Origin of the sequence: Lysinibacillus sphaericus OT4b.31 (assembly GCF_000392615.1) — a bacterium.
GTDB classification, from domain to species: Bacteria; Bacillota; Bacilli; order Bacillales_A; family Planococcaceae; genus Lysinibacillus; species Lysinibacillus sphaericus_B.
Map to the genome: position 1 here is coordinate 3,939,522 of NZ_KB933398.1, position 57,671 is coordinate 3,997,192.

Sequence of the window (57,671 nt, forward strand, 5' to 3'; positions counted from 1 at the left end):
TGATTTCTCAGGCTTGTTAGTTGTAATTTCCGCAAAGTCTAATGACGTCATATTACGACGACCATTAGAGGTAGGTTTATACTTTTTAATCGCCATGTGTTTTCCCTCCTTCTTGATTGTTCAAATCATATATCCCTAAAGGATTACATTTCGAATAATTCGATGTCTTTGCTGTCCGTAGTTAATTTAACAATCGCTTTACGACGTTTGTTAGTGTAACCACCGTAACGGCCAACGCGCTTGAATTTACCTTTGTAGTTAAGAACGTTTACTTTCTCAACTTCTACACCAAAGATCTCTTCTACAGCGTCTTTTACTTGAGTTTTGTTAGCGCGAGTGTCTACTTCGAAAGTATACTTTTTCTCTGCCATAAGTTCTGAAGAACGCTCAGTAATGACCGGACGTTTTAAAATATCACGTGCTTCCATTATCCAAGCACCTCCTCAACTTTTTCTACTGCAGCTTTCGTGAATACAACTTTTTCATGACCTAAAAGATCAAGAACGTTGATTCCGTTTGCAGTTAAAACTGTTACACCAGGGATGTTGCGAGCAGATAATGCTACGTTTTCATCTAGGTCAGCAGTTACGAATAAAGATTTTTTCTCTAAAGAAAGATCTTTAAGGATTTTTGTGAATTCTTTTGTTTTTGGTGCTGCTAGTGTAAGAGCATCAAGAACTAAGAAGTTTTGTTCTACAACTTTAGCTGATAAAGCTGATTTAAGAGCTAAGCGACGAACTTTTTTAGGTAATTTATAAGAGTAGCTACGTGGAGTTGGACCGAATACGATACCACCGCCGCGCCATTGTGGAGAACGGATAGAACCTTGACGAGCACGACCAGTTCCTTTTTGGCGCCATGGTTTACGACCACCACCAGCAACTTCAGAACGGTTTTTTACCTTATGATTACCTTGACGAAGAGAAGCGCGTTGTGCAACTACTGCGTCGAATAATACTGCTTCATTTGGCTCGATTCCGAAGATCGCTTCGTTTAACTCGATTTCACCAACTGAAGCACCTGTTTGACTAAGTACAGATACTTTTGTCATTCCTGTTTCCTCCTTTCTTGAAGTGATTAGTTAGCTTTAATTGCAGTTTTAACTGTAACTAGAGCTTTTTTAGAACCAGGAACATTACCTTTAACAAGTAGTAAGTTACGTTCCGCATCAACTTTCACGATTTCTAAGTTTTGGATTGTAACTACAGTGCCACCCATTTGACCAGGTAATTTCTTTTGTTTAAATACGCGGTTCGGAGCAACTGGACCCATTGAACCAGGACGACGGTGGTAACGAGAACCGTGGGCCATAGGACCACGAGATTGTCCGTGGCGTTTGATAACACCTTGGAAACCTTTACCTTTAGTAACTCCTGTTACATCAATTACATCGCCTTCTGCGAAAATTTCTACTTTGACTTCTTGACCAACTTCGTATTCTTCAACGTTCACGTTGCGGAATTCACGAATGAAGCGCTTAGGAGCAGTATTCGCTTTTGCTACGTGACCTTGTTCTGGTTTGTTAGAAAGCTTAACTCGCTTATCTTCGAAACCAACTTGGATTGCTTCGTAGCCATCTGTATCGACAGTTTTCTTTTGAAGAACTACGTTTGGAGCAGCTTCGATAACTGTTACCGGGATTAAATCGCCGTTTTCAGCGAAAACTTGAGTCATACCAATTTTTCTACCTAAGATTCCTTTAGCCATTTGTCACACCTCCTGTAAGTTTTAAAAATGTTATATTGTTTTTACCATTAAAGTTTGATTTCGATATCAACGCCAGATGGTAAATCAAGTTTCATTAACGCATCAACAGTTTGTGGTGTTGGGTTAACGATATCGATCAGACGTTTATGCGTACGCATTTCGAATTGCTCACGAGAATCTTTGTACTTGTGAACAGCACGAAGAATTGTGTACACAGACTTCTCAGTTGGAAGTGGAATCGGACCTGATACACTTGCACCTGAACGTTTTGCAGTTTCCACAATTTTCTCAGCAGATTGATCTAAAATACGGTGATCATACGCTTTTAAACGAATACGAATCTTTTGTTTTGCCATTATTTTCCCTCCTTCTCGCCTATTTTCTAGACATTCTCCACGAAAATTCTCCAACACACCGCCATGGCAAAGCGGCCGGGTGTGTCAGCAACCTCTCGTTTCATCGCAGTCAAAGACCAACATTCAACATTATATACAATAAAAAAAGAATAAGCAAGTCTTTTCGCTAAATTCTTTTAAATGTTGTAGATATTCTTAACTACTATTATTTCTCGCTTATTTAAGCCGTTTACTAGTATATAAAATTTCTACGAATATTGCAACACATATGGCTATACTACAACGTTTTCGAACATTTCTTACAATTGTATTATACACTACAAGATTTGTCCTAGCAGTCTCTTCGTTAGTAAAGACGAACGAACGTAGTTGCTCACACATTCGTATATGGCTGTGTTGAGCATCGTCTTTAACTCTTGCTGATCAACTGATAATACGAAAATACAAAAAACAGTACGGGGCATAATAAGCCATACTGTTTTTTGAGTTTTAGATTATTTTTGTTTATAAAGACTCACGAATTACTTTTTTATAATAACCAACAGAGAGTATAGCAAAGATTGCATATAGTGCTATATAGCAACTCATAGCTATCCATAACGGTGCCGTTAGTTCTGAGCCAAATAAAAACCAGCCTGATTTAACTGCAAAGTAACTATGAAGTAATCCGATTAGTAAAGGTACGCCAAAATTAAAGGCTTGCTTCATATATATTCCTTTCATAATATCTCGCTCTGCAAATCCAATTTTTCTTAATATCGTATATGAGCTTCGTTCCTCTTCTGCTTCAGACATTTGTTTAAAGTACAAAATGCTGCCTGTTGTCATTAAAAAGGCTAAGCCTAAGAAAGCTGTCGTAAATATCGTTATTCCCAAGGTTTCGATATTTTCTTTACGTTTCCCCTCATAAGAAGCTTGTATATAGTTTTGCGTTACCCCTTCCCTATCTATAGAAGAAATAACACCTGCACCCGATTGTATATAAAGTTTTTCAGCAGAAGCTAAATCTGTTTCTGATTTTAACGTGATGGAAGATTGTTTATGCCATTGTGATCCATCTGATATCGTAGCTAGCTTTTCAAACAATGTGTCTGTTACTACAAAAATGGGTCCACCCCCACCTGCAGTCACAATACCACTAATAATACTTTCATTTTGCACATCTACGACATGAAAAGTTTCCTCATGTTCTCCCACAGTTACGGCCATATCATGATCCTTTTCCAACGGAAACATTTCTGCCATATAACCACCATAATTTGTTAAGATGACATCATTTCCAGACACTGAAGCGTCGGGCACACTTTGTTTGTAATCAGAGAGTGGGACTGTATAAATAATACCTTTCATATTATAAAATGGGCTATCTCGTTGATCATTTGGTAGTAATTGCGCTACTGAAGCTGTTACAGCCTGTAATCGGTAATCAATTTTGTTATAAGCAATGTTATTTTGCTCTAGCTTCTGTAAAAACTCCTGCCCGTTATCTTCAAGTAATATAAAATCTCCCGGTACATGACTGTATGCAGATGCTGCTGACGAGTAGTATGAAATATAAGATAATGTTGTAACCCCAAGTGATACACCCGTTAAAACCGTAATAAGCGTCAATGATTTTGCGTTACTTTTCATACGGTGCATAATGGGGGTTAATGCTAATACATCATGTACAGATAAATGCCCATTCTTCTTTAGACGTACGGCATTCATAATAAACGCAACAGAAAAGCGGAATACAAGGAATGTCCCACCGATTGTTGACGCTAAGATAATAATCATATTAACAAAAAGATTGCCAGTCGACTCAATATTGAATAGTTTTGTTGATGCATAATATCCATATGCAATTAACACAAGCCCTAAGAAGCCAATCATCATTTGTAATGGACTAAAACGTTTTACACGCTCGTCTGCTTTTCTAGAAGCACTAAATAATGATAGCAATGATACACGATGAATCATCCAAGCCACCTGCACCAGCACAATTACTAGTAGAATAAAGAATACTGCAATAGACTGTTGTAATGCCTGTGTACTGAATGTCATTGCCACAAGTGCTTCTTTCTCTAGTACACGTAGTAATACCATCGCAAAGAAACGTGAGCTGAAGAAGCCTGCCAGCATTCCTAAAACAACTGCACCAACAAATAATAAAATACTTTCTACCGCCAATAAACGTACTATAAGGCCCTTTGTCATTCCTATTAACTGATACAAGCCGATTTCCTTACTGCGACGCTTCATAAATAAATGGTTAGCATATAACACGAAGAACAAAATGATAAAGTACAGAATATATGTTGCAGCTTCAAAACCTGCTGTTGCTGTACCACTCTTCTTTACTGAGGCTAACACTTCAGCATTCATTTGTAATGTCACAAAAGAAAAATATAGCGTGACACTAAAAATAAGCGCAAAGAAATATAAGTAATAATGCTTCATATTTTTCTTCATGCTGCGGAACACGAGTTTACTAAGACTCATAACCGTCACCACCTAGCACGCTTTGCGTATGCATGATTTCCTGAAAAAATGCCTGCCTTGTCTTATCACCTTTATATAGCTCACTATAAATGAGTCCATCTTTTAAAAACAAAACACGTGTACAAAAGCTTGCTGCCACCGCATCATGTGTAACCATCATAATCGTCGCTTCTTTCGCCTCATTAATACTTTGTAAGTTTTTTAGGAGCGCTGTAGCTGATTTTGAATCGAGCGCACCCGTTGGTTCATCCGCAAACACAAGGGATGGATTAGTAATCAGCGCACGAGCAGCAGATGTTCGTTGCTTTTGACCACCTGATATTTCATTCGGATATTTATTTAATATATCTGTAATACCTAATAAGTGTGTTAGTTCTTTAACACGACTCTCCGCAACAGCCTTTGGTAACTTACCAATCGCTAATGGCAGTAATATATTTTCTTTAACTGTTAATGTATCGAGTAAGTTGTAATCTTGGAAGATAAAGCCCAACTGTTCACGGCGGAAATTGGCTAGTGCCTTTTCCTTCATACCACGTAAGCTTTGACCATTTATTTCGATAACACCCTCAGTAGCAAAGTCGATGGAACACAAAACATTTAATAGTGTCGTCTTACCTGAACCAGAGGGTCCCATAATACCTACGAATTCACCTTTGTTAACTTCTACATCAATGCCTTTCAGTACTTCCTGAGCCGTTGATTTTTTACCATATACTTTTTTTACTTTACGTCCAATTAAAACCGCCACTTAGTCGCGCCCCTTCCTATAGCCCAAGTGTACCCTGTCTGCTAAATGATTTCGTGCGTTTTACATGACAATATAAAAAGGTAGGTGACAATTTCGTCATCTACCTGTTAGTTTGACATATTCATTTTGCAAGGGAAAACGTAATGTAAATATGGAACCTTCACCAACCTCGGACTGCACACTAATACGAATACCGATTTTCACTGCCACATTATGTGCCAAGTATAAACCCATGCCTGTTGATTGTGCAGACTCTCTACCAGCTGTCCCCGTATAAGACTTTTGAAAGATACGCGGTATATCATCCTTACGAATACCCATACCTTCATCTTTTATATGTAGTAATTGTGCGCCAGTCGCATCTACTTCCGAAAAAATCAATACCTCCGTATTTGCAGGACTATATTTAATGGCATTTGATAGGATTTGTCGTACAATAAATGCTAACCATTTACCATCTGTCATGACAATCTCCGATAATTCTGCCACATCAAAGCCAATTCCCCTTTCCAAACACCATGGCTGCATTGCACGGATTTCCTTGTAAACAACCATACGAAGTTCAATTTCCGTCATATAATTATCTTTTTCAATTGAAGCAAGACGCGTTTGATGTAACTGTTGATCGACTAGTAAATGAAGTCTAAGCCACTCATGTTCTAATTTTCGACGTAATACTAAATCATCTATCTGAGACAACATTAAATTAATGGATGTTAAAGGTGCCTTCACCTCATGTACCCAAGCTAGAAGCTCGTCTGAATACTCCTGTAATTGTACCTTTGCTTTGTTCAACTCCATATCCTTTACATAGAACACATCTTCAAGTTTCGTAAAATATGCATCTTGAAACGGTGACAGGTCCATACTTTTACTATGAACATCATCTAGCTGTCCATCCACATTTCCCAGGAAATCTTTTAGCTGACCTACTTCTACAATATAACGCCACAGCAAAAATATCAAAAAACTAACAAACATACAAATATTAACATAAGTAATCGAAATACTCACTAATCCAACGTCTAAAAAAAATAATATGTTGAGTGTCACTACGATAAACACATAAAACCCTATCCATGCTAGTCGTTCTTTAAAAAATAATAGAAGCATCCACATTCACGTCCCTTGCGTTACCGCCATATAACCCAGCCCTTTTTTTGTTAAAATGACTTCCTGCAACCCGATATCTTCCAGTTTTGTACGTAAACGATTTACATTTACAGATAATGTATTATCGTTAACAAATCGCTCATCGTCCCATAATTTCCTCATTAGGTCATCCCTCGAAACAATTTGATTAGCCTTTTCCACTAAAATGCGTAATATAAAGAGTTCATTTTTAGTCAAAGATATCAACTGTCCTTCATACATAATTTCGCTTCTTGCATAATCAATAACTGCATCATTAAAACGTGTGACTTCCAACTGTTCTTCTACATAGTCATAAGTACGACGTAAAATTGCTTGTACCTTTGCAAGCAATACTTCCATATGAAAAGGTTTTTGTATAAAGTCATCGGCACCCATTTGCATGGCCATAACCATATCCATTGGGTGATCGCGTGAAGATAGAAAGAGAATTGGCACCTTCGAAATATGCCTTATTTCGCGACACCAATGAAAGCCATCATAAGCAGGTAGTTGTATATCAATTAATACAAGTTGTGGCTTCTCCTCTATAAAATCAGCCATCACCTTTTGAAAATCTCTTGGGCCACTAACTTGTAGTGACCATTGTGCAAAGCGATCTTTAATCATTTCAAAAATTGATGGATCATCTTCTATCAATAAAACCTTCATTTCCATACATAAGCGCCCCTTCCTCCCCTAATTTTAACATAAAAAACCAATCTGTAAGCGTCCCTACAGATTGGTTTAGAAAAATTAGCTTGCGCTAAAATTATTTTTGGATAGTAGCTACTACGCCAGCGCCTACAGTACGGCCACCCTCACGGATAGAGAATTTAGTACCTTCTTCAAGAGCGATTGGAGCGATAAGTTCTACAGTCATTTCGATGTTATCACCAGGCATTACCATTTCAACGCCTTCTGGTAAGTTACAGATACCTGTTACGTCAGTTGTACGGAAGTAGAACTGAGGACGGTAGTTAGAGAAGAATGGAGTATGACGGCCACCCTCTTCTTTAGATAAAACGTAAACTTCAGCTTTGAAGTTTGTGTGTGGAGTGATTGAGCCTGGTTTAGCTAATACTTGACCACGTTGGATATCTTCACGAGCTACACCACGAAGTAAAGCACCAATGTTGTCACCAGCTTCAGCATAGTCTAATAATTTACGGAACATTTCTACACCTGTTACAGTTGTAGATTTAGCTTCTTCGTTAATACCAACGATTTCAATTACGTCGCCGACTTTAACTACACCACGTTCAACACGGCCAGTTGCTACTGTACCACGACCAGTGATAGAGAATACGTCCTCTACTGGCATCATGAATGGTTTGTCAGTTTGACGTTCTGGAGTTGGGATATAAGAATCTACAGCGTCCATTAATTCAACGATTTTTTCTTCCCATTCTGCTTCGCCTTCAAGAGCTTTAAGAGCAGAACCTTTGATTACAGGAATATCGTCGCCTGGGAAGTCATATTCAGATAGTAGGTCACGGATTTCCATTTCTACTAACTCTAATAATTCTTCGTCGTCAACCATATCACATTTGTTCATGAATACTACTAAGTATGGAACACCAACTTGACGAGATAAAAGGATGTGTTCACGAGTTTGTGGCATTGGGCCATCAGCAGCAGATACTACTAAGATACCGCCGTCCATTTGTGCAGCGCCAGTGATCATGTTTTTAACATAGTCAGCATGTCCTGGGCAGTCAACGTGTGCATAGTGACGAGTTTCTGTTTCGTATTCTACGTGAGAAGTATTGATTGTAATACCACGTTCTTTTTCTTCTGGTGCGTTATCGATGTCAGCGTAAGACTTAGCTGTACCACCCATTTTTTTAGAAAGAACTGTAGCGATTGCAGCAGTTAGAGTAGTTTTACCATGGTCAACGTGTCCGATTGTACCAATGTTAGCATGCGTTTTTGAACGGTCAAATTTTTCTTTAGCCATTAGAGATTGCCTCCTCAAAATTATATGTTTTATTTTTGGAATTTATAGAATGAATGCTGATAGAGAACGGGCCCATCCCCTATCCTGCAATCATAGCTTACAAATTAGTTATACTTTATGCAAGATGAAAATTCAATTATTCACCTTTATTTTTTTTGATGATTTCAGCAGCGATTGATTTTGGTACTTCTTCATAATGATCAAATGTCATTGAGAATACACCACGACCTTGCGTTGCAGAACGAAGAGTCGTTGCATAACCAAACATTTCCGCTAAAGGAACCATTGCACGAACAACTTGAGAGTTACCGCGAGCATCCATACCCTCAACGCGTCCACGACGAGAAGTAATGTTACCCATGATATCACCAAGGTATTCTTCTGGAATTACAACTTCAACTTTCATCATTGGTTCTAAAATAACAGCGTCACATTGTTTCGAAGCTTCTTTAAGAGCCATAGATGCAGCAATTTTGAACGCCATCTCATTCGAGTCAACGTCATGGTAAGAACCGAATACTAATTTCGCTTTAATGTCGATTAGAGGGTAACCAGCTACTACACCGCGGTCAAGAGAGTCACGAAGACCAGCTTCAACTGCAGGAATGTATTCACGAGGAATTACACCACCAACGATAGCGTTTTCGAATTCAAAGCCTTTACCTTCTTCATTTGGAGAGAACTCAATCGTTACGTCTCCGTACTGTCCACGACCACCAGATTGGCGAGTGAATTTACCTTGAACTTTTGCTGAGCCACGGAATGTTTCACGGTAAGATACCATTGGAGCACCTACGTTAGCTTCTACTTTAAATTCACGGCGCATACGGTCAACTAAGATATCAAGGTGAAGCTCACCCATACCTGAGATGATTGTTTGTCCAGTTTCTGTGTCAGTGTGAGCACGGAAAGTTGGATCCTCTTCTTGAAGTTTTTGTAAAGCTTGACCCATTTTATCTTGGTCAGCTTTTGATTTTGGTTCTACAGAAAGAGAAATTACTGGCTCAGGGAACTCCATTGATTCAAGAATAACTAGGTTTTTCTCGTCACATAGAGTATCACCAGTAGTAGTATCTTTAAGACCTACTGCTGCTGCGATGTCCCCAGCGAATACTTTAGAAATCTCTTCACGAGAGTTAGCGTGCATTTGTAGGATACGACCAACACGTTCACGTTTACCTTTAGAAGAGTTTTGTACGTATGAACCTGAATCTAATGTTCCAGAGTACACACGGAAGAAAGTTAACTTACCTACGAATGGGTCAGTCATAACTTTGAATGCAAGAGCTGAGAATGGCTCTTCATCAGAAGATTTACGTTCTAACTCATCGTCACCATCTACTGAAGTACCTTTGATTGCTGGTACATCAACTGGAGATGGTAAGTAATCGATAACTGCATTTAACATTGGGCGTACGCCTTTGTGTTTGAATGCTGTACCACAGATTACTGGGTAGAATTCTACTGCGATCGTAGCACGACGGATAGCCGCTTTAAGTTCAGCAACAGAAATTTCTTCGCCTTCTAAATATTTTTCCATGATTTCTTCATCAACACTTGCAACAGCGTCGATTAATTTTTCACGGTATTCTTCAGCTTGTGCGCGGTATTCTTCAGGAATTTCACCTTCAGTTACTGCTGTACCTTTTTCGTCGCCGTAGAAAGTAGCTTTCATTTCAACTAGGTCGATGATTGCAGAGAACTCATCTTCAGCTCCGATAGGTAATTGGACAGGATGAGCGTTTGCTTGTAAACGATCGTGTAGAGTTCCTACAGAATATAAGAAATCTGCTCCTGTTTTGTCCATTTTGTTAATGAATACAATACGTGGAACACCGTATGTTGTAGCTTGACGCCATACAGTTTCAGTTTGAGGCTCAACACCTGATTGAGCATCAAGTACTGTTACAGCACCGTCAAGTACGCGTAATGAACGTTCTACTTCTACAGTGAAGTCTACGTGTCCAGGAGTATCGATGATGTTTACACGGTGGCCTGCCCATTGTGCTGTTGTTGCAGCAGAAGTGATTGTAATACCACGTTCTTGCTCTTGCTCCATCCAGTCCATTTGAGAAGCGCCTTCATGTGTTTCACCGATTTTGTGAATCTTACCAGTGTAATAAAGGATACGCTCAGTTGTTGTTGTTTTACCAGCATCAATGTGAGCCATGATCCCAATATTACGAGTATTCTCAAGTGAGAATTCGCGTTTCATAGGAAATTTCTCCTTCCATATTGGGGTAAAGACTGTATAAAAGACCTTGTGTTAGCCAATTAGCTAACACATAGGTTAAATTACCAACGGTAGTGAGCGAATGCTTTGTTCGCTTCTGCCATTTTATGCATATCTTCACGTTTCTTAACTGATGCACCAGTGTTGTTTGAAGCATCTAGGATTTCGTTAGCTAAACGCTCTTCCATAGTTTTTTCACCACGAAGACGAGAATAGTTAACTAGGTAACGAAGACCTAAAGTTGTACGACGTTCTGGACGTACTTCAACCGGTACTTGGTAGTTAGAACCACCAACACGGCGAGCGCGTACTTCAAGAACTGGCATTACGTTATTTAGAGCAGCTTCGAATACTTCAATTGGATTTTCACCAGAACGTTCTTTAACAATCTCGAACGCACCGTATAAAATCTTTTGAGAAGTACCTCTTTTACCATCAACCATCATTTTATTGATTAAACGAGTTACTAGTTTTGAACTATAAATTGGATCTGGTAACACGTCACGTTTGGAAACAGGACCTTTACGAGGCATGTGTTTTCCTCCTTTCGAATAGTTATCGATTTATTTTATAAAGTTGGCCTTGTCGTATTTGTCGGTCAAATATCAAATCTGCTAGCAAGATTTGATATTTGTGACAACTAGTATGAGGCTCATTATTAGATAACGCGATTAAACGTTAAATTATTTTTTTTCTTTAGGGCGTTTTGTTCCGTATTTAGAACGTGATTGTAAACGACCGTTTACACCAGCTGTATCAAGAGCTCCACGTACGATATGGTAACGAACACCCGCTAAGTCTTTTACGCGTCCGCCACGGATAAGAACAACACTGTGCTCTTGTAAGTTGTGGCCTTCACCTGGGATATAAGCTGTAACCTCAATTTGGTTAGTTAAACGTACACGAGCGTATTTACGTAACGCTGAGTTTGGTTTACGAGGTGTCATTGTACCAACACGAGTACAAACACCGCGTTTTTGTGGAGATTTAACATCAGTTAAAGATTTTTTAAATGAGTTATATCCTTTGTTTAACGCTGGTGATTTTGATTTCGTGATTTTAGATTGACGAGGCTTACGTACTAATTGGTTAATTGTAGGCATCGGTATTTCCTCCCTTCATTTATTCCTTGTTAATACCACACATCCAGGTGGTTCATTTTTTGGGTAAAAACAAAGTCTTTGTGTTTTATACACAAAAACTACTCTACAGCAATAGCAACAACCGCTGCTCCAACGTGGATTCCACAGGCCTTGCCCAGTTCCCTTTTGGACTCAACAAGAATAACTGGCACACCGACTTCTCTCGCGAAAGTAATGGCCAAATCGGTTACCCAATTGTCTGCATCAAGTGCCACAAAAAGTTCTTTCACTGAGCCATCGCGCATTGCTTTTACTGCTTGCTTTGTACCTATGATTGTTTTACTAGCCCTTACTTTATCATAAGACATTTGCATATCCTCCGAAGTATAGACAGTTAACTATCAACCTTCAATATATTATCATTACCAATTCCTACTGTCAACTAATATCTTTAAAAAGACCGAAGAGATGGTAATAATCCATCTCTTCGGAGCTCGTTTTAATAGTTATTCAGCAGAAACTGTTTCTTCTAAATCAAGCTCATCTTTTTCAATACGGATTTGACGGTAACGTTGCATACCCGTACCTGCCGGAACAAGTTTACCAATAATTACGTTCTCTTTTAATCCTAGAAGTTCATCACGTTTACCTTTAATGGCAGCATCTGTTAAGACACGAGTTGTTTCTTGGAATGATGCAGCAGATAAGAATGATTCTGTTTCAAGAGAAGCTTTTGTAATACCTAAAATAACAGGACGGCAAGTCGCAGGGTTTTTGCCATTTAATACAGCATCTGCATTTGCTTCTGAGAATTGGTGGATATCTAGTAATGAACCAGGTAATAATTCTGTATCACCAGCTTCAATTACACGCACTTTACGAAGCATTTGGCGAACCATTACCTCGATATGTTTATCTCCAATTTCTACCCCTTGCATACGGTATACTTTTTGAACTTCTTTTAACAGGTATACTTGAACTGTTGAAACGTCTTTAACTTTTAATAATTGTTTTGGATCGATAGAACCTTCTGTCAATACCTGACCACGTTCTACAAAGTCGCCTTCTTGTACTTTCAGACGAGCATTGTAAGGTGCTGGGTATTTACGTGTTTCTACATCACCTTCAATTGTAATTTCTTTTAGACCTTCACGGATTTCAGTGATGTCTGAAACTGTACCTGCGATATCAGAAATAACTGATTGACCTTTAGGATTACGTGCTTCAAAAATCTCTTGGATACGTGGAAGACCTTGTGTAATATCATCCCCGGCAACCCCACCTGTATGGAATGTACGCATTGTTAACTGTGTACCTGGTTCACCGATTGATTGAGCTGCAATAATACCAACTGCTTCCCCAACTTCAACCTCTTCACCTGTTGCTAAGTTCATGCCGTAACATTTTTTACATACGCCATGTTTTGTATTACATGTAAATGCAGAACGAATTGTTACTTCTTCAATACCTAACTCAGTAATGATACGAGCGATATCTTGGTCGATTAGTCCGTCTTTTGCTAAAATCACTTCGCCTGTTTCTGGATGATAAATTGTTTTCTTCGTATGACGGCCAACAATACGTTCGTCTAACGCTTCAATTAACTCTGTACCTTCCATTAACGCACCAATTGTTAAACCACGGTCAGTTCCACAATCATCTTCACGAACGATAACATCTTGTGCTACGTCTACTAGACGACGAGTTAAGTAACCTGAATCGGCAGTTTTTAGGGCAGTATCGGCAAGACCTTTACGTGCACCATGCGTAGAGATGAAGTATTCCAATACTGTTAAGCCTTCACGGAATGAAGATTTGATTGGAAGTTCGATGATACGACCAGCCGGGTTGGCCATCAGACCACGCATACCAGCTAACTGTGTAAAGTTAGATGCGTTACCACGGGCACCTGAGTCAGACATCATGAAGATTGGGTTTGTTTTCTCAAGCGATTTCATTAGTTTTGATTGGATTTCATCTTTCGCAGCACTCCAACTAGAGATAACGCGGTCATAACGCTCTTCCTCTGTGATGAAACCACGACGGAATTGTGCTTGCACTTTATCTACTTTGTCTTGTGCTATTGCTAAAATATCACCTTTATCCGGTAAAACCACGATGTCAGATACACCAACAGTAATACCAGCTTTAGTAGAATATTTGAAACCTAGATTTTTCATACGGTCAAGCATTTTAGACGTTTCTGTAATATGGAAACGTTTGAATACTTCAGCAATAATGTTACCTAAGAACTTTTTACGGAATGGATTTACAACTGGTACTGATGCAAAGTATTTGCGAAGGACAGCTGTACGTTGTGCTTCTACTTTACCTTTTTCATCAAGTTCGTTGTAAGCAGCATCTGCTTCAAGCTCTTTTAATGTTTCTTCATCAATAGTTAAATTAACGAAATATTTTGCTGGTGTTTCTTGCTCTAAATTGAATGCAGTTGGTTCATTGATGAACGGGAATGATTCAGGCAAGATTTCGTTAAAGATTACTTTACCAACAGTAGTTAATAAGAACATATTATTTTGTTCTTCAGTAAATGTTGGATTGTGTAGAGAACTTGCTTTTATAGCAATACGTGTATGCAAGTGTACATGACCTGTATCATACGCGATTAGCACTTCATTTGGACCATAGAAAATTGAACCTTCACCACAAGCATCTTCACGCTCAAGTGTTAGATAATAGTTACCTAATACCATATCTTGAGACGGTGTTACAACTGGTTTACCGTCTTTCGGGTTCAGGATATTTTGTGCCGCAAGCATTAGAAGACGAGCTTCAGCCTGTGCTTCCGCTGATAAAGGCACGTGTACCGCCATTTGGTCACCATCGAAGTCAGCGTTATAAGCTGTACATACCAATGGGTGGAGACGAATGGCACGCCCTTCAACTAATGTTGGTTCAAACGCTTGGATACCAAGACGGTGAAGCGTCGGTGCACGGTTAAGTAATACCGGATGCTCACGAATTACGTCTTCTAAAACGTCCCATACATCGTTGTTTAAACGTTCAATTTTACGTTTAGCAGATTTAATGTTATGTGCAAGACCACGTTCTACTAACTCTTTCATGACGAAAGGTTTAAATAGCTCAATTGCCATTTCTTTTGGTAGACCACATTGATACATTTTTAAGTTTGGACCTACTACGATAACCGAACGACCAGAGTAGTCAACACGTTTACCAAGTAAGTTTTGACGGAAACGACCTTGTTTACCTTTCAGCATGTGTGAAAGTGATTTTAACGGACGGTTACCTGGACCTGTTACCGGACGACCACGACGACCGTTATCGATTAATGCATCAACAGCTTCTTGTAACATACGTTTTTCGTTTTGAACGATGATGCTTGGTGCACCAAGGTCTAGTAAACGTTTTAAACGGTTGTTACGGTTGATCACTCGACGGTAAAGATCATTTAAGTCAGATGTTGCAAAACGACCACCGTCTAATTGCACCATTGGACGAAGCTCTGGTGGAATAACTGGTAGTACATCTAAAATCATCCACTCAGGGGAGTTGCCTGAGTTACGGAACGATTCTACAACTTCAAGACGTTTAATCGCACGTGTACGACGTTGACCTTGTGCAGATTTCAACTCTTCTTTTAAAGAATATGTTTCATCTTCAAGATCGATTTTAGCAAGAAGCCTTTTGATTGCTTCTGCACCCATCGCTGCTTCGAATGTGCTGCCGAATTTTTCACGGTATGCACGGTACTCTTTTTCAGAAAGTAATTGCTTACTTTCTAAGTTTGTAGCACCTGGTTCAATCACAACATACGATGCGAAGTAAATCACTTCTTCTAAAGCACGTGGAGACATATCTAAGATAAGACCCATACGGCTTGGAATGCCTTTGAAGTACCAAATGTGAGAAACTGGGGCTGCTAGTTCGATGTGCCCCATACGTTCACGACGAACTTTTGCACGTGTTACTTCAACACCACAACGGTCACAAACAACGCCTTTATAGCGGACACGTTTGTATTTACCACAGTGACATTCCCAGTCTTTAGTTGGACCGAAAATACGTTCACAGAATAAACCATCTTTTTCTGGTTTTAATGTTCGGTAGTTAATTGTTTCAGGTTTTTTGACTTCACCGTAAGACCAAGAACGAATCTTATCAGGAGAAGCTAAACCAATTTTCATATATTCAAATTCATTAACGTCTATCAAGGAGCCTACCTCCCTTTAGTATAGGTCTTTATAAAGACTCTTTTACGCAGCTCGACAATCGTTTGCAAAAAATGTACTTCTTTGACAAAAGATTAAAAATAGATTGTTTTACAAGTAAAGAAAAGCCGGACAGGGCATCAAATCCTGCCCGGCTCTGAATAGTGTTAATTATTCAAATGACTCCACTGGCTCTTCTTCTGTTTCTGGCTGTGGTGCAATGTTAAGTGCATCAGCTGGTTGAAGATCTTCTTCTTCGTCTAAATCGCGAAGCTCTACTTCTTCATCATTGATTGTTAACATTTTTACATCCATACCAAGAGATTGAAGTTCTTTGATCAATACTTTGAATGATTCTGGAACGCCAGGCTCTGGTACACTTTCACCTTTAACAATGGCTTCATATGTTTTCACACGACCAACCACGTCATCAGATTTAACTGTTAAGATTTCTTGAAGTGTGTACGCAGCACCGTATGCTTCAAGTGCCCATACTTCCATCTCACCAAAGCGTTGTCCACCGAACTGCGCTTTACCACCAAGTGGTTGTTGCGTAACAAGTGAGTAAGGACCAGTTGAACGTGCATGAAGTTTATCATCAACCATGTGTGCAAGTTTGATCATGTACATGATCCCAACAGATACACGGTTATCAAATGGCTCACCTGAACGTCCATCATACAGGATTGTTTTACCATCACGGTTCATCCCTGCTTCTTCCATCGTTTCCCAAACATCTTCCTCGTTGGCACCATCAAATACTGGTGTTGCCATATGAATACCTAAGTAACGAGAAGCCATACCTAAGTGTAGCTCTAAAACTTGTCCGATATTCATACGAGAAGGTACGCCTAGTGGGTTTAACATGATATCTACAGGCGTGCCATCTGGCATAAATGGCATATCTTCTTCCGGTAAAATACGAGAGATAACCCCTTTGTTACCATGACGTCCGGCCATTTTGTCCCCAACGCGAATCTTACGTTTTTGAACAATGTATGCACGAACTAATTGGTTAACACCTGGTGGTAACTCATCGCCATCTTCACGGTTAAATACTTTCACGTCAAGAATAATACCGCCCGCACCATGTGGTACGCGTAATGAAGTATCACGAACTTCACGTGCTTTTTCACCAAAGATTGCGTGTAATAAACGCTCTTCAGCAGTTAATTCTGTAACCCCTTTAGGCGTTACTTTACCAACAAGAATATCACCGTCACGAACTTCCGCACCAATACGGATGATTCCACGTTCGTCTAAGTTACGAAGTGCATCTTCTCCGACGTTTGGAATATCACGAGTAATTTCTTCAGGTCCTAATTTTGTATCGCGAGACTCTGATTCGTATTCTTCAATATGAACTGAAGTATACACATCGTCTTTTACAAGGCGTTCGCTCATGATAACCGCATCCTCATAGTTGAAGCCGTTCCATGTCATGAATGCAACAAGAACGTTACGACCTAGAGCTAGTTCACCTTTTTCCATAGATGGACCGTCTGCTAAAATATCACGAGGTTTCACACGTTCGCCAACTTTTACAAGTGGACGTTGGTTATATGAAGTACCTTGATTTGAACGAATGAATTTTTGTAATTTATATTTCGTTAAATCGCCTTTAACCTCTTTACCGTCAATTGTTTCAATGCGACGTATGTGGATTGAGCGAGCTTCAACATGCTCTACAATACCATCATATTTCGCTACAACTGCCGCACCTGAGTCACGAGCATCTACGTGTTCCATACCAGTACCAACGAATGGTGCTTCTGGATTTAATAGAGGAACCGCTTGACGTTGCATGTTGGCACCCATAAGTGCACGGTTAGAGTCATCGTTTTCTAAGAACGGGATACAAGCTGTCGCAGCAGAAACTACTTGTTTAGGAGATACGTCCATGTAGTCCATTTGTGACTTATTGAATACGGTGTTATCTCCACGGAAACGACCTACTACTTCGTCATTTGTAAATGTACCATCTGGGTTTAATAACGAGTTCGCTTGTGCTACGTAGTAGTTATCTTCTTCGTCAGCTGTTAAATAATCGATTTGATCCGTTACTTTACCAGTTTCATGGTCAATACGACGATAAGGTGTTTCAATGAATCCGAATTTATTTACTTTTGCAAATGAAGATAGTGAGTTGATTAACCCAATGTTCGGACCCTCTGGTGTCTCGATTGGACACATACGACCATAGTGAGAGTAGTGAACGTCACGTACTTCGAATCCAGCACGCTCACGCGTTAAACCACCAGGTCCTAATGCAGATAGACGACGTTTATGCGTTAACTCTGCTAATGGGTTTGTTTGGTCCATGAATTGAGATAATTGAGAGCTACCGAAGAACTCTTTAATAGACGCAATTACAGGACGGATATTGATTAGTTGCTGTGGTACGATGGCAGCCGTGTCGTTAATAGACATACGCTCACGTACTACACGTTCCATACGAGATAAACCGATACGGAATTGATTTTGTAGTAATTCACCAACAGAGCGTAAACGACGGTTACCTAAATGGTCAATATCATCTGTTGCCCCTACTTGGTAAAGTAGGTTGAAGAAGTAACTTACTGAAGATAGAACATCAGCAGGTGTAATGTTTTTTACTTCTTCATCAATGTACGCATTACTAATTACATTGATTTCTTTTTGTGCTTCATCTTTTGGAGCATAAATTTTAATAGATTGAATTGTTACATCATCCTCAAGTACACCACCAACTTGTGATAAAGTGCGGTAGCCGATACCTTTTGAAGAATCCTCTAGGTACGGTAAGATTTTATCTAATGTACGACGATCAAGCAATGTACCTTTTTCTACTAAAATTTCGCCTGTTTCTGGATCTACAAGCGTCTCTGCAATCGTTTGGTTGAATAAACGATTTTTTATATGAAGCTTTTTATTCATTTTGTAACGACCAACATTCGCTAAATCATAGCGTTTTGCGTCGAAGAAGCGAGAGTATAATAAGCTCTTTGCACTTTCAACCGTTGGTGGTTCACCTGGACGTAAACGCTCATATATTTCTAAAAGTGCTTTTTCTGTACTTTCAGAGTTATCTTTTTCAAGCGTATTACGTAAATACTCGTTATCACCGATAATATCGATAATTTCTTGATCTGAACCGAAACCTAATGCACGAAGCAACACTGTTGCTGGTAGTTTACGTGTACGGTCAATACGCACGTATACTACGTCTTTTGCGTCAGTTTCATATTCTAACCAAGCGCCGCGGTTTGGAATAACTGTTGCTCCGAAGCCTTTTTTACCGTTTTTATCAGTTTTATCATGAAAATACACACTTGGTGAACGAACTAATTGTGAAACGATAACGCGTTCAGCACCATTGATAATGAACGTACCTGTTTCTGTCATTAATGGGAAATCACCCATGAATACATCTTGTTCTTTCACCTCGTCTGTTTCTTTGTTGTAAAGACGTACTTTCACACGTAATGGAGCTGCGTAAGTAACATCTCGCTCTTTACACTCATCCACATCATACTTAGGATCACCTAATGTATAATCGATGAATTCTAATGAAAGATTACCTGTAAAGTCCTCGATCGGCGAAATGTCACGGAACATTTCACGTAAACCTTCTTCAAGGAACCACTCGTAAGACGCCGTTTGAATCTCAATCAGATTTGGAAGCTCAAGCACCTCTTTAATACGCGCAAAGCTTCTACGCTGGCGGTGTTGTCCGTACTGAACTAGTTGACCTGTCAACTCATTCACCCCTCAATAAAGCGATATTAGGTCTTTGCAAAATCCTACAAATAGTGTATGATTTCGAAAGACAAAAAGAAAACGAGTCTTCAAAAAGATCTCATTTTCGGTTAACTAAACTTATCTTGGCAAGTATACCCGCATAAAACCAATTATATACAAAAGGGCACACGACCTCAAAATAATATTTTTGCATTGTATCATATTATCATAGCCGATTTGTCAAGTCAATATTTTATACATATTTCATTTATTTTCTTGCACGTATGATCCAGTATCCTTTTTTCTTCTCGACAACATCAACTTCTAAAAACTTCTCTTCTAAGTAACTTACCGTTGAAGGTGCACCCTGCTTCTTCTGAATCACTATCCACAACTCTCCAGATGTCACTAGCTTATCGTAAGCACCATCGTAAAAACGGAAAATTGTATCTTTTCCTGCACGAATTGGAGGGTTGGTTAAAATAGCCGCAGCCTTTGCATCATTATCCACCACCGATAGTCCGTCACTTACAAATATTCGTACATTTTGAACTCCGTTTACTTGCGCATTTTTTTGCGAAAGCGCAACTGCACGTTCGTTTATATCCATCATAAATACAGTACGTTCTGGATTTGCTTTGGCAATAGACAATCCAATCGGTCCATATCCACAGCCCACATCAAAAATCGTACCATCAATTCCAGGCATTTCAAACGTCTCAATTAATACACGGGATCCAAAATCTACTTCGCTTTTACTAAATACACCTGCATCCGTTTCAAAAGAAAACGCATGCCCAAGTAACTTAAATGTCCAGTGACGAGGTTTACTCTCAGTTTGAGGTTTATTTGTATAATAGTGATCTGACATTTTCATGCCTCCTCAGAATGAAGAAAAAGCTCGCCACAAATGACGAGCTTTCTTTTTGTATGAAAGTAATACGAGATTACTTAACTTCTACAGATGCGCCAACTTCTTCAAGTTTAGCTTTGATTTGTTCAGCTTCATCTTTAGAAACGCCTTCTTTAAGAGCTTTAGGAGCGTTATCTACAACTTCTTTAGCTTCTTTAAGACCTAAACCAGTGATTTCACGAACCACTTTGATTACTTTAATTTTTTCTGCACCAGCAGATGCTAATACTACGTCAAATTCTGTTTTTTCTTCAGCTGCAGCAGCACCGCCAGCAACTACTGCTACTGGAGCAGCAGCTGTTACACCGAATTCTTCTTCGATAGCTTTTACTAAATCGTTTAATTCAAGAACTGTCATAGCTTTGATAGCTTCTAAGATTTGCTCTTTGTTCATTATAATTTCCTCCTAATTGGATAATGTTTTAGTTTTTTTGCGGTCAAGCCGCGGAAGTTATGCAACGTAAGAAATTACGCGCCTTGTTCTTCTTTTTGTTCTGCAACAGCTTTTGTTGCAAGTGCGAAGTTGCGCACTGGAGCTTGAAGTACAGATAAAAGCATTGAAAGAAGACCTTCGCGTGATGGAAGTTCTGCAAGTGCTTTAACATCTTCAACAGAAGAGATTGTACCTTCAATAATACCTGCTTTAATTTCTAAAGCTTCGTTTTTCTTAGCGAACTCGTTGATGATTTTAGCAGGAGCTACAACATCTTCAGTTGAGAACGCAATTGCGTTAGGACCAGTTAATACTTCGTTGATTCCTTCAACGCCAGCAGCTTCAGCAGCACGACGAGTTAAAGTATTTTTGTAAACTTTGAACTCAACGCCAGCTTCACGAAGTTGTTTACGAAGTTCAGTTACTTGCGCAACGTTAAGACCACGATAATCCACTACTACTACAGAAGCAGCGCCTTGGAATTTTTCAGTGATTTCTTGCACTTGTGATTGTTTGTTTTCGATTGCTTTGCTCATGATGACACCTCCTATTAGAATGAGTCATTTATACCGACAAAAGAAAAGCCTCTGGGTCATATAGACACAGAGGCTGAAAGTCATCATCTTTAAAATAAGAATCCGAATTCCGATGTCCTCGGTAGGATTATTAAGTGACAAGTCACTCCTACTGTCTACGGTACAAATGGATGATTCACAACAGCACCCATCTTACCAAAGATACGGATTACTGTCAACCGATATATCAAATATTATTCAAACACGCTTTAGAAGCAGCGGTCGAATAAATATAGAAGATATTATTTTACTGCTACGCTAGATGCGTCAACTTTAACAGCTGGACCCATTGTAGTTGTAACATTTACAGATTTCATGTAAGTACCTTTAGCTGCAGCAGGTTTTGCTTTTTGAACAACGTCAAATACAGTTAAGAAGTTTTCTACAAGTTTCTCTGTAGAGAAAGAAGCTTTCCCGATTGGCGCGTGGATGATACCAGCTTTGTCAGCACGGTATTCAACTTTACCAGCTTTGATCTCAGCAATAGCTTTTGTTACATCGAAAGTAACTGTACCAGTTTTAGGGTTTGGCATTAAGCCTTTAGGTCCTAATACACGACCAAGTTTACCAACTTCACCCATCATGTCAGGAGTTGCTACGATTACATCGAAGTCAAACCAACCTTGTTGGATTTTTTGGATGTACTCTGCATCGCCTACATAGTCAGCACCAGCTGCTTCTGCTTCTTTAAGTTTTTCACCTTTAGCAAATACTAATACACGTTGAGTTTTACCAGTACCGTTTGGAAGCACTACTGCACCACGGATTTGTTGGTCATTTTTACGAGTATCGATTCCTAAACGGAAAGCAACTTCTACAGTAGCGTCGAAGTTTACTGTGCTAGTTTTTTGAGCAAGTTCAATTGCTTCTTGTGCGCCGTATACTGCGTTACGGTCGATTAATTTTGCTGCATCTTGCAGTTTTTTACCTTTTTTAGCCATTATATAATTCCTCCTTGATTGTGGTTATAGCGGATTTTACCTCCCACGAATAAAGGTTGCGCGTTCACAAAGAAACTCCGCAACCTTCCAAAAACAAATACATCATCAAGTAACTGGGATTAGTCTTCGATAACAATACCCATGCTTCGTGCAGTACCTTCAACCATTAACATAGCAGCTTCTACTGAAGCAGCGTTAAGGTCTGGCATTTTAGTTTCAGCGATTTCGCGAACTTTATCACGTTTAACCGTCGCCACTTTTTTACGATTTGGTTCACCTGATCCAGATTGGATACCAGCTGCTACTTTAAGTAAAACTGCTGCAGGTGGAGTTTTTGTAATGAAAGTAAATGAACGGTCCTCGAATACTGAAATTTCTACTGGAATAATAAGACCAGCTTGATCTGCAGTACGCGCATTGAATTCTTTACAGAATCCCATGATGTTCACACCCGCTTGACCTAATGCAGGACCAACCGGTGGAGCTGGGTTTGCTTTACCAGCAGGGATTTGAAGTTTAACAACTTTAATAACTTTTTTAGCCACGAGACACACCTCCTTAAGTCCGTGATGTGGTAATTGGGTTGCCCCTCCCACTCAATATCTGTCTGTCAGCTAATTGCCGATAACATTAAAATTATCATTGCAGACGTCAAACCAAAGTATGACAGTCTGACCTATGAAATGATACCACTTTTAATTTTTTTAAGCAAGTAGTAATTAACAAAAACTGCGACATATGCCACAGGTTACGTTTATTCCGTTATAACTACTTATATAGTTATAATTTTTGGATTTGCTCAAAGTCTAGTTCCATAATTGTTTCGCGACCAAACATATCGACAGAAACTTTCACTTTTCCTTTTTCCGTGTCAATTTCTTCAACGCGTCCTTGGAAGTGCGCGAAAGGCCCCTCTAATATTTCAACAGCTTCACCTATAGAAATATCCACTTCTACAACTTTATCAGTCATGCCCATTTGTTGTAGTAGACGATCTGCTTCCTCTGGTAATAAAGGCGTTGGCTTTGCACCGCCACCTGAAGAACCAATAAAGCCTGTTACACCTGGCGTATTGCGAACAACATACCAAGAATCATCTGTCATAATCAGCTCTACTAGAACATAACCAGGGAAAACCTTGCGCATCATTGTACGCTTTTTCCCATCCTTCATTTCTGTTTCTTCGTGTTCAGGAACGATTACACGGAAGATTTTATCCTGCATTCCCATTGTTTCAACGCGTTTCTCTAGGTTTGCTTTTACACGGTTCTCATACCCTGAATACGTATGAACAACATACCAATTTTTCTCCATAACTACTAGGACTACTCGTCCGTCCCTCCCTTATAAATTAATTTCGCCTTGGCGTAATTGCGTCCGGATTTTGAATTATTTTACTCTTTTTACAATATTCTCATTAGAAAAACATAGCTTTCGCTAATAGAAGCGAAAGCACGATGATATATACCTTAATTAGCATAGTCACCTAACGCTACACCCATTGTTACCTAGTAGCACACAAATCATAATGAGAACATTTTACTGCTGTTCACTTCATAAAACAAACGAAAAAACCCGTTATTGTAATGGACGGGCTATTTTCAAAAGTATTAACATGCTCTTTACTAAATTATAACTCTAAGTACCAGCGGAATAATGAAGAAATGCCTAAGTCAACTAACACAAAAAATAAAGCCATAATTACTACAGTCGAAATTACGACTACTGTATATTTCGTCAGTTCTTTACTTTTTGGCCAGCTTGTTTTTCGCATTTCCGACATTACGTCGCTGAAAAAGCCTTTAATCTTGCCCATTCTAGCCTAACCTCCGAATCAATCGTATCTGTCTATTTACAAATCATTTATAGCGTTTGTTTATGCACTGTATGTTCATTGCAATGCGAGCAAAATTTCTTTAATTCGAGGCGTACAGTCGAACCTTCCTTCGCAGGAAGCGTGTAATTTCTCGAGCCGCATTTATCACAATTTAGCACGACTTTCTTTGCCATTTAATCACCTTTTCGGCACTTTGTCTTTTAAAGACTAACACCTATATTTGTCAATGTCAACAAGGGCAAGCCCCTCTATAACATTTCCTCAAGAACTAGATGTCGCTCCAATTTTCGCTTTACTCGTTGCAGTGCATTGTCTATGGACTTCACATGGCGATTCAATTTTTCTGAAATTTCATGGTAAGATTGTCCATCTAAGTAAAGGGCTAACACTTGCAGCTCCAACTCACTTAAAATCTCACCCATCTTTTCTTCTAAATAACCAAACTCTTCTCTATGAATCATTAACTCTTCTGGATCATCCATAATTGCACCTGTTAAGACATCCATCAGGGTACGGTCTGATTCTTCGTCAAAAATTGGCTTGTCCAAAGAAACATAGGAATTGAGTGGGATATGTTTTTGTCTTGTTGCCGTTTTAATCGCCGTAATAATTTGTCTTGTAATACATAATTCTGCAAAAGCGCGAAAAGAGGCAAGTTTATCCCCTTTAAAATCCCGAATCGCTTTATATAAGCCAATCATGCCTTCTTGCACAATATCTTCCTTATCCGCACCAATTAAAAAATAAGATCTTGCCTTTGCCCTTACTAACAAACGGTATTTCGTAATTAAAAAATCCAACGCATCTGTATTACCTTGATGCACCATTTCAATAAGTTCTTCATCATTGAATCGTTCAAAATCTTGTGTCACTTGTACAATACTATTTTTAAACATGGTATCACCTCAGCTACAACAGATAATTAGGAACAGTATAACGGAATTGGAAATTACGCGTCAATCAATCATTTTAAACCACGACGCCATTTTTCGAAGGCCAATGCAACGTCTGGCTTCAATTCTATACGAGAAGGCGGCTTGCTATCTTGCTTTCGTTTCACATCATGTGAAATTTTATGCTGGATAATGCCCAAATCAATTTCAAGCTCCCTTGCCGATTTACGAAGAGCACCGTTACCAAAAATCACATTTTGCTCTGCCATATCGGAAGTTGCTACATGAATCTGTACATGTCTTGCTTTTAATTCCTGTGTCATTTTTTCAATGCGCTCATCTGCTGTTTCATTTTTTCGTGTATAAATGATTTCGACATCATTTTCTATATAAGATTGCTCAACACCTGGTACAAGATGCGCGTCAAAAACGACAATTACTCGCCACCCCATAGCTGCTTTATATTCGGCCATAAGTTCGATTAATCGCTTACGTGCATCCTCAAAATTCGTATCACGTAATGGACGAAGCTCTTTCCAGGCCCCAATCATATTATAGCCGTCGACAAGCAAAATGTTTTTCATCGTTAGTCATTCGCTTCTTGACGTTTACGGTACACTTCGTACATTAAAAGCGCAGCAGCTACAGAAGCATTTAAAGATGTAACATGACCAACCATCGGCAGATGATATAAAAAATCACATTTCTCTTTTAACAGACGACCCATTCCTTTCCCTTCACTACCGATAATGATAGCAAGCGGTAATGTCGCATCCATTTTACGATAATCTACAGAGCCTTTTGCATCTGTCCCTGCGATCCATACGCCACGATCTTTTAATTCATCTACCGTTTGCGCTAAGTTACTGACTCTCACAACAGGTACATGTTCAATCGCCCCCGTTGAAGCTTTTGCTACAACAGCTGTCAAACTGACTGAGCGACGCTTAGGAATAATAATACCATGTACACCAATTGCATCTGCAGTTCGCATAATAGAACCCAGGTTATGTGGATCTTCTAACTCATCTAAAATTAAGAAAAACGGATCTTCTTGTTTTTTCTCTGCAGCTAAGAATAAGTCGTCTAGTTCAGCATAACTATATGCTGCAACAGAAGCAACAATTCCTTGATGATTTGCATCTGATAATTGATCTACCTTTTTTTTCGGTACAAATTGAACAATGATTCCACGTTCACGTGCTAAATCTAGCAGTTCACCTACACCTGATTTTTTCACACCTTCTGCAATCCATACCTTATTCATATCGCGGCCTGAACGAAGTGCTTCTAACACTGGGTTTTTACCGGCAATAATTTCACCATTTTGTTCTGCCATTATTTTGACACTCCTTTTGATTCCTCGATTATTTGAATAGCGTATGCAATGATTTCATAAACGCGTTCTAATTCATTTAATAAATACAAACTACCAAGCACTGCCTCAAAGCCGGAGCTATTACGGTATGTCAGTACATCAGTATTTTTTGGCACAGAGCCGGATTTAGCATTGCGCCCCCGACGGAACACAGCCAATTCCTGCTCTGATAAAAAGTTTTCATCCATCATGCGATGCACAATCGTAGACTGTGCCTTCGCTGATACATAGTGCGTTGCTTCTTTGTGAAGTGTATTTGGTTTTACGCGACCAGCACGCAGTAAATGCTCACGAATCTGCTGTTCTAAAACCGCATCCCCCATATACGCAAGGGCTAATGCATTTAATTGCTTCACATCTTCATTTCGGAGTTTATCCAAGTTATTTACCCTCGTTTCCATCTAGTTCCTTGGCGAGTATCTTCTAAAATGATACCTTGCGCTTGCAAATGGTCACGAATTTCATCTGAGCGAGCAAAATCCCGGTTTTTACGTGCATCTACGCGCTCTTGTAAAAGTGCTTCAATTTCATCGTCTAACAGTTCCGCTTCTTTTACAAATTCAATACCTAAGACGTCACCAACTATCTCAAAAGTTTCCGTAAAACCTATCAATACTTTCTCATCCGTATTCGTTTCATTCAAGTAAATATTGGCGATACGCGCTAGTTCAAATAAAACTGAAATTGCATTGGCAGTATTGAAATCATCGTCCATTGCTTCTTCAAATTGAACTTTTTGTTCAGCAATTTTTTGAAGCCACTCTGCTGAATTATCACCAAGACTCGCAGTTGCCGTTAAGCGATGTTTCACATTGTTGTACGCCGTACGAATACGCTCTAAGCCAGTAGCTGCTGCATCTACTAAATCCTTCGCAAAGTTAATTGGATGGCGGTAGTGTACAGAAAGCATAAAGAAGCGTAACACTTGGGGGTCAATCTGTTTACGAATATCGTTTACAAGTACAAAATTCCCAAGAGATTTTGACATTTTTTCATTATCAATATTAATATACCCATTATGCATCCAGTAACGCGCAAACGTCTTGTCATTATGTGCTTCTGATTGGGCAATTTCATTTTCATGGTGTGGGAATGTTAAATCTTGACCACCTGCATGAATATCAATTGTATCACCTAGGTGCTCACGTGCCATCACTGAGCACTCAATATGCCAACCTGGACGCCCTTTGCCCCAAGGACTTTCCCAGTAAATTTCACCCGGTTTAACCGCCTTCCATAAAGCGAAATCTAACGCGTCGTCTTTCTTCTCACCGGCTTCAATGCGAGCACCGATTTTTAAATCATCTACAGACTGATGCGATAACTTGCCATAGCCATCAAACTTACGTGTTCGATAATAAACATCTCCTGCTGACTCATAAGCATAGTCTTTATCGATTAAAACTTTAATGAACGCAATAATGTCATCCATATGTTCTGTAACGCGTGGATGCACATCTGCTTTTTTGCAGCCTAATGCTGTAACATCTTCAAAATATGCAGCAATAAAACGTTCTGTTAGCTCGTGAACTTCCTCGCCAAGTTCATTTGCAGCTTTAATAATTTTGTCGTCTACATCCGTGAAATTTGAAACAAACTTTACTTCATAGTCCTTGTATTGAAAATACCGACGTACAGTATCATAAACAATGACAGGACGGGAATTCCCAATATGAATATAGTTATAAACTGTCGGACCGCACACGTACATTTTAACTTTGCCTTCTTCTAACGGTACGAAAGTTTCTTTTTGTCTTGTTAATGAGTTAAAAATTTGGATACTCATTGTTTTTCTCTCTCCTTTTGTAAATGCCCGATTTCTTCCTGCAAAGCTGCTATTTGCTTCTCGAAACCTTGACAACGTTCCTCTACAGGGTCAGGAATATTTTGATGGTCTAGTTTTTTCTCTAAACGAATACCATCTTTCATCACAATTTTACCAGGGATACCGACAACCGTAGCATTCGGTGGCACTTCTTTTAAGACAACCGAGCCTGCTCCAATTTTACTATTCTCACCAATTGTAATTGAACCTAATACCTTTGCACCTGTTGCCACTAGCACATTATCCTGTAATGTCGGATGGCGTTTCCCTTTTTCCTTCCCTGTACCACCTAATGTGACACCTTGATAAAGTGTAACATTATCGCCTATTTCACAGGTTTCACCTATTACGACTCCCATCCCATGGTCAATAAAGAAGCGACGACCAATTTTTGCACCGGGATGAATTTCAATCCCTGTAAAGAAACGGCTTATTTGTGAAATCGAACGTGCTATAAAATAAAAACGTTTTTTAAAGAACCAGTGCGCAATACGATGCGCCCATGTAGCATGTAAACCTGAGTAAGTTAATACAACTTCCAGCACACTACGCGCCGCTGGATCATTTTCAAAAATCGTTGCTACATCTTCCCTCATTCTTTTAAACATAAAAAACTCCCCCTTTTCAATTTTGATCTGTCTTGCTCCCCCAGACATTTTAAACAAACCAGTGCGCACCTTGGAATTGCCTCAACGACTTTACAACCGCCAAAAGATGCAACCACTCCTTTTACGGGTCCCACTCAGTCGGCATTTAACCATTTACTGAACAACGTAAAAAAACGCCCCCATCATTCCTATTAAGGAATGACAGAGACGCTAAATTTGCGCGGTTCCACTCTGATTGAAGGCACAGGCCTTCCACTCTGGATGTTCTGTAACGGGAACGACCCGATAAAGCCTACTTAACGTTCAGCCCTATGCTCAAAGGTGCATTTCAGTTTTGCCTTGGCTCAGACCACTTTCAGCCGGTGATGGTCCTCTCTATAGAGCATGCGCCACTTACTTCTCCTTATCAACACTTTTAAATATTTTATTAAACTTACTGTATGCATATTCTGTTTTTAAAAGTTAAATTCATTTTACATCGAAGAAACAAATTGTCAATGAAATTCTATTATTGCGCGTATTTTTCTACGCGAGCAATCGTTTTTTCTTTACCAATTAGGCAAATCGCATTTGGCAATTCAGGACCGTGTGTTTCACCCGTAGTGACAACACGGATTGGCATGAATAAGTTTTTGCCTTTATGGCCTGTTTCTTTTTGTACAGCCTTAATAGCTGCTTTTACAGTTTCTGGTGTAAACTCTTCTAAACCTTCAAGTTGTACTTTAAATGCTGCCATTACTTCTGGTACTTGCTCACCAGCTAAGACTTCATTCGCTTCTTCATCATATTCAATATGCTCATTGAAGAATAGGCTAGATAGTTCCACAATTTCCGCACCAAAGCTCATTTGTTCATGATAAAGCGCAATTAAATCAGTTGCCCAAGCACGCTCTTCTGTTGTTAATTCTTCTGGCAATAAGCCTTCTTTTTGTAAGTGTGGTAAAGATAATGCCACCACTTCTTCTAATGATAATTTTTTGATGTACTGATTATTCATCCAAGTAAGCTTTTGCTTATCGAACATAGATGGAGATTTTGATAACCGTTTTTCATCAAACATTTCGATAAATTGTTCTTTCGAGAAGATCTCTTCTTCCCCTTCTGGAGACCAGCCTAATAATGCAAAGAAGTTAAACATAGCTTCTGGCAGATAGCCAAGATCTTTATATTGCGTCACGAATTGAATAATTGATTCATCACGTTTTGATAATTTTTTACGATTTTCATTAATGATTAATGTCATATGACCGAAGCGCGGATATTCCCAGCCGAATGCATCAAAAATCATCATTTGCTTTGGCGTGTTTGATAAATGCTCTTCACCACGGAAAACGTGTGAGATTTCCATAAAGTGATCATCTAATACTACCGCGTAATTATATGTCGGAATACCATTCGCTTTTACGAGTACCCAGTCACCAACATCTTTTGATTCGAATGTTACTTGTCCACGTACTAAATCTTCAAATTCATATGTTACGTTTTCAGGTACACGCATACGAATTGTGTATGACTCACCCGCTGCTACTTTAGCCGCTACTTCTTCAGCTGATAAATGACGGCAAGTACCATCATAAGTTGGGGCCGCAACGCCACGAGCTTTTTGTTCCTCACGAGATGCTTCTAGCTTTTCTGATGAACAGAAACATTTATAAGCTGCACCTTGTTCTAATAGCTTTTCAGCATGCTCTTTATAAATATCTAGACGCTCCATTTGGCGATAAGGCGCATAGGGACCACCAATATCGATAGATTCATCGTATTCAATGCCTAACCACTTTAAGTTATCTAGCTGAGATGCCTCCCCGCCTTCTACATTACGCTCGATATCGGTATCCTCAATACGTACGATAAATTTACCGTTGTGATGTCTTGCATATAAATAGTTGAATAACGCTGTACGCGCCCCACCAATATGTAAGAAACCTGTTGGTGATGGTGCATAACGAACGCGAACTTCTTTGGTCATAGTTAAAAGCCTCCTAAATGTTCGTCTGAAAAAAAATTCCGACCTTGTTAACTTTGTTCATTTTACCACTGTAGTATAGGAAATAAAAGTAGCGTGTGTTTAGCAATATAGCACACCCTTCCATTTTATTTTTTTATTAATAAAATGGTTGCCATAGAGGCGATACCTTCTTCACGGCCTGTAAAACCTAAACGCTCAGTCGTAGTTGCCTTAACATTCACCTGCGACGGTTCGGCATGAAGTAGTTCGGCAATACGATTTTGCATTTGTTCAATATATGGTGCCATCTTAGGACGCTGTGCCATAATTGTACAGTCAACATTTCCTAACACATAGCCTCTATCCTCAACCATTTTCCAAATATACGCTAGCAACTTCGCTGAGTCAGCATCCTTAAATGCTGGATCAGTATCTGGGAAATGACGTCCTATGTCCCCCTCACCAATTGCACCAAGTGCCGCATCCGTTACCGTGTGTAATAATACGTCTGCATCTGAATGACCAACTAATCCCTTTTCATGTGGAATAGTTATACCACCTATAATTAATGGGCGTCCTTCTTCAAATGCATGTACATCAAATCCTTGTCCTATTCGAAACATATCCTGCTACTACAACAGAGATGATTGTAGCAGCACTCACCTTCTTCCATTTTTATATTTTATCTACATTATCATACCCTCACATTTTAACATATTTCCTAGGAAATTTTGTTGTCAGTCTATACGTCATTTCTATGTTGATATTGTTTATTCGACTAGAATAAAACAATTTAAAAGATACAGTATAGCAGGCAGGTTGCGCATTCAAATTTTATGAAACTTACCTCAATGCAGTCCTATATGCCCCTTGCATTTTTATGCTAAAAAATCTCATCAGCCAAACAGCCTGACGAGATTCATAGTTTATTCTTTGATTCTTTATAACGTTTCTAATGCGCGTTTACGTAAAATGGCTTCGCCAAATACTAAATCTTCCTTCGTTGTCATCTTTACATTTTCATAACTGCTTTCCACGATATGAACTGCATGACCGAGACGTTCGACTAACATTGCCTCATCCGTCCCAAGGAAGCCTACTTTTTCCGCAACATCCTCCGCTTCCACTATTAAATTAAATTGGAAGGCTTGGGGAGTTTGAATCATCCAAAGACTTTCACGGTCAACCGTCTCCTCTATGACTCCGTCACGTACTTTTTTCATTGTATCTTTCGCACGTACCCCCGCAATGGCGGCTCCAAATTCATGTGCACTTTGTACAAGATTTGCAATAATATCATGTGTGATAAAAGGCCGTGCTGCATCATGTACAAGGACAATATCAACTTGCTCCATTTCCTTCATACAGGAGTGGACCGAGTGTTGCCGCTCAGCCCCTCCATCAGGCAAGCCTTTAACCTTAGAAATTGCATATACCTCTAGCATTTCTTGAATGATGACTCGTTCTTCTGGCTTCACTGCAAGCCAAATGCCTGTGCACTGCTCGTCTTGCTCAAATACTTCGAGCGTGTGTATTAAAATTGGTTTCTCTAAGAGCTTTAAAAACAATTTATTTTTTCCTGCACCCATTCGCTTTCCGCTACCGGCAGCAGGTAATACTACTTCATAGTGCAACTTTCCCACTTCCTACTCATCCTTTGGCTTAGCAAAAATCATACGGCCTGCTGATGTTTGCAAAACACTCGTTACTGTTACTGTTATTGCCTGTCCTATATAGCTACGACCACCTTCTACTACAATCATCGTACCGTCATCTAAATAAGCGACGCCTTGGTTATGCTCTTTCCCGTCCTTAATAACAACTACCTGCATGTCTTCACCAGGAATAACCACTGGTTTCACTGCATTCGCTAAATCATTAATATTTAAAACTTTTACTTGGTGCAACTCACACACTTTATTAAGGTTGAAGTCATTTGTAACGATTTGTGTATCATTGCCCCTTTTTTTTGCAAGTCGCACAAGCTTTAAGTCTACTTCCTGCACATCTTCAAAGTCTTCTTCAGTAATCTCAACCTTCGTCATACGTTCATCCTGTAGCTTTTTCAGAATATCCAAACCGCGGCGACCTCTAGTACGTTTTAGTGTATCCGAGGAATCCGCAATATGCTGTAGCTCAGTTAGCACAAATTGTGGCACAACTAGTATCCCTTCGATAAAGCCTGTTTCAGAAATATCAGCAATACGTCCATCAATAATAACACTTGTATCTAACAGCTTATAGCTACCTCGAATTTCTGGAATATCAACACCCTCATTCGCTTTTCGCTTCGCATTATTACCTCGTAATGTAAATAACTGCAGTAGTTCATCACGCTTTTTAAACCCTACACGAAAGCCTAAATATCCAAGTACGAATGACAAAACTATTGGGAAAACTTCTGTAATGACCGGTAACTTTACAAATTGTACACTATCAATCGCAAAACCTAAAAAATAAGCAACAATAAGCCCGATAATTAGCCCGAGTGTACCAAACAATAAGTCGCCAACCGGTACTTTAAACAGTACATCTTCCATCCAGGTAATCAGCCGTACAAAGTAATCAGAAAATGCAAACGATAATGTAAACAGCAAAAGTGCTCCTAAAGCTACTGAGACGTAAGGATTATCAAGCCAAGGATTAGATGATAAATGAAGCAATTCGTATAATGGCGGTAAGAAAACAAAGCCCAAAGCTCCTCCGATCAGTAAAAAAGCAATTTGAATAAATTTTTTCACAAGCTGTCACCTCCTATTCTTATATTCGATTATACATAGTTTACTGTAGAAAATCTTTCTTGAACCCATTAAATTATCTTTAATTTTACCTCTCTTCAATCAAGGATTCTTCAGTCGACGGAAAAATGTAAAGTCCTCCGATAGTTATCATAGGTTTTTGTTCAAAAATTAATTGCCGTGTGTAATTAATGATGAAGCAAAAGTGCATGTCAGACTCTTGCCTCACATGCACGATTTCTTACAACTCTCTAAAAGAAGCATTTAACGCATCTTTTATCGTCTCAACACCAACAATTTCAATGCCTTGTGGGAAATCCCAGCCACCTATATTAGAAGCAGGGATGAATGCACGTTTAAAGCCAAGTTTTGCTGCTTCAATTACACGTTGCTCGATACGAGAGACACGGCGAACCTCCCCAGTTAATCCCACTTCCCCAATAAAACAATCAGTGGCTCTGACTGCCTGATCCTTAAAGCTTGAAACAATGCTCGTCAATACAGCAAGGTCAATGGCTGGTTCATCAAGCTTCACACCGCCAGCAACCTTAATATATGCATCTTGCGCTTGTAGCATGAGCCCCATACGCTTCTCTAGTACTGCCATAAGTAATTGCACACGGTTTTGATCCACCCCGGTTGCCATGCGCTTTGGGTAATTAAAGCTTGTCGGTGTCACGAGGGATTGAATCTCTACTAAAATAGGGCGCGTTCCTTCCATTGAGGCCACAATTGTTGAACCTGCTGCACCTTGTGAACGCTCCTGTAAAAACAGCTCAGACGGATTTAATACTTCCTTTAAGCCCCCTTGAAGCATTTCGAAAATAGCAATTTCATTTGTAGAGCCAAAGCGATTTTTCTGACTTCGTAAAATCCGATGATTATGGTGACGTTCTCCCTCAAAATATAGCACTGTATCAACCATATGCTCTAATATACGGGGTCCAGCAATTTGCCCCTCTTTCGTCACATGCCCTACCAAGAAAATGGCAATACCTTTTGTTTTCGCAATACGCATCAGCTCAGCTGTACATTCACGTACCTGCGACACACTACCAGGCGCACTTGTTACTTCTGGATGGAATACAGTTTGAATAGAATCGACGATAACAAACTTCGGCTGTACATCATCAATAGTTTGGTTTAGCAACTCTAAATTCGTCTCTGAATAAATATAAAGTTCCTGTGACATCACGCCTAAACGCTCAGCACGTAGCTTCGTTTGACGAATCGATTCCTCACCAGAAATATATAGCACTCGATGCCCTTTGTTCGACAATAACGCTGACACCTGTAGAAGTAGCGTTGACTTTCCAATACCAGGATCCCCACCGATTAATACAAGAGACCCAGGCACGATACCACCACCCAAAACACGATTCAACTCGCCCATTTCTGTTGCTACGCGTGATTCCTCTGCCACTTCTATCTGCATAATTGGTAGTGCCTTTTGTGTAACTGTTGCAGAATGCTGGAATGCCCCACGCGGTCCCTTGGCTACGACCTCAACCTCTTCCACCATCTTGTTCCATTCCCCGCACCCAGGACATCTTCCCATCCATTTTGCAGATTCATAGCCACAACCTGTGCATACAAATTTTGTTTTTTTCTTTGCCATAATTGCTACCACCTCGAATATTTGTTCTTATCTCTATTTTACATAAAAAAAGACAGCTTAGCACTATGGCCTCGCTGCCTTTCCATAAAGTAAATTTTTAATAGAGCACTTAAGCTCCCGCTTCTTCTAATTTTGAAGAACTATTTAGAGATTGAAACGCCCTCTTTTTTCTTCACGACAAAATTATCGTTCACGTAATCGATAATGACTTGATTGCCTTTTTCAACATTGCCTTTAAGTAGCTCTTCCGACAGACGGTCTTCCACTTGTTTTTGCAGTGCACGGCGAATTGGACGAGCACCGTATTGTGGATCGTACCCTTCATCTGCTATTTTTTCAAGCGCTGAATCTGTTAACTCTAACGAAATGTCTTGTTCTTTTAGACGTTTTGTTAAAGCATTTGCCATCATTGATACGATTTCTTTTAAGTGACCTTTTTCTAACGAATGGAAAACAATCATTTCGTCAATACGGTTTAAGAATTCTGGGCGGAAAGCTTTTTTCAGCTCTTCTAACATAGTGCCCTTCATATCTTTATGCTTAGATTCAGAACCACCTAAACTGAAGCCTAGGTTTTTTTGATATTTTAATGCATCTGCGCCAACATTTGATGTCATAATGACAACCGTATTTCGGAAATCAACTACACGACCTTTAGAATCTGTTAAACGGCCATCCTCGAGCACTTGTAATAAGATATTGAATACATCTGGATGTGCCTTTTCAATTTCATCCAGTAACACAACAGAATATGGTTTACGGCGAACTTTTTCTGTAAGCTGACCACCATCGTCAAAGCCGACATAGCCTGGAGGCGAGCCGACTAAACGTGAAGTAGAGTGTTTCTCCATGTACTCAGACATGTCAACGCGAATCATTGCATCTTCATCGCCGAACATTACCTCAGCAAGGGCTCTCGCTAGTTCTGTTTTACCGACACCTGTAGGGCCAAGGAAAATGAATGAGCCAATTGGACGTTTTGGATCCTTCAAACCTGCTCTTGCACGACGTATTGCACGAGAGATTGCTTCTACTGCTTCGCTTTGACCAACAACGCGTTTGTGTAACTCCTCTTCAAGTTGTAAAAGCTTCGCTGATTCTTCGTGTGCGATTTTCGCTACCGGGATTCCCGTCCACATTGAAACAACCGCTGCAACATCGTCCACAGTTACCTTGGATTCAGCTTTACCTTGCTCTTCTTTCCATGTTTTGCGCGTTGTTTCAATTTCGTCTTTTAACTTTTGCTCTGTATCTCTTAAAGAAGCCGCTTTTTCAAATTCCTGACCAGAAACAGCTGCATTTTTCTCAGAACGAACATTTTCAAGCTTATCTTCCAATGCCTTTAAGTTTGGTGGCACTGCAAATGAACGCAAGCGTACTTTAGAACCCGCTTCATCGATTAAATCAATTGCTTTATCTGGTAAGAAGCGATCTGAAATATAACGGTCACCCATTTTTGCTGCTGCCTCAATAGCTTCATCTGTAATTTTCACACGATGATGTGCCTCATAGCGATCACGTAAGCCGTGGATGATTTGAATAGCTTCTTCAACAGTTGGCTCATCTACTTGAATTGGCTGGAAGCGACGCTCTAAAGCAGCATCCTTTTCAATGTATTTACGGTACTCATCTAAAGTTGTTGCTCCGATACATTGTAGCTCACCACGTGCTAATGATGGTTTTAAAATATTGGATGCATCAATTGCACCTTCAGCGCCACCAGCACCGATTAATGTATGCAATTCATCGATGAATAAGATGACATTACCTGCTTGGCGAATCTCATCCATTACTTTTTTCAGACGATCCTCAAATTCACCTCGGTATTTTGTACCTGCCACAACGGTACCCATATCAAGGGTCATTACACGTTTATCACGAAGGATTTCCGGCACTTCATTATTAATAATTTGCTGTGCTAAGCCTTCCGCAATCGCTGTTTTACCAACCCCTGGCTCACCAATTAAAACGGGGTTATTTTTTGTGCGGCGTGATAGTACTTCAATAACACGTGTAATTTCTTTACTGCGACCAATAACAGGGTCTAATGATCCTTCACGTGCAATTTGTGTTAAATCACGCGCAAGGCTATCTAATGTCGGTGTATTGGCCGCCTGTGTCGCTTGTTGACCAGATTGGGCATTGTCATTATTTCCAAGTAACAATAATACTTGCTGACGTGCTTTGTTTAAGCCGACACCCGCATTGTTTAAAACGCGAGCTGCCACACCCTCGCCCTCACGAATTAACGCTAATAGTAAATGCTCTGTACCTATATAAGAATGACCTAATTTACGTGATTCATCGACTGATAGTTCAATTACTTTTTTAGCTCGAGGTGTATAGTGAACAATTGGTCCAACATCCTCTGTACCTTTACCAACTAATTCTTCAATGCCAGTTTCAATCATTTGAGGGCTAATATCAATGGCTTCTAATGCTTTCGCTGCAATACCCCCGCCTTCACGAATAAGTCCTAAAAGAATATGCTCAGTTCCTATTGATTCGTGTTTCCAACGAATAGCCTCTTCCTGTGCAAGTTGTAATACTTTTTGTGCGCGTTGTGTAAAACGATTAAACATCATATGAATCCTCTCCTTTTCCCTCTATATTAGGCTTACTCAAGCTCTCTTGAAATAATGCCTCCCGAAGCATCTTTGCTCGTACCCGATCACGTTCGGACGGCGGCAATGCCTCACCTGCATAATGTTGTAAAAATCCAGGTTGCATACAGACAATACATTCATTTAATGTTGTGGCCCTAATGCCATGTATCAACTGTAAATCTACCCCCAGACGTACATTAGATAAGCAAGTAGCTGCTTCCTCACTTGTTAAAATTCGGGCATGCGACAGAGTGCCTAAAGCACGGTAAATACGATCTTCTAAGGCGAGTTCTGCCTTATCCATCAGCTTACCTCTTGCCTGCCGTTCTTTTTGAATAATTTTTTCAGCAACACTTTGAATGTCTGCTAAAATATCATCTTCTGTTTTTCCTAGGGTAATCTGATTTGACACTTGGTAAACGTTCCCTAAATTTTCGCTACCTTCTCCATATATTCCCCTAACTGTCATTCCTAATCGTGTCATGGCATTTATTATTTGATTCATCTGACCAGTTAATGTTAAGACTGGAAGATGCATCATGACAGAAGCCCGTAGTCCTGTACCAATATTCGTTGGGCAACTTGTTAAATAGCCAAAATTATCTCGAAATGCGTAGGGCAGCGCCCCTTCTAAAGCACGATCAATTTTATTGGCCTGTTCGTATGCCTTTTGAAGTTGAAAGCTTGCTGTCATACATTGAATGCGTAAATGGTCTTCTTCATTCACCATAATGCTAATGGACTCATCCTCAGATAGTAGCATCGAGCCAACTAGCTCTTTTTTGGCTAACTGTGGACTAATTAAATGTTTTTCAACTAAGATTTGTCGTTGTAATGGTGTTAAATCTTTTATGGCAAAATAAGAGTACCTTTCAAGGAGTTTAGGACTGTCCTGAATTGCGTGTGTTACTGCTTGCTCCACCTGTAGTGCTTCATCTTCTGAGAAAACTAATGGGAAACGGTACCCATCTAAATTCCGAGCAAGGCGAATACGTGTACTAATGACAATATCTGAATAATCATCTTCTACATGCATCCATACAGGCGTGGCACGCTCTAAAAAAGGCTCAATCATCACGACACATCACCACCTTCGAATTGTAGCTGATTCTCAAGCTCCTTTGCCTCATCACGAAGCTTTGCCGCCTCTTCAAATTGTTCTTCGTCTACGGCATCTTTCATCCGTTTACGAATATCTTCAATTTGTTTTTTTATGACATAGACATTGCTATGAGCACCTGGCATTTTGCCAATATGTTGAGGTCCAGCCTGAATACGGTTAAAGAGTTTTGGCAAATGCTCGGCAAAAGTGTCGTAACAGCCAGGGCATCCGAATTTCCCCTCTTTTAAAAATCGCTTATACGTAAACCCACAGTGAGAACACGTTTGTTGCTGGGGCGGTGCTTGCTGCTTTTCACCAACTTTTTGTTGCCACGTTGGTGAGCCGAACCAATTAGATAGTAACTGTTGAATTGAAACCGGCTCTTGCTTAAACTCCGCATGAAATGGATGGAACTGCGAAGCGCAGACGTCACAATAATGATGCTCCACCTTCTGACTATTTTGAACTTGTGTTACCGTTACTGTCGCATTACGCTGTTTGCAATGTTCGCATATCATCTCCATCACCTCTTTACTTTTGCTTTTCGTATTTAATCGTTGTTAACATCGCACGTAGAATTCTCGCACGTATGCTATCCCGTAAAGGTAGTTGTAAATCTAATGTTGAGCGATCAACTGCCGCTAACATTAATTTCGCTTCTCGTTTTGAAATTACCTGCTCATCAATTAGACGATAAACTAAATCTTCTGCCACTGTTTGAGATGCCCCACCTTCAATTTGCAAGAGCACATCATCAATCAAATCAATTTGTGAGTTTGCACGGACACGTAAAATTCGAATGTATCCACCCCCGCCACGTTTACTTTCAACAAGGTAACCACGCTCAGCCGTAAATCTTGTATTAATAACATAATTTATTTGTGACGGTACACATTGAAATTTATCCGCAATTTCACTACGTTTGATTTCAATATGCCCTTCTCCACCTAATTCAAGTACTTGCTTTAAGTAGCCTTCTATGATGTCTGAAATATTACGCATTTTAGGAATACACCTCGCTAACCACACTGACTTTGACTATCTTTGACTATATTTGAGTATATTATACAGAACGCTTGAAAATAATTGCAATTAATACGCACATTGAAAAATCGCACGTACAATTGCCCTCTCAACGAGTATGATTTTCCATCAGGATACCGCGACACCGACATCCAGAACTTGGGTTATGTTCTTTCCATTGTGTATCCAGTAAATTAGAGTTCTTCGGTAGATTGTCCCATGAAACGACAAAGAAAGAAGTTAAAACGGGTTTCATAGTTATAACCTACCCTTTTCGCCTATAGAAAAAACGCAAGCATATGCACTTAGCATATACTTGCGTCTATAAAAATTATACCCAGCGGCCGACAATTGGGTAGCGCCAAGGCTCATCAGATATAGCCTTCACAATACCGATAATTGGTACGATAAACGTCATAAGACCAAAAATTAGTAAAAATGGTAAGCCGATTAACACGAAGCTTAAAATTCCAGCAATTGCAATTAATACCCACATTACAATTTGGAACAGTAATGCCTGAATAGAGATTCCTTTTACTTCTTCATCAGAACTAATTAAGAAAAATAAAATCGGCACTAAAAATGGTGCAAAAAACGCACTGGCATGTATGATTACTTTAGACCATTTTGTTTCCATAAATATCAACCTTCCTTTTTAATTTGTTCTTGCTATTTGTACTACTATTTACGGAACTATACTCTAAATAGTTTCAAACAAGTATAAAATTTTTAAAAAAACTTTTTTGAAGGGCATGTGATACATGATGGATTTTAATAACACACTTGCAAACGAATATGAAAAAGGTATTCGACGTACATTGCCAAGCTATGATGCCATGTTACGTTTAACACAAACCTTTTATCGATCCAATCTGGCTGAGGAAGCTACGTTTTTAGTGCTTGGCTCTGGAAGCGGCAATGAAATCTTACAGCTTGCTGAACAAAGACCCCACTGGTCCTTTGTAGGTATAGATCCTGCAGAAGCAATGCTACAAATTGCAGAGGAACGCTTAAAATCGTTGCCAAATAAAATTTCCTTATGTCGTGGCACGATACTAGAAACATCTTTACCGGCTACAAAGTTTGATGCTGCCAGTTGTATACTAGTTCTTCACTTTATCGAAACTTATGAGGAAAAACTTGCGACTTTAAAAGAAATTGCGAAACATTTAAAGCCTGGAGCACCATTTGTCCTTGTCTCAAAATATGGGCAGCTTAACACAACTGAAACTGAGCTACAGTTTGATTTATGGCGTTCCTATTGGCTACAACACACAAAACTTTCAGCCTCAGAAGTGGCGAATATGGAGCAGTCCATACGCGCTCTATCATTTATGCCGGAAAAAGATATTTTAACGCTGTTACAACAGGCAGGCTTTACACAACCTTCCCGATTTTTTGCAACAACATTATTTGCAGGTTGGGTATGTTATAAAGGGGTACTTGAATAGATAGAGATGTTAGACGCCTGTATATATGCTACGTTAAGGCTTTGCGACTATACCTGTCGAAATGTACCATCGTTTAGAACGCCCGACCTGTCGTGGCATCTAACGTGTTAAAATCTATTTTGGTGTAGGTCAAGCGGGTGATACTACAAGTGCCCTCTCCCCATGCAACATCCCGCAATCCGTTCGTTTTGAGTAGTTGACTTAGTACCCTTTTATATGGGAAAAACAGAATTGAGGTGAATGCTGTGATTCGCACAATGGGCATTTCAAAAGATCAACAATTATTAAAGGGATTTCCACTTGAAGACATTAAAGATAAGTATTTTGAATGGTTCTGGGTCGATTTTAATAGCCCCACCGCTGAAGAAGAGCTATTACTCGATACTTTTTTTCATTTTCATCCACTAGCCATTGAAGATTGCTTAATGCGTTTACAACGGCCAAAGCTCGATTTTTATGATGATTATCATTTTTTCGTGATTCATAGGCTTAACGAAGAGACTCTAATAGCTGAGGAATTAAACATCTTTGTCTCCGATAAGTTTATCGTTACATACCACAAAAACGAGACACCTGAGATAGATAAGGTGCAAAAACTTTTAGAAGAGCAACCAAAGAATTGGGAACGCGGTACTGTATTTCTAACCTACCAGACCATTGATAAAATTGTCGATAGCTATTTCCCACTTGTCTATAAGATTGAAGATCATCTAAATACACTTGAAGATGAACTGACATATCAAAGCAGTGTAAATGCGATGCAAATTGTATTTGAATTTCGTAGTGATTTACTTCATTTACGAAGAACCATTTTACCAATGCGTGACCTCTTATATCGAGTACTCAGCTCTTACCGCTTCGCGCTAAAAAAATCCGAACGAGCTTATTTCGGTGATATTCACGATCATTTAGTCAAGCTTACAGAGATTGTCGAATCTAATCGTGAGCTTACAGCCGACATGCGCGATAACTATATGGCGATGAGCTCCAGCCGCATGAATGGTATCATGATGACGTTAACAATTGTTTCTACAATCTTTATTCCACTAACCTTTATTGCTGGCGTTTACGGGATGAATTTTGATATTATGCCTGAACTCCATGGTCGATATAGCTACTTTATCGTCCTTGGTATTATGATATTAATCGTGATCTTTATGCTGTCTTTTTTCAAATACAAAGGTTGGTTCAAACTATTTAAACCCTAAAAAAGAGGGCATCTAGAAAAAGCGCTAGATGTCCTCATTATATTTAATACGGCCCTCGATCATCCACTTTATTTTCCCCTTGCTGTGGGAATAAAAAGTATGCAAGAACACCAGATAATAATGTTGCACCGATGATAATTAAAAGTTGGTCGATATCCGGTACTTCCGCATAGTAGTTGTTTAACATATAAACTGCTCCTATTGCAACAATCACCATAACAGGAATGACAAACTTAAAACGCTTCTTCTCCATGTAATGCCTCCTTTTAGCAATTTTAATTAGATATCTTTCACGTACAATTATTTATTAAACTAAACAGTTCGTATTTTACAGGTTTGTCTTATGAAATTCAAACTACTTTTTATTCTTTAAAAAAATCTATTTCATGACTTTTAAGCGACAATCATTTAAAAAATATTGCAAAAATATAGAAATAAACTAAATTTTTAACCAAAATTGACACTAAAAATAGTAGAATAGATTAAATACCATATTTCGCAAATTTTCATACATTAATATACGAAGACACTTTAATTAATATATATTATGGATTTATAAAGAATGGAGCAGACAACAATGAGTTGGTTTACAAATAAGAACAATTCTAGCTACTCAATTTTATTATCACCGGAGGAATATAAGCATAACGTACAATTAGATGTTTCTAACCACCCAAATCTTCAAAAGCAGTTGCAATTATTAGATTTAACTACTGAAGATTTAGCCATTATTAAGCAACTTCAGCCTTTGGCTAAAGATTTGATTCCTAAAATGGTCGATCAATTTTATGCAGCTATTAGTTTGAGCCAAGATTTGTTGGATATTATCCATAGAACTTCACAAATCGAACGTTTAAAAATTACATTACATAAACATTTAAGTGATATTTTCGAAAGTCATATTAATGACTCTTATATTAACGAAAGAAAGTCAATAGCTGAGACACATGTGCGTATTGGCTTACAATCTAAGTGGTACATAGCGTCGTTCCAATCATTAACTTCTACGTTTGCAAACTTTGCAAATGAATTAGATGTTTCTAAGCATGATGCGCTTCGTGCCATTAATGCCTTCTGCAAAATCATTAATTTTGAGCAACAGCTTGTTATAGAGGCATACGAAAATGAAGAAGATCGTATTCGCTCAGAGGCGGATGAAACAAAGCACTCACTTGTTACAACCATTCAAAGTACCGCTGAAGAGTTAAATGCTATCAGTGAGGAAACGGCTGCTTCTCTAATGGTTATCTCTGCACAAACGGATGACATTGCTGTAGCAACAAAACAAGGTTTGAGCTTCGTTGAAGAGACAAAAGAAAAATCTAGACGCGGCCAACAACAATTACAAGAGCAAAATGATTTAATACATGTCATTTTACAAAGTGTAAATAGCCTTGAAGTGACAATGAATCAATTACGTACATCTTCACAAAAGATTTCTGAAATTGTAGGCCTAGTCACAGGTATTGCTGATCAAACAAATCTATTAGCATTAAATGCCTCCATTGAGGCAGCACGCGCAGGTGAGCATGGTAAAGGTTTCGCTGTCGTGGCTGAAGAAGTCCGCAAACTTGCTGAGGAAACAAAAAATGCCGTACAAAACGTTTCACATCTTATTAAAGAAACAGAAAGCAATATTACAACAATGGCGAGCTCCGTTATCAATGTAGACCAAAAAATTCAACATAGCGTAGATACACAAACAAATTTATCGAAATCATTTAATGATATTGCAGATGCTGTTACAGGTATTCAGCAGCAGTATGTAAATACAGCACGCGATATTTCTGCAATTTCAAATTTAATTACAGAGTTGTCACAAGGTGCTACACTTGTTTCCTCCTCTTCAGACTCATTGATTAATGTAGTCAATGAATTAAATATCTAATTACTTCTAAGCCAAATGCTCTAATATGGCTATTAAAAAGGGAAATTGACCTCCATGTGTCAATTTCCCTTTTATTTTAATGTGCCAAAGCACGTTTTTGCTTACGGTGTTCCCGTCGCGCAGGACCTGTTTCGAACAAACGTTTTTCAGCATCAGTTTCTGGAATAATGGCTGGAATAGCCTTTGGTTTCCCTTTTTCATCCACCGCTACCATTGTCACGAAAGATTCCGTCGTTAGCTTCTCTTCACCTGTTTCGATATTACGTGAAATCACCCGTACATAAACCTCCATGGAAGAATGCCCTGTAGAAGAAACAATGCTTTCAATTTCTAAAATATCTCCTACATGAGCCGAAGATAAAAAATCAACCGAATCGATAGAGGCTGTTACCACATGCCCTTTTGCATGTTTCATCGCTGTAATTGCAGCAATTTCATCAATATAAGCTAACACTCTACCACCAAAAATGGAATTGTGATTATTTGTATCTGGCGGTAATACGAGACGCGTTTGAACCGTACGTGATTGGCTCATCGGAACAGCGTTGTTTGTCATAGTTCTAGTAACTTCCCTTCATGTATGTTCTTCCGTCATCGTATCGTACAAAAAGACTTGATGCAAACTAGAATGATTTTTTCATGGCAATAAACTTCATATCTGTCATTTCCTCAATTGCCCACTTAATACCCTCTCGTCCGTAACCACTCATTTTCACGCCGCCGTATGGCATATTATCAACTCTAAAAGTTGGAATATCGTTAATAATAATAGCTCCTGCTTGTAATTCGTCTGCTGCACGCAATGCATCTGGCAGCACATTCGTATATATTCCTGCATTTAAGCCAAGTTCCGACTCATTCACTAGTCGAATAGCGTCGTCTAATGTTTCATATGAAACAATTGAGACGATTGGTGCGAATGTTTCCTGACAAATTATTTTCATATCGGCTGTCACATGCGTCATAACTGTTGGTGTTAATGTACGCTCTGTGAACGTTCCACCTGTGGCTACGATCGCGCCTTGTGCCTTTGCTTCCTCAATCCATTGGCGAATTCGTTCCACTTCACCAGGATTGATCATTGCACTAACATCTGTTTTTTTATCGACTGGATCACCTACGACTAACTTTTCGGTTTCTTTTACAAATGCATTCGTAAATTCCTCAATAATCGAGGCGTGTACATAGATACGTTGTAACGAAATACAAACTTGTCCAGCAAAACTAAATGCACCGCTGACACAACGCGATATAATTTTATCTATTGGTGTCGACGGCTCGACAATAACCGCAGCATTAGAACCAAGCTCTAATGTTACTTTGCGCAATCCTACTTTTTCTTTAATGCCTAGTCCAACCTTACCACTTCCTGTGAATGTCACCTTTTTCACAAATGGATGTGTAACGAGTATATCACTTAGCTCTCCACCACTACCTGTAACAATTTGTAATGCACCATCTGGCAGACCTGCTTCTTTAAAAATGTCAGCCATTACAATCGCACTTAGCGGTGTTTGTGTCGCTGGTTTTAATACCACTGTATTACCCACTGCAAAAGCAGGGCCTAATTTATGTGCTACTAAGTTAAATGGAAAATTAAAAGGTGTAATAGCAGAAATAACACCTAATGGCTCACGCTTAGTCCAACCAATTCGATCACCCGCTCCTGGCGCGGCGTCCATAGGCACCGTTTCGCCCATTGCTTGTTTTGCTCCCTCTGCGGCGAATTGATATGTTGCGATTGTGCGATCAATTTCAGCTGAGCCTGCCGATAAAGGTTTTCCTGCCTCATGCGCCAAAATCTCCGCTAATTCTTCTTTACGATGGCGCATAATGTCCACCACTTTATATAAAATTTCGGCACGTTCGTAGGCTGTTGTCTTTTTAAACGATAGAAATGTCTTTTGTGCACCTTCTATTGCTCGTTCAACATCCTGAACAGTTGCCTTAGCAACCTTCGCAATCACATCACCGCTATAGGGTGATGTTAAATCATACGATTCCTTCGTGTCTTGCCACTGACCATTTATCCACAGCTTTGCTTCTTTCATCCTTCAAAAGCACCTCCGAAAAATAATATTCTTCACTTAGTTTATCACGAAGAGCTCGAATTAGATGCCACTACAGCAGCAGTAACTGCCGCCATCATCGCTGCCTGCTGCGCTTGTATTAAGAGCTCGATAGAAGCCATGATGGACATTGATAATGATTGTTGCACCTTCGCCATATCATGAATAGCAATTTGTATTGCCATAAACAGCACAAATTCACGATGCCATTTTAATAATTTCATACCCTTTAATTCATGGTACAAATCAGTAATTTGCGAGATTTGCGCGCTATTCAATTGAAGAATTGCTAAGAATCCCAGTAACGGATAGTGCATTGTTTTTATTTTTACATCTACTTTTTTTAATATGTCACGAATAGTAACAACACTTGGCACAAGATTACTATCATATTGTGGAGATAAAAACGTTAGCACCTGCGATAGCCATTGTAATTCATTACCTGCATAAAAATTATACGAACGAAGCTCTTTATAATAACGATTCATTGTTTCAGCACGTAAGATAACATCATCATTTGGGTTACTAAGTAATACTGCATAGGGAATATCATCAAAAGAAGTTAAAAATCGATGGTGTTTTCGAATGGCTTCATACAAGGCACGTGCCTTTTGAGCATGTGCCTGTTTCTCACTTTCAATGTTTGTTAAAAATTGAGCAGCTATAAAATTGAAATTCCCACTTTTAAATTTTGCTTCCTTTAATATCTTTTCATTTATAATTATGTTTTTTACCGCCTGCTCGATGTCATCCTGTTCCATGATGTTTGCAGCCATACTATAGCCAACGTTTGCTCTTAGCGGAGACATCCATGATGTTTGCTTCTTCATCTCTTGAAGTACTTCTTTAAATTTTAGCGCATCAAAGGTTTTGCCTGAAGCTACATACGTGCTGGCAATAGCTAAAATGATTTTGCGATCAACTGACCATCCAGCCGCCTTCGCTACGCCCTCCACCGTTTGTGTAAATTGGTTTTCAATTATAACAATATCCATCTTCAACACGCTCCTTTTTATTATTTACGTAATATTTTGTCGAAAAGATTCAATCATTTTGTAACAATTAACATAAAAAGTAAACTTAAATTAATGTATGTAACTAGGTTTTATATGGTTTAATAAAAATAAATCAATAATTAATGGGGGATTATTATGAATGAAAGGACGATTAAAAAATCGTTGTTCACTGAAACCTTACAAGATCGATTACAGCTTTTTTTACTATTACGTAACGCTCAAAATAATATAAATTTACATAAACTTTTTCAGAAGAATTAGCATAGAAAAACAGCGGCAAAAAAACATTGAAGTTCTTTTGCCACTGCTTTTAAATTTTTATGCTATTGCGCTTCAAGATAATACTAGCTGTACAATATCATTTTTTTGAAACACTATTCGATCAAGCCTAATTCTTTTAATTCTTCTGTAGAAAAGGCCCTTGATCTTGTTAAAAACCGCTTACCTTCCACACCCTCAAGTGAGAACATACCGCCTCTACCATCAACAACGTCTAAGATAATTTGCGTGTGCTTCCAAAAATCGTATTGATTCTTATGCATATAAAATGGTGCACCACCAATTTCACCGAGACATACATCCTGATCACCCAATAGTAAGTCACCCTCTGGATAACACATTGGAGACGATCCATCACAACATCCACCCGATTGATGAAACATAACTGGTCCATGTTTTTCTGTCAATAAATCGATTAGTGCCAGCGCTTTTTCCGTTGCTAATACACGTTCAACCACGCCTTCGCACCCCCTTACGCATTAGAAGAAACCTAGTTTGTTTTCGCTATAGCTAACTAATAAATTTTTCGTTTGTTGATAATGAGATAACATCATCTTATGTGTTTCGCGACCGATGCCTGACATTTTGTAGCCGCCGAACGCAGCATGCGCTGGGTAGGCATGGTAGCAGTTTGTCCAAACACGACCTGCTTGAATACCTCGACCGAAACGATAGGCTGTATTCATATCACGTGTCCAAATACCAGAGCCTAAACCATATAATGTATCGTTCGCAATTTCTAATGCTTCTTCTTTCGTTTTAAATGTTGTAACTGCCACAACTGGCCCGAAGATTTCTTCTTGGAAAATACGCATTTTGTTGTATCCTTTAAAGACAGTTGGCTTAATGTAGTAGCCGTTTTCGAAGCCTGTACCTACATTATTTTTCTCACCACCAATGAGACACTCAGCGCCCTCTTGCTTACCTATATCTAAATAAGACAGGATTTTTTCCATTTGCTCACTAGAAGCTTGTGCACCCATCATCGTATTCGGATCTAATGGATTTCCAACTTGAATGGCTTCCACACGTTGCAGTACGCGTTCCATAAACTTATCATAAATAGATTCTTGAATTAATGCACGGGAAGGACATGTACATACTTCGCCCTGATTAAGAGCAAATAATACAAAGCCTTCTACTGCTTTATCTAAAAAGGCATCATCTTCGTCCATAATATCTTCGAAGAAAATATTAGGAGACTTTCCACCCAATTCTAACGTAACGGGAATAAGGTTTTGTGAAGCATATTGCATAATTAAACGACCTGTTGTTGTTTCACCTGTAAAGGCAATTTTTCCAATACGTGGATTGGATGCAAGTGGTTTTCCTGCCTCTAAACCAAAACCGTTGACAACATTTAGTACGCCTGGTGGCAATAAATCACCAATTAATTCTACTAACACCATAATCGAAGCTGGTGTTTGCTCTGCAGGTTTTAACACCACACAGTTTCCAGCAGCAAGCGCAGGTGCTAGCTTCCAAACAGCCATTAATAACGGGAAATTCCAAGGGATAATTTGACCGACTACCCCAATAGGCTCATGGAAGTGATAAGCAACTGTATCATTATCGATTTGGCTTAGCGAACCTTCTTGTGCACGTAAAGATCCTGCAAAATAACGGAAATGATCAATTGCTAGAGGGATATCTGCATTTAATGTTTCACGTACTGCTTTTCCGTTATCCCATGTCTCGGCAACGGCTAACTTTTCTAAGTTTTGTTCAATGCGGTCCGCAATTTTAAGTAAAATGTTTGCACGCTCTGTTGCAGATGTTTGGCCCCATGCATCTTTTGCGGCATGTGCTGCATCAAGTGCATGTTCAATATCCTCAGCAGTTGAACGCGCTGTTTGTGTAAAAACTTGTCCAGTAACAGGAGTAACATTATCAAAGTATTGACCTTTCACTGGGGGTGTCCATTCTCCACCAATGTAATTATCATATTTCTCTTTGAATTGAACTACCGATCCTTCAGTGTTTGGAAATGCATAAACCATTTTACTTCTCCCCTTTACACAAAATAATGAGAAAATATCTACAAAAATCGCTATTTTATATCGAAATAACAATATTTTCATAGAAACTCTCTTACACAATATATTGTCAGAAACAAAAAATAATTTCAACTTTTTAAAAAATATTTTCCAATGAAATTATTTTTGCTAGAAAAGCTTTAGAATTCACGGTGCATCCAACGATAATGTATACTTAAAATAATAATAATGTATAGGAGAACTGTATGCGTATTAATAAATATTTGAGTGAGACTGGCATTGTATCACGCCGTGGTGCTGACAAATGGGTAGAGGAAGGTAAAGTAACAATCAACGGGGAGCTTGCAACGGTTGGAAGTCAAGTTGAAGTAGGCGATCTCGTTTGCGTAGACGGAAAAGAGGTAAAGAAAGAACAACAACTTGTGTATATTGTCTTAAATAAACCAATTGGCATTACAAGTACAACTGAGCAACATATAAAAGGAAATGTCGTGGATTTTGTTAATTACCCCCTACGTATTTTCCATATTGGGCGACTTGATAAAGAATCAGAGGGACTATTATTACTGACAAATGACGGTGATGTTGTAAATAAAATATTACGTGCAGAAAACCATCACGAAAAAGAATATATTGTACAAGTCGATAAGCCTCTTACAGAGCAATTTATCACGAAAATGGGGGCAGGGGTTAATATTTTAGATACAACCACTTTACCTTGCTCTGTTGAAAAAATTTCGGATAAAGTATTTAAAATTATTTTAGAGCAAGGTTTAAACCGCCAAATTCGCCGTATGTGTTCCACACTTGGCTACTCTGTTAAAAGGTTACAACGCATTCGTATTATGAATATTAAGCTCGGCAATCTAAAAATTGGGCAGTGGCGTGATTTAACTGACAAAGAACGAACAGAACTATTCAAACTACTTAATTACACACCAAAATAACAGCAATTAAGAGGGATAGCGCTATGCTTTCCATTCAAAGTACCGAACAGCTGACTGGCGTACGAATTAGTGGCGACTTTTGGGATTTAGATCAACTCATTAATGCGATTTACAAAGTAACTGGTGATGAAAACAAATATTACGATTACCAAGGTGCGCGTCAGCGAATCCTTGGTATTTGCTATAATCTTCGCCATGCAGCACAAGGCGACCACCTGCTTGAATTTGTTAATAATGGACTCAATAAAAGTGTGCTTACTCAGCATGAAATTATTTTTCCAAATAAAAATGTCTATTATGCAACGGAAGTTCTATGGCCCGAGCTTATTTTTACAGCGATTGCTTTAAATGACTTTATCCGTTTGCACCAAGAGCTCATCGATTCTTCAGAGTGGAATATTTATATTGCAACCATTCGCAAATTCCAAGCATCCGTTGCACAGTGCTTAGAGCAGGAGCTCGGTGAAGAAGAATTTTTAGTGTTTTTAAGAATGCTCCATACGAAAAGTCCACTGACCTTCCGTTACGCTACGCAATACGTAGACATATTGGATTTAGAATATATACATTTAAATACGGAGGAACGTAAGGCTCATTTAGCAGCCTTCGCTCTCCGATTAATGCTTGAGGACGAAGAATATGTAGCACTCAAATCACAGCTGATGGAAGCTGCAATAACAAGCAAAAAGGCGCTGCACGAAATTCAAATCCATGCAAACTACCCAGAAGAAATTCTTTGGTAAATCAAGACCTTGTTCAATAACTAAAAGCGAATTTTTTCAACTCACTTTTGGCGCTGAGTTTACATTTTTGGCGCAGCAAAAGCTTTGCTGCCGTCGCTTCTCTTTCACGCAAAAAGAGCCGACTCGAAGTACTTTAAGTCGGCTCTTTTGCTATTTAATTGTCTTATACGCCATTTTATGAATGACAGCTTCGAGCTGCGGATAATCTGCTAAAAGCTCTTCTTGTGTAAACAATTCAAAATCCGCAAAGTCAAAGCCAGGAGCCACCATACAGCCAACTAAACTAAATGTATTAGTATCCTCTACAGACGAGCCAAAAATTGTGTTCTTCGGCACAGCTACTTGTGGCACCTCGCCTGCCTCCATATTTAATCCTAATTTCTTAGCCTCATATGTACCATCAGGGTAAATCATATGGACAGTTAGTGGGCTGCCAGCATGATAATACCAAAGCTCATCAGATTTTAAACGATGTAAATGTGATATATCCTGCGAACGTAGTAGAAAATAAATGCTCGTATAAATTGGTCTTGTTACATCCCTTACCGCCATTTCGTCAGCCGATCTAAACGAAGAAATATAGTAACCTCCCTCTGGATGCTCTGCTAAATTTAATTTATCAATGAAATATTGTGCTGAATACTGCAAAAACCTCACTCCTTTCTCCCACCTTACCAAAAAACAAAGGTCTGATGCCACCGCTATCCGTTGTTTTGTCGGTTTTATCCGTCACTTCATCGATTCTATCCGCCACTTCCTCACTTTTATCCGTCACTCATACAAAAATGAAAAAGAGGTATCTCAAATAATTATGAGATACCTCCAACTTCCTTATAGACCACCTAGATACGCTGCTTTTACTTGTTCACTTTCTTGCAGTTCTTTTGCTGTACCAGCTAATACGATACGGCCAGTTTCTAGTACATATGCTCGATTCGCTACGGATAGCGCCATGTTCGCATTCTGCTCTACAAGAAGCACTGTTGTACCTTCTTTGTTGACTTTTTCGATAATATTGAAGATATTTTTCACCATTAATGGCGCCAGCCCCATTGAAGGTTCATCCATTAATAGTAACTTCGGTTTTGCCATTAATGCTCGGCCCATCGCAAGCATCTGCTGCTCACCACCGGATAATGTCCCTGATTGCTGCTTACGACGCTCCTCAAGACGAGGAAATAACTCGAATACATGATCCATATCCTTTTTAATACCCACTTTATCATTACGAAGATATGCCCCAAGCTCTAGGTTTTCTTCTACTGACATATTGGCAAATACACGGCGACCTTCTGGCACATGTGAAATACCTGATTTTACAATCGTTTGTGCAGCCTTTCCAGCAATAGAGAAGCCTTCATATTCGATGATGCCACCCTTTGGTTTTAGTAGGCCTGACAATGTTTTTAATAATGTACTTTTGCCAGCGCCATTGGCACCGATTAACGTTACAATTTCACCCTCGTTTACTTCTAAAGAGAGGCCCTTTAATGCTTGGATGTTTCCGTAGAATACATCAATATTTTGTACTTTTAGCATTAGCTGATAACCTCCTCACCTAGGTAAGCTTCAATTACCTTTGGATTGTTGCGAATTTCTTCTGGTGTTCCGTCTGCAATTAATTGACCATGATCGAGTACGTAAATCCGTTCGCAAATTCCCATTACTAAGCTCATATCATGCTCGATTAGCAGAATAGTTAAACCAAATTCTTTACGAATAAAAGCAATTAATTCCATTAAGTCGTGTGTTTCTTGTGGATTCATCCCTGCGGCTGGCTCATCCAGTAATAATAACTTCGGATTTGCTGCTAATGCACGCGCAATTTCTAGGCGGCGTTGCATCCCATACGGAAGGTTTTTTGCTAGCTCATCTTGATAAATGTCTAAACCAAAGATTTTTAAGAACTCAAAAGATTGCTGCTCCATTGTTGCTTCACCTTTAAAGTGATTCGGCAAACGAAAAATTGAAGCCCACATGGAGTGTTTAGCAAGTGAATGGTTCGCGACTTTTACATTATCTAAAACAGATAGTTCTTTAAATAGACGGATATTTTGGAACGTACGGCTGATTCCTTTTTGTGTTACTTGGTAAGGTGCAAGACCGTTTATCTTTTTACCGTCAAATGTAATCGTACCTTCAGTTGGCGTATACACCCCAGTTAGCATATTGAAGCTCGTCGTTTTACCAGCACCATTGGGGCCAATAAGACCAACTAATTCACCTTGATGTAGGTACATATTAACGCCCTGTACTGCCTTTAAACCACCAAATTGAATGCCCATATTTTCCACGTTGATAAGAAGGTTGCCAGTCATTATTTTGTACCTCCTTTTTTACCAAACTTGAATAAGTCCGTAATTTCTTTTGTCCCCATTAACCCCTTTGGACGATATAGCATTACGATTATAAGTACCAAACTGTAAATAATCATCCGTGTTTCGGGGAAATTCGCTAGATATGTTGAAACAACCGTCAAGAATATTGCCGCGATTACAGAACCTGAAAGACTTCCTAAACCACCAAGTACCACGTAAATTAAAATATCAAATGATTTTAAGAAACCGAAAGTTGTCGGTTGAATAATGTAGAAATTATGTGCGAAAATGGCCCCGGCAAGACCCGCAAAGAATGAACCAATCGCAAACGCCACAACTTTATAGTATGTTGTGTTAATACCCATTGCATCTGCAGCAATTTCGTCTTCACGAATTGAGATACACGCACGACCATGACGTGAATTTGTGAAGTTTGCGATAACTACAATTGTTAACACCACACCTACGAACGCATAAGTCCAAGTCGATAAATACTTAACCTGCATACCCGCTGCGCCACCAACATAGTCCGTATTTAAAAATACAATACGTATAATTTCCGCGAACCCAAGCGTTGCAATGGCTAAATAGTCCCCTTTTAAACGCAACGTTGGGATACCTACTATTAAACCAGCTACAGCTGCTGCAAGAGCCCCCAAGAAAATGGCTAATGGGAACGGTAGCATTAGCTTCGTTGTAATGATAGCTGAAATATAGGCACCAACTGCTAAGAACCCGGCATGCCCAATCGAGAATTGGCCAGTAATACCAATTACGATGTGCAAGCTGACTGCAAGCATGATGTTAATACACATTGTAATTAACATATTTTTGTAATACATATCAATTGTTCCTGTTGTAATAAGCGCCTGAACAACTGCATAGATGACTAGCGCTAATACAGCATAGCCCCAGAAAATTTTAGACTTTTTCATAATTACCGCTCACCTACACTTTCTCGCGGGCGTTTTTACCAAAGATACCCGATGGTCTGAAGATTAAGATTAAAATTAAGATAACGAATGCCGCAGCATCGCGCCATAAAGAGTACCCAAGTGCACTTACCATGGATTCCACAACACCTAGTAGCATGCCGCCAACCATCGCTCCTGGAATAATACCAATACCCCCAAGAACCGCTGCAATGAATGCCTTAACCCCTGGAATAACACCCATTAAAGGATCAATTTTTGTATAGTACACACCGAAGATAACGCCCGCGGCACCTGCTAACGCTGAACCAATTGCAAATGTCGCCGAAATTGTATTATCTACGTTAATGCCCATTAGGCGGGCTGCATCAGCATCATGTGATACTGCACGCATCGCCTTGCCGATTTTTGTTTTATGTACGATGAATTGTAAAAGAATCATCAGTACGACAGCGACAGATAAAATTAAAATTGAGGTACTGCTAATTTGAACACCAAAGACATCAAATGTTCTATTTTTAAATACTTCAGGATAAGCCGCTGGTTGGGCGCCTCTGAAGAAAATGGTTGTATATTCGATTAATAGCGAAACACCGATTGCTGTTATCAATGCAGCAATGCGTGTTGCATTTCGTAAACGCTTGTAAGCAATACGTTCAATTAACACACCAAAGATTGCGCAAACTGCCATTGCCAATAATAATGCTGGGAAGAAGCCAAGCTCCCATTTAGCAATTGCATAAAAGCCAATAAATGCCCCAATCATGAAAACATCACCGTGGGCAAAGTTAATTAGCTTAATAATACCGTATACCATCGTATACCCTAACGCTATTAACGCGTAGATACTACCTAGTGAAATCCCATTCACAAGTTGCTGTATCCATTCCATGAGCGTTCACTCCTTTATAATTTATTAAGCAATGCAAAAACGGGACGCATTTCTACATAATTTAGTGAATGCAGAAAAACCTGTGCCCCTTCGTAAACAGTTATTTCCGATTCCTTATGCTAGAATCTATGCTTTTTTCTATACGTCTAGTTGTCTATAAAACAGAAAAAGGGAAGACGAGTTTGCCCGCCTCCCCCCTTGCCAAAAGTTAAGGATTTACTTTAGAGTTGAACACTTGTTTACCGTCTTTAAATTCAAGAACTGTTGCTGTTTTAATTGGGTTATGATTTTCGTCAACTGAGAATGTACCTGTTACTAAAGAAAGATCTTTTGTTCCAGCTAATTCATTTTTAATGGCTTCGCCGTCAGTAGAACCTGCGCGTTTGATGGCATCTGCAATGTAATAAATAGTGTCATAGCCAAGTGCATTAAATGCATCTGGTGCTTTGTCGCTGTTTGCTGACTTAAACGCTTTTACGAAATCTTGAATTTTTTTATCTGGATCTTCCGCAGAGTAATGGTTTGTGATGAACGTATTATTAAGCGCATCAGCACCCGCTAACTCTATTAGAGTTGGTGAATCCCAACCATCAGCCCCCATAAGCGGCACGGTAATACCCATTTCACGTGCTTGCTTTACAATCAAACCAACCTCTTCATAGTATCCAGGGATAAATATGAAATCAGGGTTCGTTGCTTTAATATTTGTTAATTGTGTACGGAAGTCCGTATCTTTTGCCACATAAGCTTCCTCTTTTACAACAGTACCGCCATTTTTAGTGATTGTTTCTTTAAATGACTTCGCTAAACCTTTTGCATAGTCAGAAGCATTATCAGCAAAAATAGCTACATTTTTCGCATCAAGTTCACCAGCAGCAAAGTTAGCGGCTACAATCCCTTGGAATGGGTCAATGAAGCATGTACGGAATGCATATTCATTTACGCTACCATCATCATTTACTGTGATATTTGGTGCCGTACCTGATCCTGTAACGATAGGAATTTTGTTATCATTAGCAATTTGCACCGTTGCTACTGTGTTACCAGAAGTTGCTGGCGCTAGCATCGCTACAACTTTATCTTGTGTTGCTAGTTTAATAGCAGCGGCAGTTGCCTCAGAGTTTTCTGATTTGTTATCTACTTTAATAAGTTCGATTTTCTTACCATCGATACCACCAGCTTCGTTAATTTCTTTAACTGCAAGCTCAGCTCCTACACCAATTGAAGAACCGTAAGATGCTACGTTGCCCGAAAGTTCTAAATTGGCACCAATTTTGATCGTATCGCTGTCAGATGAACTGCCTCCTGAACTTGAATCGTCTCCAGCACCGCAACCAGCAAGTACGCCACCAAGAAGTGAAGAAGCGACTAGAAGTGAACCGAACTTTTTAAGCTTTTTGTTCTCTTTCATAATTAATTCCCCCTGAAAATTCTAAAATATTAGATATTTCTGATAATTATAAACAATTAAATGCATTTCCTCAATAGCAAAAATAATTATTTATAACTATCTATTTTTGAAACCAAATATTATTCATTTAAGCCTTTTACATTGTAAAACATTCTTTATATTTAGTCTAGAGTGATTTTTCAGTATAATTAGTTTTTTGAGAATTATCTATTAATTGTTGGGTGAAATTAGTATAAAACAATCATTTAAATTAATTAAATTTCCTAAAGGTTAAATAAAAAATCCATCTTTTTTTTAAAAATTGCTTGTTCTACAATTAGAAAAACCTCTTGAATATAAAATAACTTTCATTTTGGAAATACTAACAGCCAACTCATAATAGAAAATGGACTTATGTATTTTTATTTCCGGGAAAATAAAAATGTGTGCTCAATGTCACGCTTGTATTATTTTGTATGCTTTGTTAAA

General features: G+C 39.1%; 57 protein-coding genes and 2 other annotated features (1 of these 59 only partly in view). Of the genes, 5 read left to right on the forward strand and 52 right to left on the reverse strand.

Annotated features, from left to right (window positions below; translation table 11 throughout):
- The 40 genes from rplB to H131_RS18445 all read right to left on the reverse strand — a co-directional run.
- Positions 1-96, reverse strand: partial view of a 50S ribosomal protein L2 gene (rplB, locus tag H131_RS18255; protein WP_010860602.1) — the 5' portion only. The gene continues 735 nt to the left of window position 1, outside the view; only the first 96 of its 831 coding nucleotides appear in the window; it begins with the start codon at positions 94-96; its stop codon lies off the left edge, out of view.
- A 47-nt stretch (positions 97-143) separates the two neighbouring features.
- Positions 144-428 carry a 50S ribosomal protein L23 gene (gene rplW, locus H131_RS18260; protein ID WP_010860603.1) on the reverse strand — a complete coding sequence of 95 codons (285 nt, stop codon included), beginning with the start codon at positions 426-428 and terminating at the stop codon, positions 144-146.
- Positions 428-1,051 (reverse strand): 50S ribosomal protein L4, encoded by a 624-nt coding sequence (gene rplD / locus H131_RS18265; protein ID WP_010860604.1) that lies wholly within the window; start codon positions 1,049-1,051, stop codon positions 428-430. Before rplD ends, rplW begins: the two co-directional genes overlap by 1 nt.
- A gap of 26 nt (positions 1,052-1,077) precedes the next feature.
- A complete protein-coding gene (gene rplC / locus H131_RS18270) occupies positions 1,078-1,707 on the reverse strand; it encodes a 50S ribosomal protein L3 (RefSeq protein WP_010860605.1) in 630 nt (209 codons plus the stop codon).
- A gap of 47 nt (positions 1,708-1,754) precedes the next feature.
- Positions 1,755-2,063 carry a 30S ribosomal protein S10 gene (gene rpsJ / locus H131_RS18275; RefSeq protein ID WP_004233624.1) on the reverse strand — a complete coding sequence of 103 codons (309 nt, stop codon included), beginning with the start codon at positions 2,061-2,063 and terminating at the stop codon, positions 1,755-1,757.
- Between the two features lie 504 nt (positions 2,064-2,567).
- Positions 2,568-4,547, reverse strand: coding sequence for an FtsX-like permease family protein (locus H131_RS18280; protein WP_010860606.1), 1,980 nt, complete (start codon positions 4,545-4,547; stop codon positions 2,568-2,570).
- Positions 4,537-5,298, reverse strand: a complete 762-nt coding sequence (locus H131_RS18285; protein ID WP_010860607.1) for an ABC transporter ATP-binding protein — start codon at positions 5,296-5,298, stop codon at positions 4,537-4,539. Before H131_RS18285 ends, H131_RS18280 begins: the two co-directional genes overlap by 11 nt.
- Before the next feature lie 96 nt (positions 5,299-5,394).
- Positions 5,395-6,411: a sensor histidine kinase gene (locus H131_RS18290; protein WP_036131671.1), complete on the reverse strand. Its 1,017-nt coding sequence runs from the start codon at positions 6,409-6,411 to the stop codon at positions 5,395-5,397.
- A gap of 6 nt (positions 6,412-6,417) precedes the next feature.
- Positions 6,418-7,101, reverse strand: a complete 684-nt coding sequence (locus H131_RS18295; RefSeq protein WP_010860609.1) for a response regulator transcription factor — start codon at positions 7,099-7,101, stop codon at positions 6,418-6,420.
- A gap of 100 nt (positions 7,102-7,201) precedes the next feature.
- Positions 7,202-8,389, reverse strand: a complete 1,188-nt coding sequence (tuf, locus tag H131_RS18300) for an elongation factor Tu (protein ID WP_010860610.1) — start codon at positions 8,387-8,389, stop codon at positions 7,202-7,204.
- 136 nt (positions 8,390-8,525) lie between these two features.
- Complete coding sequence (fusA, locus tag H131_RS18305; RefSeq protein WP_010860611.1) at positions 8,526-10,604, reverse strand: elongation factor G; 2,079 nt, start codon at positions 10,602-10,604, stop codon at positions 8,526-8,528.
- 80 nt (positions 10,605-10,684) lie between these two features.
- On the reverse strand, positions 10,685-11,155 hold the full coding sequence (gene rpsG / locus H131_RS18310; protein WP_010860612.1) for a 30S ribosomal protein S7: 471 nt from the start codon (positions 11,153-11,155) through the stop codon (positions 10,685-10,687).
- 150 nt (positions 11,156-11,305) lie between these two features.
- Positions 11,306-11,725: a 30S ribosomal protein S12 gene (rpsL, locus tag H131_RS18315; RefSeq protein ID WP_010860613.1), complete on the reverse strand. Its 420-nt coding sequence runs from the start codon at positions 11,723-11,725 to the stop codon at positions 11,306-11,308.
- Between the two features lie 98 nt (positions 11,726-11,823).
- A complete protein-coding gene (locus tag H131_RS18320) occupies positions 11,824-12,072 on the reverse strand; it encodes a ribosomal L7Ae/L30e/S12e/Gadd45 family protein (protein ID WP_010860614.1) in 249 nt (82 codons plus the stop codon).
- A gap of 138 nt (positions 12,073-12,210) precedes the next feature.
- Positions 12,211-15,897, reverse strand: a complete 3,687-nt coding sequence (gene rpoC, locus H131_RS18325; protein WP_010860615.1) for a DNA-directed RNA polymerase subunit beta' — start codon at positions 15,895-15,897, stop codon at positions 12,211-12,213.
- A 168-nt stretch (positions 15,898-16,065) separates the two neighbouring features.
- Positions 16,066-19,641, reverse strand: a complete 3,576-nt coding sequence (gene rpoB, locus H131_RS18330) for a DNA-directed RNA polymerase subunit beta (protein WP_196228899.1) — start codon at positions 19,639-19,641, stop codon at positions 16,066-16,068.
- 241 nt (positions 19,642-19,882) lie between these two features.
- Positions 19,883-20,485, reverse strand: coding sequence for a class I SAM-dependent methyltransferase (locus H131_RS18335; protein ID WP_010860617.1), 603 nt, complete (start codon positions 20,483-20,485; stop codon positions 19,883-19,885).
- 76 nt (positions 20,486-20,561) lie between these two features.
- Positions 20,562-20,921 carry a 50S ribosomal protein L7/L12 gene (gene rplL / locus H131_RS18340; RefSeq protein WP_010860618.1) on the reverse strand — a complete coding sequence of 120 codons (360 nt, stop codon included), beginning with the start codon at positions 20,919-20,921 and terminating at the stop codon, positions 20,562-20,564.
- Positions 20,922-20,995: 74 nt separating this feature from the next.
- Complete coding sequence (rplJ, locus tag H131_RS18345; RefSeq protein WP_010860619.1) at positions 20,996-21,496, reverse strand: 50S ribosomal protein L10; 501 nt, start codon at positions 21,494-21,496, stop codon at positions 20,996-20,998.
- 32 nt (positions 21,497-21,528) lie between these two features.
- Positions 21,529-21,675 (reverse strand) — a sequence feature (ribosomal protein L10 leader region).
- Positions 21,676-21,777: 102 nt separating this feature from the next.
- The gene (rplA, locus tag H131_RS18350) at positions 21,778-22,476 is read right to left on the reverse strand and encodes a 50S ribosomal protein L1 (RefSeq protein ID WP_010860620.1); all 699 of its coding nucleotides are present in this window, start codon (positions 22,474-22,476) and stop codon (positions 21,778-21,780) included.
- A 119-nt stretch (positions 22,477-22,595) separates the two neighbouring features.
- A complete protein-coding gene (gene rplK, locus H131_RS18355) occupies positions 22,596-23,021 on the reverse strand; it encodes a 50S ribosomal protein L11 (protein WP_004233593.1) in 426 nt (141 codons plus the stop codon).
- Between the two features lie 235 nt (positions 23,022-23,256).
- Complete coding sequence (nusG, locus tag H131_RS18360) at positions 23,257-23,790, reverse strand: transcription termination/antitermination protein NusG (RefSeq protein WP_010860621.1); 534 nt, start codon at positions 23,788-23,790, stop codon at positions 23,257-23,259.
- Between the two features lie 316 nt (positions 23,791-24,106).
- Positions 24,107-24,292, reverse strand: coding sequence for a preprotein translocase subunit SecE (gene secE, locus H131_RS18365; RefSeq protein WP_010860622.1), 186 nt, complete (start codon positions 24,290-24,292; stop codon positions 24,107-24,109).
- A gap of 47 nt (positions 24,293-24,339) precedes the next feature.
- Entirely contained in the window at positions 24,340-24,486 is a 147-nt protein-coding gene (gene rpmG / locus H131_RS23920; protein ID WP_010860623.1) for a 50S ribosomal protein L33, read from the reverse strand.
- A gap of 75 nt (positions 24,487-24,561) precedes the next feature.
- Complete coding sequence (gene sigH, locus H131_RS18370; protein ID WP_010860624.1) at positions 24,562-25,209, reverse strand: RNA polymerase sporulation sigma factor SigH; 648 nt, start codon at positions 25,207-25,209, stop codon at positions 24,562-24,564.
- 68 nt (positions 25,210-25,277) lie between these two features.
- The gene (locus H131_RS18375) at positions 25,278-25,790 is read right to left on the reverse strand and encodes an NYN domain-containing protein (RefSeq protein ID WP_010860625.1); all 513 of its coding nucleotides are present in this window, start codon (positions 25,788-25,790) and stop codon (positions 25,278-25,280) included.
- 2 nt (positions 25,791-25,792) lie between these two features.
- The gene (gene rlmB / locus H131_RS18380) at positions 25,793-26,545 is read right to left on the reverse strand and encodes a 23S rRNA (guanosine(2251)-2'-O)-methyltransferase RlmB (RefSeq protein WP_010860626.1); all 753 of its coding nucleotides are present in this window, start codon (positions 26,543-26,545) and stop codon (positions 25,793-25,795) included.
- Positions 26,545-26,964, reverse strand: a complete 420-nt coding sequence (locus H131_RS18385) for a Mini-ribonuclease 3 (RefSeq protein ID WP_010860627.1) — start codon at positions 26,962-26,964, stop codon at positions 26,545-26,547. The genes rlmB and H131_RS18385 overlap by 1 nt, the downstream gene beginning before the upstream one ends.
- A gap of 5 nt (positions 26,965-26,969) precedes the next feature.
- The gene (gene cysS / locus H131_RS18390; protein WP_010860628.1) at positions 26,970-28,370 is read right to left on the reverse strand and encodes a cysteine--tRNA ligase; all 1,401 of its coding nucleotides are present in this window, start codon (positions 28,368-28,370) and stop codon (positions 26,970-26,972) included.
- On the reverse strand, positions 28,367-29,017 hold the full coding sequence (gene epsC, locus H131_RS18395) for a serine O-acetyltransferase EpsC (RefSeq protein WP_010860629.1): 651 nt from the start codon (positions 29,015-29,017) through the stop codon (positions 28,367-28,369). The genes cysS and epsC overlap by 4 nt, the downstream gene beginning before the upstream one ends.
- Before the next feature lie 200 nt (positions 29,018-29,217).
- Positions 29,218-29,436: a binding site (T-box leader), on the reverse strand.
- Between the two features lie 89 nt (positions 29,437-29,525).
- Positions 29,526-30,986 carry a glutamate--tRNA ligase gene (gltX, locus tag H131_RS18400; protein WP_010860630.1) on the reverse strand — a complete coding sequence of 487 codons (1,461 nt, stop codon included), beginning with the start codon at positions 30,984-30,986 and terminating at the stop codon, positions 29,526-29,528.
- A 125-nt stretch (positions 30,987-31,111) separates the two neighbouring features.
- Positions 31,112-31,588, reverse strand: a complete 477-nt coding sequence (gene ispF, locus H131_RS18405) for a 2-C-methyl-D-erythritol 2,4-cyclodiphosphate synthase (RefSeq protein WP_010860631.1) — start codon at positions 31,586-31,588, stop codon at positions 31,112-31,114.
- A gap of 318 nt (positions 31,589-31,906) precedes the next feature.
- The gene (ispD, locus tag H131_RS18410) at positions 31,907-32,599 is read right to left on the reverse strand and encodes a 2-C-methyl-D-erythritol 4-phosphate cytidylyltransferase (RefSeq protein ID WP_010860632.1); all 693 of its coding nucleotides are present in this window, start codon (positions 32,597-32,599) and stop codon (positions 31,907-31,909) included.
- 12 nt (positions 32,600-32,611) lie between these two features.
- Entirely contained in the window at positions 32,612-33,706 is a 1,095-nt protein-coding gene (locus tag H131_RS18415; protein ID WP_010860633.1) for a PIN/TRAM domain-containing protein, read from the reverse strand.
- A 238-nt stretch (positions 33,707-33,944) separates the two neighbouring features.
- Entirely contained in the window at positions 33,945-35,321 is a 1,377-nt protein-coding gene (radA, locus tag H131_RS18420) for a DNA repair protein RadA (RefSeq protein WP_010860634.1), read from the reverse strand.
- Positions 35,322-35,461: 140 nt separating this feature from the next.
- Positions 35,462-37,906, reverse strand: coding sequence for an ATP-dependent Clp protease ATP-binding subunit (locus H131_RS18425; RefSeq protein WP_010860635.1), 2,445 nt, complete (start codon positions 37,904-37,906; stop codon positions 35,462-35,464).
- Positions 37,896-39,005, reverse strand: coding sequence for a protein-arginine kinase McsB (locus tag H131_RS18430; protein ID WP_036130813.1), 1,110 nt, complete (start codon positions 39,003-39,005; stop codon positions 37,896-37,898). The genes H131_RS18425 and H131_RS18430 overlap by 11 nt, the downstream gene beginning before the upstream one ends.
- On the reverse strand, positions 39,002-39,547 hold the full coding sequence (locus H131_RS18435) for a UvrB/UvrC motif-containing protein (RefSeq protein ID WP_010860637.1): 546 nt from the start codon (positions 39,545-39,547) through the stop codon (positions 39,002-39,004). Before H131_RS18435 ends, H131_RS18430 begins: the two co-directional genes overlap by 4 nt.
- Before the next feature lie 13 nt (positions 39,548-39,560).
- Positions 39,561-40,031, reverse strand: coding sequence for a CtsR family transcriptional regulator (locus tag H131_RS18440; RefSeq protein WP_010860638.1), 471 nt, complete (start codon positions 40,029-40,031; stop codon positions 39,561-39,563).
- 352 nt (positions 40,032-40,383) lie between these two features.
- A complete protein-coding gene (locus H131_RS18445) occupies positions 40,384-40,689 on the reverse strand; it encodes a DUF4870 domain-containing protein (RefSeq protein WP_010860639.1) in 306 nt (101 codons plus the stop codon).
- 124 nt (positions 40,690-40,813) lie between these two features.
- On the opposite strand from H131_RS18445, the gene H131_RS18450 reads away from it, so the two are divergent.
- Both H131_RS18450 and corA read left to right on the forward strand, forming a co-directional pair.
- Positions 40,814-41,503 carry a class I SAM-dependent methyltransferase gene (locus H131_RS18450; RefSeq protein WP_010860640.1) on the forward strand — a complete coding sequence of 230 codons (690 nt, stop codon included), beginning with the start codon at positions 40,814-40,816 and terminating at the stop codon, positions 41,501-41,503.
- A gap of 245 nt (positions 41,504-41,748) precedes the next feature.
- Entirely contained in the window at positions 41,749-42,711 is a 963-nt protein-coding gene (gene corA / locus H131_RS18455) for a magnesium/cobalt transporter CorA (RefSeq protein ID WP_080647698.1), read from the forward strand.
- Between the two features lie 43 nt (positions 42,712-42,754).
- On the opposite strand, the gene H131_RS18460 is transcribed toward corA, so the two are convergent.
- Positions 42,755-42,964 carry a hypothetical protein gene (locus tag H131_RS18460; RefSeq protein WP_010860642.1) on the reverse strand — a complete coding sequence of 70 codons (210 nt, stop codon included), beginning with the start codon at positions 42,962-42,964 and terminating at the stop codon, positions 42,755-42,757.
- A gap of 324 nt (positions 42,965-43,288) precedes the next feature.
- Here H131_RS18460 and H131_RS18465 point away from each other — a divergent pair, with 324 nt between their 5' ends.
- Complete coding sequence (locus H131_RS18465; RefSeq protein WP_010860643.1) at positions 43,289-44,599, forward strand: globin-coupled sensor protein; 1,311 nt, start codon at positions 43,289-43,291, stop codon at positions 44,597-44,599.
- Between the two features lie 76 nt (positions 44,600-44,675).
- On the opposite strand, the gene H131_RS18470 is transcribed toward H131_RS18465, so the two are convergent.
- The 5 genes from H131_RS18470 to adh form a co-directional block, all read right to left on the reverse strand.
- Complete coding sequence (locus tag H131_RS18470; RefSeq protein ID WP_010860644.1) at positions 44,676-45,155, reverse strand: acyl-CoA thioesterase; 480 nt, start codon at positions 45,153-45,155, stop codon at positions 44,676-44,678.
- A gap of 67 nt (positions 45,156-45,222) precedes the next feature.
- Entirely contained in the window at positions 45,223-46,650 is a 1,428-nt protein-coding gene (locus tag H131_RS18475; RefSeq protein WP_010860645.1) for an aldehyde dehydrogenase family protein, read from the reverse strand.
- Between the two features lie 44 nt (positions 46,651-46,694).
- The gene (locus tag H131_RS18480) at positions 46,695-47,663 is read right to left on the reverse strand and encodes a DUF4003 family protein (RefSeq protein ID WP_010860646.1); all 969 of its coding nucleotides are present in this window, start codon (positions 47,661-47,663) and stop codon (positions 46,695-46,697) included.
- A gap of 395 nt (positions 47,664-48,058) precedes the next feature.
- Positions 48,059-48,421: a DUF779 domain-containing protein gene (locus tag H131_RS18485; protein ID WP_010860647.1), complete on the reverse strand. Its 363-nt coding sequence runs from the start codon at positions 48,419-48,421 to the stop codon at positions 48,059-48,061.
- A gap of 21 nt (positions 48,422-48,442) precedes the next feature.
- The gene (adh, locus tag H131_RS18490; RefSeq protein ID WP_010860648.1) at positions 48,443-49,963 is read right to left on the reverse strand and encodes an aldehyde dehydrogenase; all 1,521 of its coding nucleotides are present in this window, start codon (positions 49,961-49,963) and stop codon (positions 48,443-48,445) included.
- 242 nt (positions 49,964-50,205) lie between these two features.
- Here adh and rluF point away from each other — a divergent pair, with 242 nt between their 5' ends.
- Positions 50,206-50,907 (forward strand): 23S rRNA pseudouridine(2604) synthase RluF, encoded by a 702-nt coding sequence (gene rluF, locus H131_RS18495; RefSeq protein ID WP_010860649.1) that lies wholly within the window; start codon positions 50,206-50,208, stop codon positions 50,905-50,907.
- Positions 50,908-50,930: 23 nt separating this feature from the next.
- A complete protein-coding gene (locus tag H131_RS18500; RefSeq protein ID WP_010860650.1) occupies positions 50,931-51,650 on the forward strand; it encodes a DUF6904 family protein in 720 nt (239 codons plus the stop codon).
- 150 nt (positions 51,651-51,800) lie between these two features.
- Here H131_RS18500 and H131_RS18505 read toward each other — a convergent pair whose 3' ends face one another.
- The 6 genes from H131_RS18505 to H131_RS18530 form a co-directional block, all read right to left on the reverse strand.
- Complete coding sequence (locus H131_RS18505; protein ID WP_010860651.1) at positions 51,801-52,298, reverse strand: cupin domain-containing protein; 498 nt, start codon at positions 52,296-52,298, stop codon at positions 51,801-51,803.
- Positions 52,299-52,481: 183 nt separating this feature from the next.
- On the reverse strand, positions 52,482-53,189 hold the full coding sequence (locus tag H131_RS18510) for an ABC transporter ATP-binding protein (RefSeq protein ID WP_010860652.1): 708 nt from the start codon (positions 53,187-53,189) through the stop codon (positions 52,482-52,484).
- Positions 53,189-53,968: an ABC transporter ATP-binding protein gene (locus tag H131_RS18515; RefSeq protein ID WP_010860653.1), complete on the reverse strand. Its 780-nt coding sequence runs from the start codon at positions 53,966-53,968 to the stop codon at positions 53,189-53,191. The genes H131_RS18510 and H131_RS18515 overlap by 1 nt, the downstream gene beginning before the upstream one ends.
- Positions 53,968-54,903 carry a branched-chain amino acid ABC transporter permease gene (locus H131_RS18520; RefSeq protein ID WP_010860654.1) on the reverse strand — a complete coding sequence of 312 codons (936 nt, stop codon included), beginning with the start codon at positions 54,901-54,903 and terminating at the stop codon, positions 53,968-53,970. Before H131_RS18520 ends, H131_RS18515 begins: the two co-directional genes overlap by 1 nt.
- Before the next feature lie 13 nt (positions 54,904-54,916).
- Complete coding sequence (locus tag H131_RS18525) at positions 54,917-55,792, reverse strand: branched-chain amino acid ABC transporter permease (protein WP_010860655.1); 876 nt, start codon at positions 55,790-55,792, stop codon at positions 54,917-54,919.
- A 208-nt stretch (positions 55,793-56,000) separates the two neighbouring features.
- Positions 56,001-57,203, reverse strand: a complete 1,203-nt coding sequence (locus H131_RS18530; RefSeq protein ID WP_010860656.1) for an ABC transporter substrate-binding protein — start codon at positions 57,201-57,203, stop codon at positions 56,001-56,003.
- Positions 57,204-57,671 lie beyond the last annotated feature (468 nt).

What these genes read in the sequence shown, in the direction of transcription:
- rplW (WP_010860603.1), bottom strand. Translation starts at nt 428, where the DNA reads ATGGAAGCACGTGATATTTTAAAACGTCCGGTCATTACTGAGCGTTCT.
- rplD (WP_010860604.1), bottom strand. Translation starts at nt 1,051, where the DNA reads ATGACAAAAGTATCTGTACTTAGTCAAACAGGTGCTTCAGTTGGTGAA.
- rplC (WP_010860605.1), bottom strand. Translation starts at nt 1,707, where the DNA reads ATGGCTAAAGGAATCTTAGGTAGAAAAATTGGTATGACTCAAGTTTTC.
- rpsJ (WP_004233624.1), bottom strand. Translation starts at nt 2,063, where the DNA reads ATGGCAAAACAAAAGATTCGTATTCGTTTAAAAGCGTATGATCACCGT.
- H131_RS18280 (WP_010860606.1), bottom strand. Translation starts at nt 4,547, where the DNA reads ATGAGTCTTAGTAAACTCGTGTTCCGCAGCATGAAGAAAAATATGAAG.
- H131_RS18290 (WP_036131671.1), bottom strand. Translation starts at nt 6,411, where the DNA reads ATGCTTCTATTATTTTTTAAAGAACGACTAGCATGGATAGGGTTTTAT.
- H131_RS18295 (WP_010860609.1), bottom strand. Translation starts at nt 7,101, where the DNA reads ATGAAGGTTTTATTGATAGAAGATGATCCATCAATTTTTGAAATGATT.
- tuf (WP_010860610.1), bottom strand. Translation starts at nt 8,389, where the DNA reads ATGGCTAAAGAAAAATTTGACCGTTCAAAAACGCATGCTAACATTGGT.
- fusA (WP_010860611.1), bottom strand. Translation starts at nt 10,604, where the DNA reads ATGAAACGCGAATTCTCACTTGAGAATACTCGTAATATTGGGATCATG.
- rpsG (WP_010860612.1), bottom strand. Translation starts at nt 11,155, where the DNA reads ATGCCTCGTAAAGGTCCTGTTTCCAAACGTGACGTGTTACCAGATCCA.
- rpsL (WP_010860613.1), bottom strand. Translation starts at nt 11,725, where the DNA reads ATGCCTACAATTAACCAATTAGTACGTAAGCCTCGTCAATCTAAAATC.
- H131_RS18320 (WP_010860614.1), bottom strand. Translation starts at nt 12,072, where the DNA reads ATGTCTTATGATAAAGTAAGGGCTAGTAAAACAATCATAGGTACAAAG.
- H131_RS18335 (WP_010860617.1), bottom strand. Translation starts at nt 20,485, where the DNA reads ATGTCAGATCACTATTATACAAATAAACCTCAAACTGAGAGTAAACCT.
- rplL (WP_010860618.1), bottom strand. Translation starts at nt 20,921, where the DNA reads ATGAACAAAGAGCAAATCTTAGAAGCTATCAAAGCTATGACAGTTCTT.
- rplJ (WP_010860619.1), bottom strand. Translation starts at nt 21,496, where the DNA reads ATGAGCAAAGCAATCGAAAACAAACAATCACAAGTGCAAGAAATCACT.
- rplA (WP_010860620.1), bottom strand. Translation starts at nt 22,476, where the DNA reads ATGGCTAAAAAAGGTAAAAAACTGCAAGATGCAGCAAAATTAATCGAC.
- nusG (WP_010860621.1), bottom strand. Translation starts at nt 23,790, where the DNA reads ATGGAGAAAAATTGGTATGTTGTTCATACGTATTCAGGGTATGAGAAC.
- secE (WP_010860622.1), bottom strand. Translation starts at nt 24,292, where the DNA reads ATGGGCAAGATTAAAGGCTTTTTCAGCGACGTAATGTCGGAAATGCGA.
- rpmG (WP_010860623.1), bottom strand. Translation starts at nt 24,486, where the DNA reads ATGGCAAAGAAAGTCGTGCTAAATTGTGATAAATGCGGCTCGAGAAAT.
- sigH (WP_010860624.1), bottom strand. Translation starts at nt 25,209, where the DNA reads ATGTTTAAAAATAGTATTGTACAAGTGACACAAGATTTTGAACGATTC.
- H131_RS18375 (WP_010860625.1), bottom strand. Translation starts at nt 25,790, where the DNA reads ATGAAAAACATTTTGCTTGTCGACGGCTATAATATGATTGGGGCCTGG.
- rlmB (WP_010860626.1), bottom strand. Translation starts at nt 26,545, where the DNA reads ATGGCAGAACAAAATGGTGAAATTATTGCCGGTAAAAACCCAGTGTTA.
- cysS (WP_010860628.1), bottom strand. Translation starts at nt 28,370, where the DNA reads ATGAGTATCCAAATTTTTAACTCATTAACAAGACAAAAAGAAACTTTC.
- epsC (WP_010860629.1), bottom strand. Translation starts at nt 29,017, where the DNA reads ATGTTTAAAAGAATGAGGGAAGATGTAGCAACGATTTTTGAAAATGAT.
- gltX (WP_010860630.1), bottom strand. Translation starts at nt 30,986, where the DNA reads ATGACCAAAGAAGTTCGCGTTCGTTATGCACCATCACCAACAGGTTTC.
- ispF (WP_010860631.1), bottom strand. Translation starts at nt 31,588, where the DNA reads ATGTTTCGAATAGGACAAGGATTTGATGTACATGCATTTGAAGAAGGA.
- radA (WP_010860634.1), bottom strand. Translation starts at nt 35,321, where the DNA reads ATGGCAAAGAAAAAAACAAAATTTGTATGCACAGGTTGTGGCTATGAA.
- H131_RS18425 (WP_010860635.1), bottom strand. Translation starts at nt 37,906, where the DNA reads ATGATGTTTAATCGTTTTACACAACGCGCACAAAAAGTATTACAACTT.
- H131_RS18435 (WP_010860637.1), bottom strand. Translation starts at nt 39,547, where the DNA reads ATGATATGCGAACATTGCAAACAGCGTAATGCGACAGTAACGGTAACA.
- H131_RS18440 (WP_010860638.1), bottom strand. Translation starts at nt 40,031, where the DNA reads ATGCGTAATATTTCAGACATCATAGAAGGCTACTTAAAGCAAGTACTT.
- H131_RS18445 (WP_010860639.1), bottom strand. Translation starts at nt 40,689, where the DNA reads ATGGAAACAAAATGGTCTAAAGTAATCATACATGCCAGTGCGTTTTTT.
- H131_RS18450 (WP_010860640.1), top strand. Translation starts at nt 40,814, where the DNA reads ATGATGGATTTTAATAACACACTTGCAAACGAATATGAAAAAGGTATT.
- H131_RS18460 (WP_010860642.1), bottom strand. Translation starts at nt 42,964, where the DNA reads ATGGAGAAGAAGCGTTTTAAGTTTGTCATTCCTGTTATGGTGATTGTT.
- H131_RS18465 (WP_010860643.1), top strand. Translation starts at nt 43,289, where the DNA reads ATGAGTTGGTTTACAAATAAGAACAATTCTAGCTACTCAATTTTATTA.
- H131_RS18470 (WP_010860644.1), bottom strand. Translation starts at nt 45,155, where the DNA reads ATGACAAACAACGCTGTTCCGATGAGCCAATCACGTACGGTTCAAACG.
- H131_RS18475 (WP_010860645.1), bottom strand. Translation starts at nt 46,650, where the DNA reads ATGAAAGAAGCAAAGCTGTGGATAAATGGTCAGTGGCAAGACACGAAG.
- H131_RS18480 (WP_010860646.1), bottom strand. Translation starts at nt 47,663, where the DNA reads ATGGATATTGTTATAATTGAAAACCAATTTACACAAACGGTGGAGGGC.
- adh (WP_010860648.1), bottom strand. Translation starts at nt 49,963, where the DNA reads ATGGTTTATGCATTTCCAAACACTGAAGGATCGGTAGTTCAATTCAAA.
- rluF (WP_010860649.1), top strand. Translation starts at nt 50,206, where the DNA reads ATGCGTATTAATAAATATTTGAGTGAGACTGGCATTGTATCACGCCGT.
- H131_RS18500 (WP_010860650.1), top strand. Translation starts at nt 50,931, where the DNA reads ATGCTTTCCATTCAAAGTACCGAACAGCTGACTGGCGTACGAATTAGT.
- H131_RS18510 (WP_010860652.1), bottom strand. Translation starts at nt 53,189, where the DNA reads ATGCTAAAAGTACAAAATATTGATGTATTCTACGGAAACATCCAAGCA.
- H131_RS18515 (WP_010860653.1), bottom strand. Translation starts at nt 53,968, where the DNA reads ATGACTGGCAACCTTCTTATCAACGTGGAAAATATGGGCATTCAATTT.
- H131_RS18520 (WP_010860654.1), bottom strand. Translation starts at nt 54,903, where the DNA reads ATGAAAAAGTCTAAAATTTTCTGGGGCTATGCTGTATTAGCGCTAGTC.
- H131_RS18525 (WP_010860655.1), bottom strand. Translation starts at nt 55,792, where the DNA reads ATGGAATGGATACAGCAACTTGTGAATGGGATTTCACTAGGTAGTATC.
- H131_RS18530 (WP_010860656.1), bottom strand. Translation starts at nt 57,203, where the DNA reads ATGAAAGAGAACAAAAAGCTTAAAAAGTTCGGTTCACTTCTAGTCGCT.